This window comes from Ureibacillus manganicus DSM 26584, assembly GCF_000772945.1.
GTDB classification, from domain to species: domain Bacteria; phylum Bacillota; class Bacilli; order Bacillales_A; family Planococcaceae; genus Ureibacillus; species Ureibacillus manganicus.
In genome coordinates this window covers 173,015-225,717 of record NZ_JPVN01000004.1, presented here as the reverse complement: position 1 = coordinate 225,717, position 52,703 = coordinate 173,015, and the positions used below count along the sequence as shown (strand labels likewise).

At 34.2% G+C, this 52,703-nt stretch carries 46 protein-coding genes (1 of these 46 cut by a window edge); 36 read left to right on the top strand and 10 right to left on the bottom strand.

The window, feature by feature from the left end; genetic code table 11:
- Nucleotides 1-192: hypothetical protein (locus CD29_RS20585; RefSeq protein WP_211277448.1), on the top strand; the 192-nt coding region annotated here is incomplete at its 5' end.
- A 141-nt stretch (nt 193-333) separates the two neighbouring features.
- Here the strand turns inward: CD29_RS20585 and CD29_RS04850 are convergent.
- The 7 genes from CD29_RS04850 to dnaA form a co-directional block, all read right to left on the bottom strand.
- The gene (locus tag CD29_RS04850) at nt 334-1,422 is read right to left on the bottom strand and encodes an HD-GYP domain-containing protein (protein ID WP_036183515.1); all 1,089 of its coding nucleotides are present in this window, start codon (nt 1,420-1,422) and stop codon (nt 334-336) included.
- Nucleotides 1,423-1,609: 187 nt separating this feature from the next.
- Complete coding sequence (gyrA, locus tag CD29_RS04845; protein ID WP_036183512.1) at nt 1,610-4,162, bottom strand: DNA gyrase subunit A; 2,553 nt, start codon at nt 4,160-4,162, stop codon at nt 1,610-1,612.
- Between the two features lie 26 nt (nt 4,163-4,188).
- Nucleotides 4,189-6,117 carry a DNA topoisomerase (ATP-hydrolyzing) subunit B gene (gene gyrB / locus CD29_RS04840; RefSeq protein WP_081976144.1) on the bottom strand — a complete coding sequence of 643 codons (1,929 nt, stop codon included), beginning with the start codon at nt 6,115-6,117 and terminating at the stop codon, nt 4,189-4,191.
- Between the two features lie 88 nt (nt 6,118-6,205).
- The gene (gene recF, locus CD29_RS04835) at nt 6,206-7,315 is read right to left on the bottom strand and encodes a DNA replication/repair protein RecF (RefSeq protein ID WP_036183509.1); all 1,110 of its coding nucleotides are present in this window, start codon (nt 7,313-7,315) and stop codon (nt 6,206-6,208) included.
- The gene (gene yaaA, locus CD29_RS04830) at nt 7,315-7,542 is read right to left on the bottom strand and encodes a S4 domain-containing protein YaaA (RefSeq protein ID WP_036183508.1); all 228 of its coding nucleotides are present in this window, start codon (nt 7,540-7,542) and stop codon (nt 7,315-7,317) included. The genes recF and yaaA overlap by 1 nt, the downstream gene beginning before the upstream one ends.
- Before the next feature lie 152 nt (nt 7,543-7,694).
- Nucleotides 7,695-8,831, bottom strand: a complete 1,137-nt coding sequence (gene dnaN, locus CD29_RS04825; protein ID WP_036183505.1) for a DNA polymerase III subunit beta — start codon at nt 8,829-8,831, stop codon at nt 7,695-7,697.
- 170 nt (nt 8,832-9,001) lie between these two features.
- Entirely contained in the window at nt 9,002-10,345 is a 1,344-nt protein-coding gene (gene dnaA / locus CD29_RS04820; RefSeq protein ID WP_036183501.1) for a chromosomal replication initiator protein DnaA, read from the bottom strand.
- 665 nt (nt 10,346-11,010) lie between these two features.
- Between dnaA and rpmH the strand changes: the two genes are divergently transcribed.
- The 12 genes from rpmH (at nt 11,011) to CD29_RS04760 (ending at nt 24,486) form a co-directional block, all read left to right on the top strand.
- The gene (rpmH, locus tag CD29_RS04815; protein WP_036183498.1) at nt 11,011-11,145 is read left to right on the top strand and encodes a 50S ribosomal protein L34; all 135 of its coding nucleotides are present in this window, start codon (nt 11,011-11,013) and stop codon (nt 11,143-11,145) included.
- A gap of 103 nt (nt 11,146-11,248) precedes the next feature.
- Nucleotides 11,249-11,590 (top strand): ribonuclease P protein component, encoded by a 342-nt coding sequence (gene rnpA, locus CD29_RS04810; protein ID WP_036183495.1) that lies wholly within the window; start codon nt 11,249-11,251, stop codon nt 11,588-11,590.
- Between the two features lie 114 nt (nt 11,591-11,704).
- Complete coding sequence (gene yidC / locus CD29_RS04805) at nt 11,705-12,475, top strand: membrane protein insertase YidC (RefSeq protein WP_036183487.1); 771 nt, start codon at nt 11,705-11,707, stop codon at nt 12,473-12,475.
- Nucleotides 12,472-13,263: an RNA-binding cell elongation regulator Jag/EloR gene (gene jag, locus CD29_RS04800; RefSeq protein WP_036183484.1), complete on the top strand. Its 792-nt coding sequence runs from the start codon at nt 12,472-12,474 to the stop codon at nt 13,261-13,263. The genes yidC and jag overlap by 4 nt, the downstream gene beginning before the upstream one ends.
- A gap of 236 nt (nt 13,264-13,499) precedes the next feature.
- Nucleotides 13,500-15,923, top strand: coding sequence for a sensor domain-containing protein (locus tag CD29_RS04795; protein WP_052123999.1), 2,424 nt, complete (start codon nt 13,500-13,502; stop codon nt 15,921-15,923).
- A 483-nt stretch (nt 15,924-16,406) separates the two neighbouring features.
- Complete coding sequence (gene mnmE / locus CD29_RS04790; RefSeq protein ID WP_036183481.1) at nt 16,407-17,792, top strand: tRNA uridine-5-carboxymethylaminomethyl(34) synthesis GTPase MnmE; 1,386 nt, start codon at nt 16,407-16,409, stop codon at nt 17,790-17,792.
- 163 nt (nt 17,793-17,955) lie between these two features.
- On the top strand, nt 17,956-19,854 hold the full coding sequence (gene mnmG / locus CD29_RS04785; RefSeq protein ID WP_036183477.1) for a tRNA uridine-5-carboxymethylaminomethyl(34) synthesis enzyme MnmG: 1,899 nt from the start codon (nt 17,956-17,958) through the stop codon (nt 19,852-19,854).
- Between the two features lie 93 nt (nt 19,855-19,947).
- The gene (rsmG, locus tag CD29_RS04780) at nt 19,948-20,664 is read left to right on the top strand and encodes a 16S rRNA (guanine(527)-N(7))-methyltransferase RsmG (protein ID WP_036183472.1); all 717 of its coding nucleotides are present in this window, start codon (nt 19,948-19,950) and stop codon (nt 20,662-20,664) included.
- A 234-nt stretch (nt 20,665-20,898) separates the two neighbouring features.
- Nucleotides 20,899-21,777 (top strand): nucleoid occlusion protein, encoded by an 879-nt coding sequence (gene noc / locus CD29_RS04775; RefSeq protein WP_036183471.1) that lies wholly within the window; start codon nt 20,899-20,901, stop codon nt 21,775-21,777.
- Nucleotides 21,778-22,050: 273 nt separating this feature from the next.
- The gene (locus tag CD29_RS04770; protein WP_036183468.1) at nt 22,051-22,812 is read left to right on the top strand and encodes a ParA family protein; all 762 of its coding nucleotides are present in this window, start codon (nt 22,051-22,053) and stop codon (nt 22,810-22,812) included.
- Nucleotides 22,805-23,647: a ParB/RepB/Spo0J family partition protein gene (locus tag CD29_RS04765; RefSeq protein WP_036183466.1), complete on the top strand. Its 843-nt coding sequence runs from the start codon at nt 22,805-22,807 to the stop codon at nt 23,645-23,647. The genes CD29_RS04770 and CD29_RS04765 overlap by 8 nt, the downstream gene beginning before the upstream one ends.
- 128 nt (nt 23,648-23,775) lie before the next feature.
- Entirely contained in the window at nt 23,776-24,486 is a 711-nt protein-coding gene (locus tag CD29_RS04760; RefSeq protein WP_036183464.1) for a DUF554 domain-containing protein, read from the top strand.
- On the opposite strand, the gene yyaC is transcribed toward CD29_RS04760, so the two are convergent.
- Nucleotides 24,403-25,032, bottom strand: coding sequence for a spore protease YyaC (gene yyaC, locus CD29_RS04755; protein WP_036183463.1), 630 nt, complete (start codon nt 25,030-25,032; stop codon nt 24,403-24,405). The genes CD29_RS04760 and yyaC overlap by 84 nt on opposite strands.
- 107 nt (nt 25,033-25,139) lie before the next feature.
- Between yyaC and CD29_RS04750 the strand changes: the two genes are divergently transcribed.
- The 4 genes from CD29_RS04750 (at nt 25,140) to CD29_RS04735 (ending at nt 28,609) form a co-directional block, all read left to right on the top strand.
- Nucleotides 25,140-26,081, top strand: coding sequence for a mechanosensitive ion channel family protein (locus CD29_RS04750; protein WP_036183462.1), 942 nt, complete (start codon nt 25,140-25,142; stop codon nt 26,079-26,081).
- The gene (locus CD29_RS04745) at nt 26,081-26,284 is read left to right on the top strand and encodes a DUF951 domain-containing protein (protein ID WP_036183461.1); all 204 of its coding nucleotides are present in this window, start codon (nt 26,081-26,083) and stop codon (nt 26,282-26,284) included. The genes CD29_RS04750 and CD29_RS04745 overlap by 1 nt, the downstream gene beginning before the upstream one ends.
- A 114-nt stretch (nt 26,285-26,398) precedes the next feature.
- On the top strand, nt 26,399-27,499 hold the full coding sequence (gene ychF / locus CD29_RS04740) for a redox-regulated ATPase YchF (RefSeq protein ID WP_036183459.1): 1,101 nt from the start codon (nt 26,399-26,401) through the stop codon (nt 27,497-27,499).
- Between the two features lie 75 nt (nt 27,500-27,574).
- Nucleotides 27,575-28,609 carry an acyl-CoA dehydrogenase family protein gene (locus tag CD29_RS04735; RefSeq protein WP_052123998.1) on the top strand — a complete coding sequence of 345 codons (1,035 nt, stop codon included), beginning with the start codon at nt 27,575-27,577 and terminating at the stop codon, nt 28,607-28,609.
- A gap of 42 nt (nt 28,610-28,651) precedes the next feature.
- Here CD29_RS04735 and CD29_RS04730 read toward each other — a convergent pair whose 3' ends face one another.
- Nucleotides 28,652-29,206, bottom strand: coding sequence for a DUF3267 domain-containing protein (locus tag CD29_RS04730; protein WP_408056600.1), 555 nt, complete (start codon nt 29,204-29,206; stop codon nt 28,652-28,654).
- 168 nt (nt 29,207-29,374) lie between these two features.
- On the opposite strand from CD29_RS04730, the gene rpsF reads away from it, so the two are divergent.
- The 19 genes from rpsF (at nt 29,375) to rlmH (ending at nt 51,058) form a co-directional block, all read left to right on the top strand.
- Complete coding sequence (rpsF, locus tag CD29_RS04725) at nt 29,375-29,662, top strand: 30S ribosomal protein S6 (protein ID WP_036183457.1); 288 nt, start codon at nt 29,375-29,377, stop codon at nt 29,660-29,662.
- Nucleotides 29,663-29,708: 46 nt separating this feature from the next.
- The gene (gene ssb / locus CD29_RS04720) at nt 29,709-30,251 is read left to right on the top strand and encodes a single-stranded DNA-binding protein (RefSeq protein WP_036183455.1); all 543 of its coding nucleotides are present in this window, start codon (nt 29,709-29,711) and stop codon (nt 30,249-30,251) included.
- A gap of 56 nt (nt 30,252-30,307) precedes the next feature.
- Complete coding sequence (gene rpsR, locus CD29_RS04715; RefSeq protein ID WP_036183451.1) at nt 30,308-30,547, top strand: 30S ribosomal protein S18; 240 nt, start codon at nt 30,308-30,310, stop codon at nt 30,545-30,547.
- Between the two features lie 258 nt (nt 30,548-30,805).
- Entirely contained in the window at nt 30,806-32,497 is a 1,692-nt protein-coding gene (locus CD29_RS04710) for a methyl-accepting chemotaxis protein (protein WP_036183449.1), read from the top strand.
- A 217-nt stretch (nt 32,498-32,714) separates the two neighbouring features.
- On the top strand, nt 32,715-33,659 hold the full coding sequence (locus CD29_RS04705; protein WP_036183447.1) for a YybS family protein: 945 nt from the start codon (nt 32,715-32,717) through the stop codon (nt 33,657-33,659).
- Nucleotides 33,660-33,671: 12 nt separating this feature from the next.
- The gene (locus CD29_RS04700; RefSeq protein WP_036183444.1) at nt 33,672-35,645 is read left to right on the top strand and encodes a DHH family phosphoesterase; all 1,974 of its coding nucleotides are present in this window, start codon (nt 33,672-33,674) and stop codon (nt 35,643-35,645) included.
- Nucleotides 35,642-36,088, top strand: coding sequence for a 50S ribosomal protein L9 (gene rplI, locus CD29_RS04695; protein WP_036183441.1), 447 nt, complete (start codon nt 35,642-35,644; stop codon nt 36,086-36,088). Before CD29_RS04700 ends, rplI begins: the two co-directional genes overlap by 4 nt.
- A 12-nt stretch (nt 36,089-36,100) precedes the next feature.
- Nucleotides 36,101-37,465 carry a replicative DNA helicase gene (gene dnaB, locus CD29_RS04690; RefSeq protein WP_036183439.1) on the top strand — a complete coding sequence of 455 codons (1,365 nt, stop codon included), beginning with the start codon at nt 36,101-36,103 and terminating at the stop codon, nt 37,463-37,465.
- A gap of 195 nt (nt 37,466-37,660) precedes the next feature.
- Nucleotides 37,661-38,947: an adenylosuccinate synthase gene (locus tag CD29_RS04685; RefSeq protein ID WP_036183436.1), complete on the top strand. Its 1,287-nt coding sequence runs from the start codon at nt 37,661-37,663 to the stop codon at nt 38,945-38,947.
- Nucleotides 38,948-39,783: 836 nt separating this feature from the next.
- Nucleotides 39,784-40,617, top strand: a complete 834-nt coding sequence (locus CD29_RS04680) for a glycerophosphodiester phosphodiesterase (protein WP_036183434.1) — start codon at nt 39,784-39,786, stop codon at nt 40,615-40,617.
- 586 nt (nt 40,618-41,203) lie between these two features.
- On the top strand, nt 41,204-42,679 hold the full coding sequence (locus CD29_RS04675; protein ID WP_036183431.1) for a M23 family metallopeptidase: 1,476 nt from the start codon (nt 41,204-41,206) through the stop codon (nt 42,677-42,679).
- A 287-nt stretch (nt 42,680-42,966) separates the two neighbouring features.
- Entirely contained in the window at nt 42,967-43,677 is a 711-nt protein-coding gene (yycF, locus tag CD29_RS04670; RefSeq protein WP_036183429.1) for a response regulator YycF, read from the top strand.
- 5 nt (nt 43,678-43,682) lie between these two features.
- Nucleotides 43,683-45,521, top strand: coding sequence for a cell wall metabolism sensor histidine kinase WalK (gene walK, locus CD29_RS04665; protein ID WP_036183426.1), 1,839 nt, complete (start codon nt 43,683-43,685; stop codon nt 45,519-45,521).
- On the top strand, nt 45,512-46,837 hold the full coding sequence (locus tag CD29_RS04660; protein ID WP_052123997.1) for a YycH family regulatory protein: 1,326 nt from the start codon (nt 45,512-45,514) through the stop codon (nt 46,835-46,837). The genes walK and CD29_RS04660 overlap by 10 nt, the downstream gene beginning before the upstream one ends.
- The gene (locus tag CD29_RS04655) at nt 46,824-47,639 is read left to right on the top strand and encodes a two-component system regulatory protein YycI (protein ID WP_036183423.1); all 816 of its coding nucleotides are present in this window, start codon (nt 46,824-46,826) and stop codon (nt 47,637-47,639) included. The genes CD29_RS04660 and CD29_RS04655 overlap by 14 nt, the downstream gene beginning before the upstream one ends.
- Nucleotides 47,640-47,650: 11 nt before the next feature.
- Nucleotides 47,651-48,439 (top strand): MBL fold metallo-hydrolase, encoded by a 789-nt coding sequence (locus tag CD29_RS04650; RefSeq protein ID WP_036183420.1) that lies wholly within the window; start codon nt 47,651-47,653, stop codon nt 48,437-48,439.
- A 183-nt stretch (nt 48,440-48,622) separates the two neighbouring features.
- Nucleotides 48,623-49,981: a S1C family serine protease gene (locus CD29_RS04645; RefSeq protein WP_081976142.1), complete on the top strand. Its 1,359-nt coding sequence runs from the start codon at nt 48,623-48,625 to the stop codon at nt 49,979-49,981.
- A 201-nt stretch (nt 49,982-50,182) separates the two neighbouring features.
- Nucleotides 50,183-50,347: a CxxH/CxxC protein gene (locus CD29_RS19930; protein WP_036183417.1), complete on the top strand. Its 165-nt coding sequence runs from the start codon at nt 50,183-50,185 to the stop codon at nt 50,345-50,347.
- 231 nt (nt 50,348-50,578) lie between these two features.
- On the top strand, nt 50,579-51,058 hold the full coding sequence (rlmH, locus tag CD29_RS04635) for a 23S rRNA (pseudouridine(1915)-N(3))-methyltransferase RlmH (RefSeq protein ID WP_036183415.1): 480 nt from the start codon (nt 50,579-50,581) through the stop codon (nt 51,056-51,058).
- On the opposite strand, the gene CD29_RS04630 is transcribed toward rlmH, so the two are convergent.
- Nucleotides 50,993-52,703 carry the 3' portion of a recombinase family protein gene (locus CD29_RS04630; protein ID WP_036183412.1) on the bottom strand. Its footprint extends 11 nt past the window's final position, so 1,711 of the gene's 1,722 nt are visible here — the last part of the coding sequence; the start codon falls outside the window, past its right edge; it ends in the stop codon at nt 50,993-50,995. The genes rlmH and CD29_RS04630 overlap by 66 nt on opposite strands.

The following is a 52,703-nucleotide window of genomic DNA, read 5'->3' as shown; positions in this document are numbered from 1 at the left end:
CAGGATCAAACTCTCCATAAAAGAAAATTTGATAAAGCTCAAATTTTTGCTGGCATCAATTTTGATGTCCAAAATTTTGTTTCTATATTAGAAACGTTTAATTCATTAACGTTTTGTTGTTCAGTTTTCAAGGTTCACTTTTCGTTATCACCTCTTGGCGACTTAACTATCATATCAACTTCTAATATATAAGTCAACACTTTTTTAATTAAAAGTTATTTTTTTATTTTTCTAATATATAGATGTAATACTAGAACTAAATTAATTTGCCCAACAAAATCTGTTGGGCTTTAAATAATAAAATACTCTCTTATAAATGTCAATAGAAATATATTAATTTGTGATGATTCGAACAATATATATACTACGATTATTTGAAAGATCTATAATTTCCCCAGTTTTAAGTAGTCGAATTAGTGGTCGTGTTGGTGAAAATTTATTAATAAACATCACTTCTCCACGTTCTAAATTAGATAACTCTACCCTCATACCTATTGGTAGGTCTACAATAATATCCATTAATGCTTGAACTACTCTTATATCAAACTTACCAAATTCATTTTCTTTTATCATTTCAACGACTTTAAATGGTGACTCTTTCGATCTATAAACTCGTTCACTTGTCATAGCATGGAAGGTATCAGCAACAGCAATGATTTGCGAAAATGGTGAAATGTCTTCAGTTTTTAATCCTCTTGGATATCCACTTCCATCTAATCTTTCATGGTGTTCAATAATCGCTTTTTTCATGTTGTCTTTCAATGCAGGTAAATCTTTTACCATTTGATAACTATAAACAGTGTGTTTCCAAATCTCAGTATATTCCTTTTGGTTTAAAGCGCCTCTTTTTTCGAGAATATGAGATGGAACTTTGGACATACCGCAGTCTGCTAATGTCCCTGCAATGGCCACTTGTAATATAATACCCTTTTCATAACCAAGTTTTTGAGCAATTACTGCACATATTAAACCCGTTGCAATACTATGATGGTGAATATAGTCTTTTGGATTTGAATACTGATTCAAGTCAAAAAGTACTGTACGGTCATTCAAGATTTCCTCTACTAAAGGCAATATAATTCCACGAACTTTTACAATGTCTACTCTAGCTAGTGATTGCCACTTCGAAAATTCCCTTTTAAACTGAACTATTGCTTCCTGATAACTCTTTTTAAACGGATTTTCAATGATTTCAATTGTTTTCGAGGCATTATTATTTTCCACATTTTTTTTCTCTTTTTCAGAAATGTCATCCTTAAAAATAAGTACCTTCGAAATATTAAATACTTTAAAAACATGTAACAATTCAGAAGTGATTATTGAATTTCTAGTAACAATGGGATTATGGGTATTAGCAAATATATCCTGCGCTACTATTTTACCTAAATAACTTTCGTCGACATTAACATAAGTAGCCTCCAACAAATACTCCCCCCGTTCACTATGTATTTTTCATAAAATTATAAGATTAAAGAATAATTCATTTAATATATAAAAATTATACTATATTTTAATTTTCATAAAAGTATTTCTTAACTTCACAGTTATATAAAAAAAAGACTATAGACATTGAACTTTGATTTCAATGATCTATAGTCTCTTTACAATACTATTCTTCGTCTATATTAGAATCATTTGGGATTTGTTCATTCTCCTCAGATTCTACTGTTTCATTTTCTTCGTTAACCTCAGATTCACTATCTAAGTCTTCTTCTAATTCTTCATCGTTTTCGTCTTTCTTCACTCTAGCAACTGTTGCAACGAGCTCGTCTTCACCTAAACGAATAAGTCGAACACCTTGTGTAGAGCGCCCAATAACAGAGATATCGTTTACGTCCATGCGGATGATAATACCGTTAATCGTTATTATCATAATATCTTCTGTACCATCAACTGTTTTTACAGCACACATTGGTCCATTTTTTTCTGTTATTTGAATAGTTTTTATTCCGACACCACCACGGTTTTGTAGGCGGTATTCCGATTCTGGTGTACGTTTACCATACCCTTTTTCAGTTACAACTAAGATTTCTTGTCCTGGTTCTATTATTTCCATACCAACTACGAAGTCATCTTTACGTAATTTAATACCGCGCACCCCAGCAGCAGTACGTCCCATAGAACGAATGTCTTCTTCCTTGAAGCGAATAAGCATTCCATCATTTGTTCCGATAATGATGTCCTTAGTTCCATCAGTTAAACGAACAGATATTAACTCATCCTCATCATGTAAACCTACTGCAATTAAACCATTTTTACGGATGTTCGCAAATTGCGAAAGAGGTGTACGTTTTGTAATCCCCATTTTCGTAGTAAAGATAAAGTAAGCATCTTCTTGATACGATTCTGAACGAATCATTGCAGTCACTTTTTCTTCTTTATCTAAATTTAATAAGTTTACAATAGGTAAACCTTTAGCAGTACGGCTATACTCAGGAATTTCATATCCTTTTGTTAGATATACTTTTCCTTTTGATGTAAAGAATAATATGGCATCGTGAGTTGAAGTAAAGAGTAAATGTTCAACAAAGTCATCTTCGTTTGTACCCATTCCTTGTACTCCACGGCCACCACGTTTTTGGCTTCTATAAGTATTCGAAGCGAGTCTCTTTATGTAGCCATTATGGGTTAATGTAATTACAGAATCTTCCCTTGGGATTAAGTCCTCATCTTCAAGCATTTCGAAACCACCTGCAGTGATTTGTGAACGGCGAGTGTCATTATACTTTTCTTTTATTTCAGTTATTTCATCACGAATAATTTGAACTAATTTTCCTTCATCTGCTAAAACTTCTTTTAAATCGCGAATTAATACTTGAAGTTCATTGTATTCATTTTCAATTTTCTCTCGTTCTAAACCACTTAAACGCACAAGTCGCATATCTAGAATCGCTTGTGCTTGTCGTTCAGTTAAATTGAAGCGCTCCATTAACAATGGTTTCGCTTCTTCACCGCTTCTTGAAGAACGGATGATATTAATGATTTCGTCGATATGGTCAAGAGCAATACGTAAGCCTTCTAAAATATGTGCTCGATCTTCGGCTTTTCTTAAATCGAATTTTGTACGACGAGTGATAACATCTTTTTGATGTTCTAAGTAATGATATAAAACTTCTTTTAAGCTTAATACCTTTGGTTGACCATCCACTAACGCAAGCATATTCACACCGAAGTTAGATTGCATAGCCGTATGTTTATATAAATTGTTTAAAATAACATTTGCATTCGCATCTTTACGTACTTCGATAACGATACGCATACCACGTCGGTCAGATTCATCTCTTAATGCTGTAATTCCATCGATTCGTTTATCTCGAACTAATTCAGCAATTTTTTCGATTAACCTTGCTTTATTCACCTGGTATGGGAGCTCATTTACAATAATTGTTTCTTTCCCATTGGATTGTACTTCAATCTCTACTTTGGCACGAACGGTAATCGAACCACGGCCAGTTTCATAGGCACGGCGAATACCGCTTCGTCCCATAATTACTCCACCAGTTGGGAAGTCAGGTCCGGGAATAATTTCCATTAATTCCTCAGTTGTAATATCCGGGTTTTGGGACAATGCTATGACTGCATCGATTGTTTCACCCAATTGATGTGGAGGAATATTAGTTGCCATCCCAACAGCAATACCAGATGCTCCGTTTAATAATAAATTCGGAATTCGAGCAGGTAATACAAGAGGTTCCTTCTCATTACCATCATAGTTTGGTCCATAATCAATCGTGTCTTTATTGATGTCTCGTAGCATTTCCATCGTAATTTTTGACATACGAGATTCGGTATAACGCATCGCCGCTGCACCATCACCATCAACAGAACCAAAGTTCCCATGACCATCAACTAACATATAACGATAGCTAAACGGTTGGGCCATACGTACCATAGCATCGTAAATTGACGAGTCACCGTGTGGGTGATATTTCCCCATTACGTCTCCTACAATACGTGCACTCTTTTTATATGGTTTATCTGAATAGTTTCCAAGTTCATGCATTCCGTATAAAATACGGCGGTGTACCGGTTTTAAACCATCCCTAACATCTGGTAATGCACGAGATACGATTACACTCATTGCATAACTTAAAAACGACTTTTCTACTTCTTCACTAATTTTAATTCCTTTTACTCCGGAATGTTGATTTTCTTCAGCCATTACATGTACCTCCCTTCAAAAGAAGCCTAAATATCTAGATCTTGAACATAAACTGCGTTTTCCTCAATGAAATTACGGCGAGGTTCAACCTCATCTCCCATTAATTCTTGGAAAATCTTATCAGCTTTTATAGCATCGTCTAACTCTATTTGAAGAAGTGTACGATGTTCTGGATCCATAGTTGTATCCCATAATTGTTCTGCATTCATTTCTCCTAAACCTTTGTATCGTTGAACAACAGGTTTTGGATTTTGTGGTAATCGGTCTAATATTTCTTGTAGTTCTTCGTTTGAGTAACAGTATTCCACATGTTTACCTTGTTTCACTTGATATAAAGGTGGTTGAGCTGCATATACATATCCAGCCTCGATTAGTGGACGCATAAAACGGAAGAAGAACGTTAGTAATAAAATTCGAATATGCGCACCATCAACATCGGCATCTGTCATAATTATGATTTTATGGTAACGTGCTTTTTCTAAGTCAAATTCCTCACCAATACCAGTACCAAATGCAGTAATCATCGCACGAATTTCAGCATTCGATAAAATACGGTTTAAATTTGCCTTTTCTACGTTTAGTATTTTTCCGCGCAAAGGTAAAATTGCTTGGAACCAACGGTCACGACCAGACTTAGCAGAACCACCCGCAGAGTCACCTTCTACGATATAAATTTCAGATTCTTCAGGATTCGTTGAAGTACAGTCAGCCAATTTACCAGGTAAACTTGATACTTCTAATGCGGATTTTTTTCGTGTAAATTCACGTGCTTTTTTCGCTGCTAAACGAGCACGTGAAGCCATCATCCCTTTCTCTACAATTTTACGAGCAATTGCGGGATTTTCTAATAAGAAACGCTCAAAACCATCAGAGAATAGTGAATTTGTAATTTGACTCACTTCAGAGTTCCCTAATTTTGTTTTTGTTTGTCCTTCGAACTGAGGATCTGGATGCTTAATCGAAACAATGGCTGTTAACCCTTCGCGGACATCTTCCCCTGTTAAGTTTGTTTCATTTTCCTTTAACAAACCATTCTTACGCCCGTAATCGTTAATTACACGAGTTAGAGCTGTTTTAAAACCTGATTCGTGCGTTCCACCTTCATACGTATTGATATTGTTAGCAAAAGAATAAATGTTTGAAGCGTAACCTTCGTTATATTGCATAGCAATTTCTACAGTTATGCCATCTTTTTCGCCCATAATATCAATAGGATCATGAGTAGGTTCTTTTCCCTCATTCAGATGTTCAACATATTCTCTAATTCCACCCTCAAAGTGAAAAGTTTCAGAATGAATTTCATCTTCACGCTCATCTTTAATCGTAATACGAATACCACGATTTAAATACGCTAATTCACGAACACGAGTTGCTAAAATATCATATTCATATACTGTTGTTTCTTTAAATATTTCAGGGTCTGCTTTGAAACGTGTTGTTGTTCCTGTTTCATCAGCTTCTCCAATTACCTTTAATGGTTGAATTGTTTTCCCACGTTCGAAGATTATAGAGTGGATTTGGCCGTCACGTTTTACATAAACTTCTGTTGTTTCTGATAATGCGTTTACGACTGATGCACCAACACCATGTAGTCCGCCGGATACTTTGTATCCTCCACCGCCAAATTTTCCTCCTGCGTGTAATACAGTCATAATTACTTCTACAGCAGGCATTCCCATTTTTTCTTGAATACTAACTGGAATACCACGTCCATTATCTTCTACACGAATCCAGTTATCTTTTTCAATAGCAATAATTATTTCAGAACAAAAGCCCGCTAGAGCTTCATCAATACTATTATCAACGATTTCCCAAACTAAATGGTGTAATCCTTTAGAACTTGTTGATCCAATATACATCCCTGGACGCTTACGAACTGCTTCTAAGCCTTCTAAAACTTGTATCTGTTCAGCATCATAAGCATGTTGAACTTTTTCTTCTCCTAAAGCCACCATATTCACCTACTCTTTCAAACTTAGTATGTGTCAAATTTACAAAGCTTTTTCAATATAACTAAAACTTTCTAATTGTTAAGCACAAAAATTATTCAACAGTTCCTTGTTTCACATGAAACATTTTTGCATGTTGAATAGTTTCGTGATGAATCCCGTCAACACTTGTTGTTGTAACAAATGTTTGTACTTCACCTTGAATTGTATTTAATAAATGCGATTGTCTGTAATCGTCCAATTCAGATAAAACATCATCCAATAGTAAAATTGGCGTTTCTCTTGTTTCTTGTTTTATTAGCTCAATTTCAGCGAGCTTTAAAGAAAGTGCTGTTGTCCGTTGTTGTCCTTGAGATCCATATGTTTGAACATCATAGTCATTTACAAAAAATTGTAAATCATCTCGGTGTGGTCCTACTAACGTTACGCCTCTTTCTAACTCTCTTTGCTTTACTTCAGATAGTTTCTTTTTTAAGTATGTAGCCATTTCATCTGGACTCCAATTAGAATCCATGCCCGTCACTGGACGGTATTTTATCGTTAAGTTTTCAAGACCACGTGAGATTCCTGAGTGTATTTTCTCAGCCCATTCTTGCAAAAGTTCCACAAACTCAAATCTTTTACGAATAATTTGGACAGCTGAGTGAATATATTGCTCAGTATAGATCTCAAAAAGCATCTCATTAATCGTTGCTTTTCCCTGATTAACCTTCAACAAATGATTTCTTTGTTTTAGCAATTTTTGGAAGGTTAAAAGATCATGTAAATAGACTGGCGAGATTTGGCCAATCTCCATGTCTATAAATCGTCTTCTAACTTGAGGGCTCCCTTTAACAACATTCAAGTCTTCAGGAGCAAACATGACAACATTCATTTGACCAATATAGTTACTTAATTTAGGTTGTTCTAGGTGGTTAACCCTACCTTTTTTTCCCTTTTTCGAAACAGACAATTCCATTGGAAAACTACCGTAACGATTTTTAACGTCACCTTCTATTTTACCATAGTCTGTTTCCCAGCGTATCAATTCTTTATCATTACTTGTACGGTGTGACTTTGCCATAGCTAAAACATAAATCGATTCCATCACATTTGTTTTACCTTGGGCATTATCCCCTATAAAAACATTAATTTTGGGAGAGAATTCTAACTTAAGCGATTCATAATTTCGATAGTTCGTTAATTGTAAACGTTCAATAATCATTACTTTTCTCCGTTCTTGTTTACAATCACGTACCTACCAACACCAGGTATATTTACAACATCACCATGAAATAATTTACGACCACGACGTTTATCAATTTCACCATTTACATAGACGTCATTTTCATGTAAAAACCACTTTGCCATACCACCTGAACTAATTGAATCCGTAAGTTTTAAAGCCTGACCAAGCGTGATAAATTCAGTATCAATTACAATTTCATTCAAGGTATTTCATCCTCCGATTTACAATACATCTATCTCTATATGATACCTAATTTTAATGCATTACGCCAAGATTAAGAGAAACTATTCGTAAAGAAAGTTTTGTAAATTAAAAAAAGATAGCCGAAAAAGATCGACTATCAATTATCAAAAAATTAATAAGTTCTTACAGGTAAAATCAATTGTAAGATCGCATCATCATGGACAGAACGTAATATAAATGGTCGCATTGCACCAGTGAATTGAATCACAACATCTTGTCCATCGATTGCTTTTAATGCTTCCATCATGTATTTGGCACTAAATGATATTTTTAAACTTTCACCTTCAAGTGATTGTACTTGAATTTGTTCTTCAACTTTACCAATTTCCGGTGAATTAGAAGAAATTTCAACTACGTTTCCTTCTAAAGTTTCAAATTTTACAACATTATTTCGGTCTTCACGAGCAAGAAGTGATGCACGGTCGATAGCTTGTAGAAGTGATTTCCCGTTAATTGTAATATTTGTTTTGAAATCTTCTGGTATTAAACGAGAAGTGTCTGGATAGTTCCCCTCTAACAATCTAGAGAAGAATAAAACATTCTCATCTTTAAATAACACTTGTTGATTTGTAATAACTATTTGGACAGGCTCTGTAGATTCACCTAATATTTTGTTTAACTCATTTAAGCTTTTTCCTGGTATAACAACTGAACTTACATCACTTGGTAATTGTTCTAGTTTCGTTTTTCTACGTGCCAAACGGTGACTATCTGTAGCAACACAAATAAGTTCTTCTTCATGAATGTTCCAATTCACACCAGTTAAAACTGGACGACTTTCTGAAGTGGCAACAGCAAATACAGTTTCTCGTATAATTGCTTTTAACAAATCAGCAGGAATAGAAAATTGTCGGTCCATTGCGATTTCTGGCAGCAAAGGATATTCAGTTGGATCTAATCCAATTAAGTGAAAATCTGATTTACCAGAGCGAATATGCGTCTGGAAACCATTTGACACTTCTATTTCTACATCATTTGTTGGTAACTTACGAACAATTTCATTGAACATTCTTGCTTGTAAAACAATTGAACCTGGTTCACTAATGTTAATTAGTTGTTCCCCATTTTCTTCAACAGGAATAAAAGTTTGAATGGTAATATCAGCATCACTACCAGTTAATCTCATTCCTTCATCAGTCACGTCTATTTTTATACCCGTTAAAATAGGAATAGTCGTTTTAGAACTAACGGCTTTCATGACATCATTTAATCCATCCAACAAACGGTCTCGCATAATATCAAATTTCATTCATTATACCTCTCTTAATTTAATTATATTATTTAAAAGATTTTAATAGATATAGTAGTAGGCACTGTGGATTTGTGGATAAGTGTATTTTCACTTAAGGAAATCAATCTATCCACATGTTAATAACATGTTCGTAAATCTGGGAGAACTCTATCAGATTATCCACAAGCTTATTTACCTAACACACTACGAATTTGTTTAATATCCTGTTGTAATTGTTGATCGTCTTTTAGTAATTTGGCGATTTTTTCATGAGCGTGAATAACAGTTGTATGATCTCGCCCACCAAACTCCTCCCCAATTTTCGGTAATGAGAAGTCTGTCAATTCTCGTGATAAGTACATAGCGACTTGACGAGGAAATGCAATTTGCTTTGTGCGTCGTTTTGCCGAAAAGTCCTCTAATTTAATGTTATAGTGCTCCCCAACAACTTCTTTAATATCAAGAATTGTAATAATACGCGGCTTAGAATTTGGAATGATATCTTTAAGTGCCTGCTGCGCTAATTCAGCTGAAATATCTTGATTTACTAGGGAAGAAAAAGCAACAACTCTTATTAAAGCGCCTTCTAATTCACGAATGTTCGTATCGATTTGATTGGCAATGTAGTGCATTACTTCGTTAGGTATATCTAGTCCATCAGCTTTTGCTTTTTTACGCAAAATGGCGATCCGCGTTTCTAAATCTGGGGGTGTAATATCAGTTATTAAACCCCATTCAAAACGGGAACGTAGGCGATCTTCTAATGTTGGGATTTCTTTTGGCGGTCTATCACTTGAGATAACAATTTGTTTTGACTCAGTGTGTAATGTGTTAAAAGTATGGAAAAATTCTTCTTGAGTTGATTCTTTTCCAGCAAGGAACTGAATATCATCTATTAACAAGACATCAACATTTCTATATTTATTTCTAAAATCTACTGCCTTGTTATCCCGGATTGAGTTAATAAACTCATTTGTAAATTTCTCAGATGAGAGATATACAACTTTAGCATTAGGATTATGCTCTAATACATAATGTCCGATTGCATGCATTAAATGTGTTTTACCTAAACCAACGCCACCATATATAAAGAAAGGGTTGTAGGCATTAGCAGGTGCCTCAGCAACTGCTAGAGATGCAGCGTGAGCAAACCGGTTACCGGCACCAATTACAAATGTGTCAAACGTATATTTCGGATTGAGCATTCCAGCAGAACTATCGTAATGATCTGTATTTTTTGCTTGGATAATTGGAGCGGGTAATTCAAAGTCGTCATCGCCCTGGTCTTTTTGAACAACAAATTTGATCAACAAGTCTTCACCCGTTAATTCAGCTAATATTCCCGCGATTAAATGTACATAATGATTTTCTAACCAATCGCGAGCAAATGAATTTGGTGCAGCAATAATTACGTTCGTACCTTTATATGAAAGCAATTTTGTTGATTTTAACCATGTTTCAAAGCTTGGTTTTGATATTTTTTGTTCAACTTGAGCCAGGACATTGTTCCATAATTCTTCTAAATGTTCCAAGCTTTCGTCTCCTTTACTTTTATTAAAATCAATGCACTTGGCTTTAAATTGGATAACCTAGCCAATAATGAACTTCATTCAGCTTCAGCCAAGGTTCGATCCAAAATTTTTTTACCAATTGCTGAATAAAAAATTTCAAATTTCCAATGTATATTTTCATTTATTACACAAAATCACATACTGTGGATAACTATTATCCATACCTAGTGTAAAACTTTATCCACAAGTTATTAACAAATGTGGATAATTAAAATGTAAATAAAATACTCCACAAGAGAAAACACAATAATCGTAACAAAAAAGAACAGTCATTTCAATAGTTGAAGAAACTTATCCACACAATGTATATTTATGCACCTTAAAGTTTTCCACAAGGGTGAGTATGTGTAAAAGGTGTTATTAAGTGTTGTGGATATTTTTTTTTGGGTAAACTACTATACACAGAGCTTGTGAATAGATGGCGTACAATATTGTGGATAATTTAAAAAGAATATGTAATCTAATTCAATGATTGACATAGTCGATGAATTTTATATATAATATTTGAGTCTGTATGTTGGAATGAAATTAACTTTCTTTCAGCGTGGTAAGCTCAAGACAACAATGAGCTTCAAATATGGCAAGGTAAATTTGATCTAAAAACTTTCATTTGGAGGTGTATATATATGAAAAGAACGTATCAACCAAAAAAACGTAAACATAGTAAAGTACATGGTTTCCGTGCACGTATGAGTACAAAAAACGGTCGTAAAGTAATTGCTGCTCGTCGTAAAAAAGGAAGAAAAGTATTATCAGCATAAGTCCACTGAGCTTCATCAGTGGTCTTTTTTTCTTTATTGTGCTTTAAATAGTAGAGAATATTAAGTTCCTATTGTACTTTTGAAGCTAGGGATAGGTGAAAGAATGAAAAAAAGACAACGTGTTAAAAAAAATGAGGACTTCCAATTGGTCTTTAAAAAAGGAAAATCCTTTGCAAATCGTCAATTTGTAATTTACTGTTTGCCAAAAGAGGGACAAGCTGAGTTTCGAATTGGTTTATCAGTAGGTAAAAAAATCGGTAAAGCTGTTACACGTGTACAAGTTAAACGATATATTCGACAGGTTTTTTTAGAATTAAAAGATCAACTAAAACATGATATGGACTATGTTATTATCGCCAGAATTCCGGCGGCCACTTTAGATTTTCATGAAACGAAAAAAAGCTTAGAACATGTGTTAAAAATAGCAAAAGTATTAAAAAGATAGTAACTTTTCATTGGTATTGTAGAAACAATAGTAGAAGTGGTTATTCATCACATGGTAAAATAGCTAAAATAAAGAAATATTGACAAATTGAATAGCGCTTTAGGAGGAAGAAGGTTGAAGAAAAATTTTTGGATGATTCTGTTACTAGTATCTGTAGTCTTATTGCTATCAGGTTGTACAGAATTTGATCAGCCAATTTCGGCAGAAAGTAAAGGATTCTGGAATGAATTTATCGTTTGGCCATTAGTTTCATTCATAAAATTCTTTGCAGATTTATTAGGTTCTTATGGTTTAGGAATTATTGCTGTAACAATTATTATTCGTATAGTAGTTCTTCCATTAACAATTAAACAAGTTAAAAGCTCTAAAAAAATGCAAGAGATTCAACCAAAATTGAAGGAATTACAACAGAAATACGCTTCAAAAGATGCCATTACTCAACAAAAGTACCAACAAGAAATGATGGCGTTAATGCAAACTGCTGGTGTAAACCCTCTAGCTGGATGTTTACCAATTTTAATTCAAATGCCAATTTTAATTGGTTTCTATCATGCAATTAGCCGTATGAACGCAACACCAGATTTATTCCCATTAGGAACATTTTTAGTATTCCCACTTGGAGAACCAAGTATTGTACTAGCAATACTAGCAGGTCTAATTCAATATGTTGTATTAATGACTGGACCAGCAATGGACAACCCTCAAATGAAGGTTATGATGTACATCATGCCATTAATGATCGTAGGTTTCGGTATAGTTTTACCAGCCGCATTATCATTATATTGGGTTGTCGGAAATATCGTATCAGTATTACAAAACCTTGCAATTTATAAACCTTGGAATAAAAACAAAGAAGCTGCTACAACGGGAGGAGCGAAAAAGTGAAACAAATTACGCAAATAGGCGCAAACGTAGAGGAAGCGCTTCACTTAGCGTTACAGAAACTTGGGGTAACACGCGATCAAGTAGATGTTGAAGTTTTACAAGAAGGTAAAAAAGGATTTTTAGGTTTTGGTGCAAAACCAGCTGAATTACGAGTTACTGTAAAAGAAGAAGAAAAGATTGAATTATTAGCTGAAGAAGTAGTTCAACCTACAAAAGAAAAGTTAATTGAGATCACAGATTCAAAAGAAAAAGAAGAAGCACCTGCAGTTGAACAAGCTGTTCAAACAAGTGAACTAAGCGAAACCGAAGTAGAAAACAGTGTGGAAAATCAAGAGGATGACCCAGTTGAAAAAGCAAAACAATATATTCTGGATATTGCAAAAGAAATGGACATCCATGATTTAAAAATTCAAACTGAATATGAAGGAAAACGTTTATTATTCAAACTTGAGAGTGAAAAGGCTGCTTTATTAATTGGTAAGCATGGTGCTACTTTAAACGCTTTGCAACAATTAACGCAACTAGTGATAAATAATGTTGCAAAAACATTTATTTCTCTATCAATAGATGTGGAAAATTACCGTGAACGACGCCAATCTACACTAGAAAACTTAGCTGATCGAATGGCCGATAAAGCTGTTCGAACGGGTAGAAAGGTAGCGTTCGAGCCAATGCCATCTTATGAGAGAAAAATCATTCATAATGCATTAGCAAATCGTATTGATATTGAAACCTATTCTGAAGGATCAGAACCAAATCGCTATTTGGTGATAGAACCACTAAAATAATAATGTAAAAGGCAAAACTATTCGTGTAGTTTTGCCTTTTTTAATACCAATAGATGTTGCACCATCCATTAATAAAAACCCTTCATTTTTCCTTCTCACACCAATATAATTCGTAATATAAAAAATAAAGTATAGTAGATTAAGGTTATGCTAAAATAAAGAAAATTAAATTAATAAATAGTAGTATATGAATAGTAAAAATCTACTAAAAAATACAACTCAATGGTGATGATTATATGGATAAGCAAAGGGATTACAAGTATATTGAACAATTCTACCAGAAAGTAAAGAGAGAACCAGAAAGTATCATTGTCGTTAATAGTTTTGGAACGATTCTTTTTCTAAATGATACCGCTAAAAATACGTTTTTTTATACAGATGGTAATTTTGAAGTAAATTCTATTAATATATTGATTCCTAACTACCAAAAACTAAATCACAATGAAACTAAATCACCATACATAGCTATTAAAAAAGATTTTCAATTTTTTGCGGTAGATATTAAATCATACTTTATCACGGTCGACGAAGAAATATATGAGGTGCTTCATCTAAATGAAGTTCATGAAGAAATAGGGATTAATCCACAGTTAAATTTATATAACAAAAAACTAGAGGCCATCATACAATCAAAAGATAATTATAATAACATGGCAGAGAACCTCCAAATCGGTATTTTTAAATTACGCAAAAACGAAGATGGAAATCTATACTATACAATGTCTTTAGGTAAAATGATGGACAAAATTGGCGCAAATTCATCAATTATAGTAAATAAATCTCCTTTTGAAGTCTTCCCAATGGAAATTGCTAAATTAAAAAATGAAAGCTATCAAAAAGCATTTGCAGGAAGTAGAGTCAATTATGAAATTGAGTTAAATGGCAAACTTGTTAATGTCACTGCAAGTCCCATTAAGCAAGGCAATGAAGTTACTGAGATTATTGGTACTGTCGAAGATGTAACTGAGTTAAGAACTGCACAACGGGAATTTAAATTAAATCAAGTCCAATACCAATCATTGATAAATTATAGTAACGAATACATTACGACATTAGACAAAGAAGGCCGAATTATTGCAATGAATCCGAAAACAATGGAGATGTTGGATTTCACAAGTGACAATCTTGGCAAAACTACTGTGATAGAGGCTACGGTTGAAGAAGAAAGAAATGTAATTCAATACTATTTTGATAAGGCTCTAAAAGGTGAGATACAGTTTTTCGAATTTGAAGTGAAAAATAAACCATATGATAAAAGATATTTGAGTGTAACATTACTACCAATCATCATTGATAATCAAATTGAAGGTGTATATTCAATTGGTAAAGATATTACAGAAGAAAAGAAAAAACAAGAAACAAATGCTTATTTAGCACATCACGATGAATTAACAAGGCTGCCAAATAGAAGATGGATGGAACAAAAAATAAAAGAAACACTAATAAATGCACAAACGACCAGTGAACAATTTGCAGTTCTTTTTATAGATTTGGATCGTTTTAAATCGATTAATGATACACTAGGTCATTATATTGGAGACCAACTCTTAAATCGTGTAGCAGCACGTATCGAGAGAAAACTAGAAAAAGGAAAACATTATACGGCTCGTATGGGCGGCGATGAATTTATGGTTCTTTTTACTGAAATTCAGTCAGAAACAGAAGTAATTCACTATGCGCAAAAGTTATTAGATTTTATATCAAAACCATTATTCATCGAAGGGCATGAAATATTTACTACAGCGAGTATTGGGATCAGTATTTATCCATCAGGTGGAAATAATGAAGTAGAATTATTGAAAAAAGCCGATATTGCACTATATAAATCTAAAGAATTAGGACGAAACATGTATCAAATTTATGAAACGTCCATGAATAAACGCCAAGAACAATCCTTCTTTATGGAAAGAGATTTAAGAAAAGCTATCTTAAATGATGAATTTATTGCCTATTTCCAACCACGTGTAGATGCAATTACTGGTAAAACGATAAGTGCAGAAGCATTGATCCGTTGGCAACATCCTGAAATTGGTTTAGTTCCACCAGGGGAATTTATTCCGTTAGCTGAAGAATCAGGTCTAATTATTCCAATTGGAAAGTGGATGAAAAAAAGAGTATGTGAACAATTAGTTGCATGGAGAGAAGCAAATGTACCAATGATCCCAATTAGCGTAAACATTAGTTCACAACGTTTTTTACAACATAACTTTTCAAGTGAAATAAGGGAACTATTAAATGAATATCAATTAGAAGGAAAATGGTTGGAGATTGAGATTACTGAAAACTCGATAATGCGAAACGAAGAAATTGTTCTGCACACTTTAAGCGAATTAAAGGATATGGGTGTCAAAGTTTATATTGATGATTTTGGAACAGGATACTCATCCTTTAATTACTTAAAAACATTTCAATTGGATGGAGTTAAAATTGACCGTTCCTTTATACAAAATATTTCATCTTATTCAGAGAATGCGGGAATCACAACAGCTATGATTAAAGTGGCTCAGCATCTAAAACTTGATGTCATAGCAGAAGGTGTTGAAACTAAAGAAGAATTAGAATATTTAATGGAACAAAATTGTACATATATCCAAGGGTACTTTTTCGGTAAACCATGTCCTATAGTAGAATTTGAAGAAAAATTTTTGCTAAAAATATAATCAAATTAAAAAGAGTTACATAGACACCGACTATGTAGCTCTTTTTATATACTGTGGTATTTAAACTGGAAATCTATCATGTATAAATTAACACTTTAATCGCACATTGTGGATAAAGTTCACGTATTGAAAGTTCATGTAGAGCAGTAAAAAACTCAACAATTTCTACTTCAACGAAAATGACACACGACATAACTGGAATTATGTGAAATTTGCACTTAATTATTAATATGTCGTATATAGATTTCGCCAGCAGAAGAACTTAAAAAGTTAAATGGGGACAACTTTCCAGAAGGGATGGAGTCGTTTATCCACATGTGGAAAATTGCTTTACTTCCGTATTCACCAAAAATATGTTACTCTAAATTGTTAGTAAATCATCTTTGAAAATACTTATCCCCTTGTGGATAAATAACGATAAAAATTTTTAGTTACTATAAATTGTGTATAAGATTTTAAACTGATTATAGGAGGAGAGACTAAATGGATTTTGATACAATTGCTGCGATATCCACGCCAATGGGCGAAGGAGCTATTGCTATCGTTCGGTTAAGTGGAGATGAAGCAGTAAGAATTTCTGATAAAATATATAAGTCACCAAATGGTAAAAAGCTAGCTGATGAAAAATCACATACAATCCATTATGGGCATTTAATAGATCCTACAACCAATGAGGTAGTAGAAGAAGTAATGGTATCGTTAATGCGCGGTCCAAAAACTTTTACGAGAGAAGATGTTGTAGAAATAAATTGTCATGGTGGTATTGTTTCAGTCAATCGAGTGTTGCAGTTAGTATTACGAACTGGTGCGAGACTAGCAGAACCTGGCGAATTTACAAAAAGAGCATTTTTAAATGGACGTATTGATTTATCGCAGGCTGAGGCAGTAATGGATTTAATTCGTGCAAAAACTGATCGAGCGATGAATGTTGCTCTTGGGCAAATGGATGGCAAGCTTTCAAAACTGATTGACCAATTGCGACAAGCATTAATCGAGACTTTGGCACAAGTTGAAGTAAATATAGATTATCCTGAATATGATGATGTAGAAGAAATGACAATCCCGGTATTACTAGAAAAATGCTCTTGGGTGCGTGAAGAAATAAAAAAACTTTTACAAACTTCATCCCAAGGGAAGATTTTACGTGAAGGCTTATCTACTGTTATATTAGGAAGGCCAAACGTTGGGAAATCATCCTTATTAAATAGTTTAGTTCAAGAAAATAAAGCAATTGTCACAGATATTGCTGGAACAACTCGTGATATTATAGAGGAATATGTCAACGTAAGAGGTGTACCACTACGACTTGTGGACACAGCAGGTATTCGTGAGACTGAAGATATCGTTGAAAGAATAGGGGTAGAAAGATCCCGTCAAGTATTAAAAGAGGCTGATTTAATATTACTTGTTTTAAATGCAGCTGAAGAACTCTCTATTGAAGATGAGCGTTTATTCGAAACTATCCAATCGATGGATTTTATTGTAGTAGTAAATAAAACAGATCTTCCAAGAAAAATTGATCTGCAAAAGGTCATAGAGTTAGCGAACGGAAGAAAAGTAGTCACGACTTCATTATTAAAAGAAGAAGGCGTAATTGAGCTTGAAGAAGCCATTGCTGCTCTATTTTTTGAAGGACAAATCGAATCAGATGATTTAACCTATGTTTCAAATACACGTCATATTTCATTATTACATCAAGCGCTTGATACAATTAGTGACGCAATTGAAGGTGCTGAAAATGGAGTACCAGTTGATATTGTTCAAATTGATGTAACTAGAACTTGGGAACTATTAGGTGAAATTGTTGGTGACACAGTACAAGAAAGTTTAATAAATCAGTTATTCTCTCAATTCTGTTTAGGAAAATAATCAAATGCGCCTTGGTGCATTTGTGACTGTCGCAAGCTTTAATATTAAGTCTAAAGGTTTTCTAAAGTGAAAGACTATCCCTGGATGAAATAAAAAGTTGATGGAAACAGGATAAGTGGGGAAAATTAATAAATAAGTTAATGTATAGAGAGGAAGATAAAGCATGACAACGACAACTTATGAAGCTGGTACGTTTGATTGTGTAGTAATCGGCGCTGGTCATGCTGGTGCAGAAGCAGCATATGCAGCTAGTAAAATGGGTGCGAAAACACTTATGTTAACGATTAATATAGATATGATTGCCTTTATGCCATGTAATCCTTCAATTGGAGGACCAGCAAAAGGTATAGTTGTCCGCGAAATTGATGCATTAGGCGGACTTATGGGGAAAGTAATAGATAAAACCCACATACAAATGCGCATGCTAAACACAGGAAAAGGCCCTGCAGTTCGTGCTTTACGTGCACAGGCAGATAAAGTTCTTTATCAACGCGAAGTGAAACGTATTTTAGAGGCAGAAGAAAATTTAACAATTTACCAAGCAATGGTGGATGAGTTAATTGTAGAAGACGGTGAAGTGAAAGGTGTTATTACCCAAACTGGTGCAATTTACAGAGCAAAAACGGTCATCATTACTACAGGAACTTATTTGCGCGGGGAAATAATATTAGGTGACTTGAAATATTCTAGCGGTCCAAATAATACAAGACCATCACTGAAACTAGCTGACAATTTACTTGAACTAGGATTTGATATGGTTAGATTTAAAACCGGAACACCTCCGCGTATTAATGGTAAAACGATTGACTATAGCAAAACGGAAATCCAACCAGGTGATACTGAGCCACGTGCTTTTAGTTTTGAAACAACTGAATTTATATTAGACCAATTACCTTGTTGGTTAACTTATACAAGTTTAGAAACACATGAAATTATTAATAACAATTTAGATAAAGCGCCTATGTTTACAGGTTTAGTCACTGGACCTGGGCCACGTTATTGCCCATCAATCGAAACGAAAGTTGTTCGTTTTAACGATAAGCCAAGACACCAAATCTTCTTAGAGCCAGAAGGTCGCGAAACAGATGAGGTATATGTTCAAGGATTATCAACTAGTTTACCTGAAGACATTCAACAACTAATGTTAAAAACGGTTCCAGGTTTAGAAAATGCACAAATGATGCGTGCTGGTTATGCAATCGAATATGATGCAGTAGTACCAACTCAACTTTGGCCAACACTTGAAACAAAGCATATTAAAAACCTATATACTGCTGGTCAAATTAATGGAACAAGTGGTTATGAAGAAGCTGCGGGTCAAGGGATCATGGCTGGTATTAATGCGGCTAGAAGAATATTCGGAAAAGAAGAAGTAATTCTAAAACGTTCTGAAGGCTATATAGGGGTACTGATTGATGATTTAGTAACAAAAGGAACGAATGAACCATATCGTTTACTAACATCTCGAGCGGAATACCGTTTGCTACTTCGTCATGATAATGCAGATTTACGTTTAACAGAACTAGGTTATGAATTAGGAATGATTTCAGAAGATCGTTATTCTAAATATTTAACGAAAAAAGAACAAATCGAAACTGAAATCAATCGCCTTCGTGAAACGATTATTAAACCAAATGAAACAACACAAAGTTTGATCCGATCTGTTGGTGGAACAGAACTAAAGGATGGTATTCGTGCTGCAGATTTAGTGAAACGAACAGAAATGAACTATAATTTAGTTGCTTCACTAACACCTTCAGATGTTGAGTTAAGCGATGAAGTTAAAGAACAAATTGAAATTCAGCTTAAATATGAAGGATATATTCAAAAAGCTCTACAGCAAGTTGAGAAACTTCATAAAATGGAAGAAAAGAAAATACCTGAAAATATCGATTATGATGATATTTCAAGCTTAGCAACTGAAGCACGTGAAAAGTTAAAAGAAGTTCGTCCATTGTCAATTGCACAAGCGTCTCGAATTTCAGGTGTAAATCCTGCAGACATTTCGATTCTCCTCGTTTATATAGAGCAAGGGAAAATTGCTCGAGTAAGTAACGAATAAAAATGAGCGTTCGAGTGCAAGAGATTACTCGAACGCTTAATTTTTCTTATACTAATCAATAAATAGGATTTCTTATACTTAAAGGAGATAAAAATGAACGAACAACAATTTATTGAAGCATTAAAGGAAAAGGGAATAGAACTAACACAAGTACAAATCGATCAGTTTAAAAAATACTTTGAACTGCTAGTTGAATGGAATGAAAAAATGAATTTAACTGCAATTACTGATTTAGAAGGTGTATATTTAAAACATTTCTATGATTCGATTAGTGCTAGTTTTTATTTTGATTTTTCAAAGGTAACAACTGTTTGTGATGTTGGGGCTGGGGCTGGTTTCCCGAGTTTACCTATAAAAATCTGTTTCCCACATTTACATGTAACGATTGTAGATTCATTAAATAAAAGAATTAACTTTTTAAATCATTTAAGTGAACAGTTAAATTTAGATCATGTTGAGTTTGTCCATGCACGTGCAGAAGAATTCGGCCAAAATCAAAAATATCGAGAAAAATTTGATGTAACTACAGCTCGTGCGGTTGCTCGTCTATCCGTTTTATCTGAACTTTGTATTCCATTAGTTAAAAAAGGTGGATACTTTGTAGCTCTAAAAGCAGCAGCTGGTCCAGAGGAATTAAAAGACGCAAAAAAAGCAATTGCAACATTAGGGGCTTCTCTAAATCAAGAGTTTGCTTATCTATTACCAGTTGAAGAAAGTGAGCGAACAATCTATATTTTTGATAAAATAAAAGAAACTCCTAAAAAATTCCCACGAAAACCAGGAGTCCCTAATAAAAGTCCTATTCAATAATAGATTAGTAACCTTTCATTGTTTCACGTGAAACATAAATATTCCAAAAAACATAAAAAGTTCCACGTGAAACAATTATATAGTTAAAAATAAATTTGCTTTTATATTCATACATATTTTATAGTAAGTACAGTTTACTAGTTTTTATATTTAATAGAATACTGTACATTTTTTTATATTTGGTTGATAATATAGTATAGGAGCAAGAAAGTTTCAAAAAGGTGGTGCCATTGGATGAAAAGTCCTTTTTCACGTTTTTTCGGAGGCGGGGATAAACTAGCATCTGAGGTTAAGAGTGATGTGGAAGTAATAGAAAATAAGTCTACAGAAGAAGTAGTTAAAATTACGATCGATCAGATTATTCCAAATCGTTTTCAGCCTCGAACAGTTTTTGATGAAGAAAAAATAGAAGAATTAGCAAGAACAATTCATACGCACGGAGTAATTCAACCAATTGTAGTTAGACGTTTTGGTGAAGAACAGTATGAAATTATTGCCGGCGAACGTCGTTATCGAGCAATGAAAAAACTAAATTGGACTGAAGTTCCTGCTATCGTTCGTAATTTAAGTGATAAAGAGACAGCTTCAATTGCTCTGATAGAAAACCTTCAAAGAGAAGAATTAACTGCAATTGAAGAAGCAATGGCTTATCAACAACTAATTGAACTCCATTCATTGACACAAGAAGCACTTGCCCAACGTCTAGGAAAAGGCCAATCAACCGTTGCCAATAAATTACGTTTATTAAAGTTGCCACAAAATGTGCAAGAAGCTATTTTGAAAAGAGAAATTTCTGAAAGACATGCTAGAGCATTAATTTCAATCAAAGATGAAGAAACTCAAAGTGAATTAGTAGAGTTAGTGAAAGAATACGATTGGAATGTACGCCAACTAGAAGACTATATACAACAACTTCTAACTCCAAAAGACGAAGAAGTTAAAAAGGAAAGACCAAAAAGAAAAGCAATTAGTAAAGATATTCGAATTGCTGTGAATACAATAAGACAATCACTATCAATGGTTACAAAAAGTGGTATTAAAGTAAAAACAGAAGAAGAAGAAACAGAAGAATTTTATACAATTACTGTGAAAATTCCAAAGAAGAAAAATTAAAGAATGGGGTTATCTTAAGAGAATATCTTTTAAGACAACCCTATCTTTTTATGAAATATTGTCCAAAATAATATGCATCTACATAACATTAATTGCTTACTCAAAGGGGTCGTCTAAATTTTTTTATTTATGACGCCCTCTTTTCTATCGTTTTTTCAACCTAAATACTATTTTTTTGTTAGAATAATAGAAGTACTAAATACTAGATAGATACTAAAACAATAAAAAAATTCGATTAATATAAATTAGAAGATGAAAGTAGGTGCAATCGTCTTGGGAAGAACCATTGCTGTAACAAATCAAAAAGGTGGGGTTGGTAAAACAACAACATCCGTAAATTTAAGTGCATGTTTAGCTTACTTAGGAAAAAAAGTGTTACTAATTGATATTGACCCACAAGGTAATGCAACTAGTGGTGTAGGAATCAATAAAGGAGAAACTCAGCATTGTATTTATGATGTATTAATTGATGATGAAGATATTCGAAATGTCATTAAAGTGACAAAAGTTGAAAATTTATCAGTAGTACCAGCAACCATTTCACTTGCGGGGGCAGAAGTGGAATTAGTCTCTACTATTTCACGTGAAGTTCGTTTAAAGCATGCATTAGAAGATGTGAAGGATCATTATGATTATGTCATTATTGACTGTCCACCTTCGTTAGGTTTACTAACGATTAATGCTTTAACTGCAGCAGATGCAGTAATCATTCCAGTTCAATGTGAATTTTATGCATTAGAAGGTTTAAGTCAATTATTATCAACTATCCGACTTGTACAAAAACATTTAAATCAAGAGTTATATATTGATGGGGTAGTTTTAACGATGTTAGATGCTCGAACGAATTTAGGGATACAAGTAATTGAAGAAGTGAAAAAGTACTTCCAAGAAAAAGTTTATAAATCTATCATTCCAAGAAATGTTCGTTTAAGTGAAGCACCAAGTCATGGTGAACCAATTATTATTTATGATCCTAAATCACGTGGAGCTGAGATTTACTTAGAACTGGCGAGGGAAGTGGTTAAAAATGGCTAGGGGATTAGGTAAAGGTTTAGAAGCTTTATTACCAGCAATGGACAATGAAAATGAAATTAAAAAAATCCCATTGCAGAAGTTAGTTGCAAACCCATATCAACCTCGTAAAATTTTTCATGACGAAGCCATAGAAGAATTAGCACAATCTATACGAGAACATGGAATCATTCAACCAATTGTAGTTCGTAAAAAAGGTTCAAAATATGAAATTGTAGTTGGTGAAAGACGTTTTAGAGCAGCTAAATTAGCAGAGCTCAATCAAATACCTGCCATCGTTAAAGAAATGACTGAAGAACAAATGATGGAGGTTGCTATTTTAGAGAACCTTCAACGTGAAGACTTAACACCAATTGAAGAAGCAGAAGCTTATCAGAGCTTAATAGACAAATTGAACTTTACTCAAGAAGATCTTGCAAAACGTTTAGGGAAATCTCGCCCACATATTACTAATCATATTCGTTTACTTCAATTACCTGATGTAGTTAGGCAAATGGTAAATGATGGTTTGCTATCGATGGGTCATGGTAGAACATTGCTAGGGTTAAAAAATAAAAGAAAAATTCCTGAAGTTGCAAATAGAGTTGTAAAACAGCAACTGAATGTTCGCCAATTGGAGAGTTTAATTAAAGAAATGAATGAGAATGTTTCACGTGAAACTTCTAAAACTAACAAAGATATTTTTGTTCAATCAAAAGAAACTCAGTTAAGGGAGTATTTTGGAACAAATGTACAAATTAAGAAATCAAAAAATAAAGGTAAGATAGAAATAGAATTTTACTCAGAGGAAGATTTAGAGCGGATTTTAGAAATATTAGAATTAGAAGAAGAACTATAATCAATTGAGCGCCTAGTTTAGTTAATCTGGCGCTCTTTTAACTTCATTTAGTAGATATTTTTCTGTACAGAATAAACATCACAGGTACAACCACGCCAAGGCGAATTTGATTTTATTGGAGAATAAATATGATTTTATTGGGCTCAATTATTAATGCAGTATTAATTATTCTAGGTTCTATAATAGGTAGGTTGTTCCAAAACATTCCTGAACAAATGAAAAATACCGTTTTACAAATAATTGGTTTGGCAGTAGCAGTTCTAGGAATTCAAATGGGCTTTGAAACGAGCAATTTTGTAATTGTAATTGTTAGTTTGGTTGTTGGAGCAGTTCTAGGTGAATGGATCGATTTAGATAAACAAATAGAAAAATTAGGAAAATGGGTTGAATCTCTTTTCAAAAATAGAAAAGCAAACAATACAAGCATCTCAGATGCATTTGTAACTGCAACACTATTATTTGTTATTGGGTCAATGGGAATTATTGGAGCGCTAGACAGTGGATTGCGAAACAATCATGATGTTCTAATTACGAAGGGGATTATTGATGGATTTATATCAATTATTTTATCCTCAACGTTAGGTCTAGGTGTATTATTATCAGCAATTCCAATCCTTTTGTATGAAGGAATGATTGCACTTTTAGCAGGTATTATAAGTGAATACATACCAGAAGCAGCACTAAATCTATATATTCAAGAAATGACTGCAACAGGAGGTATTATGATCTTAGCAATTGGATTAAATATGGCCGGCTTAACTAAAATTCGAGTAGCCAATTTGCTCCCCGGGATTGTCGTAGTTGGGATAGTTATTGCGATTATTTTTCCCTTTCAGTGAATGACGTTGCCAAGCTAAAAGTAATGCTCTAGCAATTTTATCACTCATTGAATAAGTAGTTTTAAGGCGTGTATTTTGTAAAACTAGCATTTCCATAAATCCACCTACGTTAACAATTCCTTTAATTGAAATATCACCAATAGCAGGTAACTCTTTTTTTACGGCTTTTCCTGGTAATAATGGACCTTCATGAACAAGAATCTGTCCAATCGAACTTTCTGAACCTAAGCATGCATCAATAGCAACGACAAAAGGAGGATTTTTCATTTGTTGTATTTCTTCAACAGTTGGTGGTAAATTGACTGCATGTAAAGGATCTTCTAAAGTGCCAATCACTTTAAAGGGAAAAGAGTGATAGCTTTTAAGAAAGCTGCCAGTAAGTGGTCCAAGTGAATCGCCTGTTGAACGATCAGTTCCTATACAACAAAAAATGATTTGCTCATGGTCAAAAGGGATATAATTTAAAAATAGATCACTTAAACGCCATACAGCACCTGATTGTTCATGATGTACAAAGGATTTTACAGTTTCGTTTATATTCTGCATAAATCTCTCTCTTTCTTTGAAATTATTAAAAAATGATTCTCCAAAACTCGAGCTTATTGTTATGCAGTATATTCAAAAAATTAGGTAGTTATACAAGGAGTGGAAAAATGGCTGAAGAAAATATAATAGAAGAAAATATCATAACGGATCCAGGTGCTTTTGCTAGAATGACAGAAAAAATGTGGAATTATTTTACGAGTGAAGAATTGTGGGATTTTATCATAAATGCTTCCTTTAAAATTATTTCAATTTTACTGATTTCTTATTTAGTTATTTTTATCGGTAAACGAATTATAAAAAGAATCTTTTCATTACGTGTAAAAACACCAATTAATTATAGTGAGCGAAGGCAGAAAACAATCATTAAATTATTACAAAGTGTCCTATCCTATGTCGTTTACTTCACTGCAATTATTGCAATACTCTCTGCACTAAATATTGAAGTAATGGGGTTACTGGCAGGAGCAGGGATTGCAGGTTTAGCGATTGGGTTTGGTGCACAAAGTTTGGTGAAAGATGTTATTACAGGCTTCTTTATCATTTTGGAAGACCAATTTGGTGTTGGTGATTATATTCGTTTAAATACGTCAAGTTCTGCTGAAGGAACAGTTGTAGAAATTGGACTTAGAACGACCAAAATTTTAGGCACAACTGGCGAGCAATTTATAATTCCAAATGGTCAAATTACGGATGTCATTAACTTCTCTATTAATAACTCAAAAGCAATCATTGATATGCAAGTTGGGCTAGAAGCTGATATTGAAAAAGTTGAAAAACTGGTTAAAGAGTATTTACAAACACTACCGAAACAATTTGAAGAATTAGTAAGTGTCCCATCATTTTTAGGTGTTCAAAGCGTAGTTGGAACAGAAGTAACAGTTCGTATAATTGCTGAAACAAAACCATTACAGCACTATGCGATTGCACGTGTAATTCGTCGAGATGTCAAAGATATTTTAGATAAAAATGGAATCCCTATGGCATATCCTAAAATGATGCTATATGATCGAGGAAGAGGGAATTCAGAGTTAGGAGGAGAGAATGCATAATGGAAGCAAAATCATTCGATTTACATGATGTTGTAGAAATGAAAAAACAACATCCTTGTGGTACAAATGCTTGGAAAATCATCCGTATGGGTGCCGATATTCGTATCAAGTGTGAAGGATGTGGTCATAGTGTCCTCATTCCTCGCCGAGAATTTGAGAAAAAAATGAAAAAAATCAAAGTCAAAGCTAATTCAGAACAATAAGCAAAAGATCACAAGTTTAAACGAATTAGACATTTTCAATACTTATCAATATAATAGACACTGGTTAAAAACGTATGAAATAAGTTGTAATATTAGAAAGGTCGTGTCAATTAAATGTCACTTACAGCAGGAATTGTAGGTCTACCCAATGTTGGAAAGTCTACATTATTTAATGCAATAACAAAAGCTGGAGCTTTAGCTGCAAACTACCCATTCGCTACAATCGATCCTAACGTAGGAGTTGTAGAAGTACCAGATGCACGTTTAGATAAACTAACTGAACTGGTTGTACCAAAGAAAACAGTACCAACAGGTTTTGAATTTACTGATATTGCTGGGATAGTAAAAGGTGCTTCAAAAGGTGAAGGGTTAGGAAACAAATTCCTTTCGCATATCCGTGAAGTTGATGCGATCTGTCAGGTTGTACGTTGTTTTGAAGATGAGAATATTACGCATGTTTCAGGTACAGTTAATCCTATAGATGATATTGAAGTAATTAATTTAGAATTAATTCTAGCTGACATGGAATCAGTTGAAAAACGCCTTCAACGTGTAAGCAAAATGGCGAAACAAAAAGATAAAGAAGCTTTAGTGGAAGAACCGATTCTTGTTAAAATTAAAGAAGCGTTAGAAAATGAAAAACCAGCTCGTTCTGTTGAATTAACCGACGATGAATTAAAAGTAGTTAAAGGTTTACATTTACTAACAATTAAGCCGATGCTTTACGTAGCAAACGTTTCTGAAGAAGAAGTTGCAGATACTGAAAATAATAAATATGTACAACAAGTAAAAGAATACGCAGACGCAGAAGGTGCACGTGTTATTACAATTTGTGCAAAAATTGAAGAAGAAATTTCTGAATTAGATAATGACGAAAAAGCAATGTTCTTAACAGAGCTTGGCATTGAAGAATCAGGGTTAGATCAACTAATCCGTGCTTCTTACGACTTATTAGGTTTAGCAACATATTTTACAGCAGGTGTACAAGAAGTACGTGCATGGACTTTCCGAAAAGGCATGAAAGCACCACAATGTGCAGGGATAATTCATTCTGACTTCGAGCGTGGATTTATCCGTGCAGAAACGGTATCATATGATGATTTAGTGGAAGCTGGTTCAATGACTGCAGCTAAAGAAGCTGGAAAAGTAAGATTAGAAGGAAAAGAATATATTGTTCAAGACGGAGATATTATGTTATTCCGTTTTAACGTTTAAAATGTTTAGAACAAACTGCTATCATATTGGTAGCAGTTTTTTTTAGGAATGAAATGATAAAAGGGGATGGGGAAATTGTTTACGGTTGATGAAATTAGAAAAATTAAAAGCCTATCAAGACCAATGGAGGAGTCAAAAACGATTCTACCTGAAATATTAGACATTATATACGAACATAAGTTATTTAAAATTTTCACCCCTAAAGCTTTAGGGGGACTAGAACTTTCACTCATCGATGGTTTAAAAACATTTCAACAAGTTGGTGCTATTGATGGCAATATTGGTTGGGCTGTAACGATAGGTTCAGGTGGTAATATGTTTGTCCCACTATTTGGACGAGAAGTTTGTAAAGAACGATTTATACATAAAGATGCAGTTATTGCTGGTAGTGGAAAGTTTGGCGTTGCAAAAAAAGTTGATGGTGGATATGAAATTTCTGGTCAATGGAAATATTGTAGTGGGGCAGACTATGCAACCTTATTTACAATGAACTGTAAACTAGAGGGAAGCGGTGAGATTGTAACTTGTAGTGTTCCACGTGAAACAGTGGAAATTATCCCAGATTGGAACGCAATTGGATTAAAGGCAACAGCAAGTCATTCGATGAAGGTAGAGAATACATTTGTGAAAGAGGAGGATACTTTCGAGTTTGACTTGTTCAAAAATGAGTATGAATTACCAGTCCATAGATTTCCGTTTACTTCATTTTCGGAATCTTCATTCTTTTCTCTATGTTTAGGGTTAATGGAACAACTTATAACTGAAGCAAATACAGCCCTAAATCAGAAAAGAGAAGGACTAGTAAGTGAACGATATGAATTAGTGAAAGAAATTTTAAATCATATTCAATCACAACTACAACGTGTAGAAGAAAACTTTTATAGTTTAGTAGCTAAGCTATGGGAAAAACATACTAATGGAGAAGTATTACATACAATAGATTTAGAAGAATTAACTACATTTTGTAAGGAACACTCAAGTGAATTAGTATCCATGGCTCTTACACTTATTCGTTACTTCGGAATGGATGCAGTTATTGAAACAACCTCATTAAATCGAGCATGGCGTAATTTATGTACTGCTAGCCAACATGCATTTTTAGCACCGTAAGAATATAAAAACTACTCACTTTTACAAATTAAGTGGGTAGTTTTAGTTTGCATCATATACATAAAGCTTAGGTAATTGAGGATCATCTTTCACCAAACTATTATCTGGGAAGTTTTTCAATTCCTTATACATGTAAAAGTCACCAACTGCGCCAGCTATTAAGAATGCACCAAGAATTACAACTAAATATGAATCTATTGCAAATCCGATAATAGTAGGCAAAACACCTGTCGTCCAAAATGGAAGCATTATAGCTTTTCTCATAATATGATTCTTTAAAGGTTTCGACGTTGTTGCATAAGCAATGCCAAGTTTTAAATTCACCCCGTAGTCTAGTTCCTTAAATTTCACTTTACCAAATAACACAAAGCCGATTAAATGAAAAATTTCATGTAAAGCAATTAATGCAAAATAACTAATAATAAAAACTAAAAAAGTCCAAAAACTAATCGACATTGAAAATCTTTGATGAATTAGGCTATTAATAATAATAAATAAAATCGTTAACCATAAAGTAGCCCAAAGATTTGCTTTAGCTATTTTTTTCATATCTAATTCAATAATTCGAGGGTTTAATGTATCTTTCAAATTTTCCACCTCCATTACTATTATTATAACTGAATTACTTATTGAATGGGATTTGATATTATTTATTGCAAGGTCACTTGTTCTATGATACAATTCGAAGATGTGAGTAACAAGATTATTCACTCCTTGCTCCCTATTGTTGGTGAGCCAAAGTCCATAAGGAGGTGCAAAATAAAGATGAGAAAGTATGAATTAATGTACATCATTCGCCCAAACATTGAAGACGAAGCTAAAAAAGCTGTTGTAGAACGCTTAACTGAAGCATTAACTTCAAATGGTGCAGAAATCATCGAAGCAAAAGAGTGGGGTAAACGCCGCTTAGCTTATGAAATCAACGACTTACGCGAAGGTTACTACCAAATCGTGAAAGTAAACGCTGGTACTGAAGCAATTGATGAGTACACTCGTATCGCTAACATTAGCGAAGACGTTATTCGTCACATCGCTGTTCGCCAAGATGCTTAATAAATTTTAAAATAAACAAAATGCTGAAAAAAGGAGGTTGTATAAGATGATTAACCGTGTCGTATTAGTTGGAAGACTAACGAAAGATCCTGAGCTACGCTATACACCAAGTGGCGTTCCGATGACTCGTTTTACAGTTGCTGTGAACCGAACATTTTCGAGCCAATCAGGTGAACGCGAAGCGGATTTCATTGGCTGCATTGCATGGAGAAAACAAGCTGAAAACTTAGCAAACTTTATGAAAAAAGGAAGTTTGATCGGAGTTGAAGGCCGAATTCAGACAGGAAGCTTTGAAGGTCAAGACGGAAAGCGTGTTTATACAACAGATGTAGTTGCAGATTCAGTACAGTTCTTAGAACCACGTAGTGGAGGTGCCACTCAGCAGCAGTATGGAGCACAGTCATCATATGGCAATCAGCCTGGTTATGGTACAAGCCAACCACAGTATGGTGGCAACCAGCAACAACAGGATCCGTTTGCTTCCTATCAACCGCCTCAAAATCAGCAAAATTATACAAGAATGGATGAGGATCCATTTGCTTCTAGCAAAGGACCGATTGAAGTCTCTGAAGATGACTTACCATTCTAACCACTAGCGTTGGACGAAAATACGCTAGTTAAAAACTTATAAAGGAGGAAAAGTAAATGGCAGCACAACGTCGCGGAGGCCGCAAACGCCGTAAAGTTTGCTACTTCACTTCTAACAACATTACGAACATCGACTATAAAGATGTAGATTTACTTAAAAAGTTCATCTCTGAACGTGGGAAAATTCTTCCACGTCGCGTAACTGGTACAAGTGCAAAATACCAACGTAAATTAACTACAGCTATTAAACGTTCTCGTATTATGGCACTTCTTCCATTCGTAGCTGAAGACAAATAAGATTTATATAAAGCACAACAAGGGTTTTTAAAACCTTTGTTGTGTTTTTTTATTTGTACAAAGAACAAAGATTTAACATTAACTATTTAATGGAATTTTTATGGTTATAAAGAGATGGTTTGAAGGTCATTTCCTGATTATTATGTTAGGATTTTATCAATTAAGTACCATTGATTTAGAAAAAATGATATGTAACAATTGTTAATGATTAGTAACATTTGTTTGTGTATAAATATTATAAGAAATGGAGCAGGAGTAGTGAAGAAAGGTATTTCATTTAAAAGTTTGCGGATGAAAATGCTATTTGGGTTTTCATTAGTCATATTATTAATTTTAGTATATGGTATTTATAATTATTCATCGGTAGTAAAAAGTAACGAGGAAGCAAGAAATATTATAGAAAAAGAGCTTCCAATTTTAATCGCAAATCAAGAAATGGCAACTACAATTGCGAATCGAATATCAACAGCTCGTGGCTATGTTTTATTCGGTGGTGACTTTAAAGACCGTTTTAATGATTATACTGAAGAGGGTAAACAATTAGAAGCAAATATTAGAGAAATAGGAGCTTCTGAGGAATTTGATGCACTCATTAAAAAGACTATTGAGTGGCGAACATATGTAGCAAGTGATGTTTTTGAGGAGTATGAAAAAGGTAATATTGAATTAGCTAGAGAAAATTTAGCTAAAAAAGATTCGGTGGTTCGAGAACTTTTGGCAGGTTATGATGAATTGGCAGATCAAAGTAGAGATTCGATTAGTGCCGCTGGGACAACAATCATTGAAAATGGTAAAAGTACATTATTTCTAGCAATTGTAGTGCCAATATTAGTGATTCTAATAAGTTTAGCTGCTGCATTCATTACTTCCAATATTATTTCTAAACCGATAATTAAAGTGAAAGAAAGAATGAAGTTGATTGCATCAGGTGATTTAAGCAATGAACCATTAGAAGTAAAATCACAAGACGAAGTAGGTCAATTGGTTGTTGCAACTAATGAAATGAATAATAGTATTCGTGAATTACTAACGGAAATTAACGGTGTCTCAGGATCAATAACAGGGCAAAGTGAAGAACTTACTCAATCTGCAAATGAAGTAAGTACAGGTACAGAGCAAATCGCAGCTACTATGCAAGAGTTAGCCGCTGGTACAGAATCAGAGGCGAAAACGGCTAGTGAACTTGCTTCCCTCATGGGGTCATTTTCAACTTCTGTTATAGAAGCAAATACAATGGGTGAAAACGTTCAGAAGTCTTCAGACGAAGTTATACGTATGACTATCGAAGGCAGTCAATTGATGGAATCATCGAATGATCAAATGGCTAAGATTGACCGAATTGTACAAGACTCTGTTCAAAAGGTACAGGGCTTAGACATAAAATCACAAGAAATATCAAAATTAGTTTCAGTTATTCATGAAATTGCTGATCAGACAAACCTACTAGCTCTAAATGCAGCTATTGAGGCAGCACGAGCAGGTGAGCATGGCAAAAGTTTTGCTGTAGTTGCGGATGAAGTAAGAAAACTTGCTGAACAAGTCTCTAGATCTGTAACTGATATTACTGAAATCGTTACTGGTATACAAAATGAAACAAGTGTAGTAACAGCAGCATTACAAGATGGATATAAGGAAGTCGTACTGGGAACAACCCAAATAGAAAACACTCAAGAAACATTTGCTGGTATTAACGCTAGCATAATGGAGATGGCAAATAGTATATCTACAGTTTCTAAGAATCTTTCAAACATTGCAACAGACAGTGAAAAAATGAATGGTTATATCTCGGAAATCGCTGCTATTTCAGAAGAATCAGCCGCAGGTGTAGAACAAACTTCTGCATCAACTCAACAAATAAGTAGCTCGATGGATGAGGTTTCTAACAGTGCCAATGACCTTTCTCAGTTAGCTGAAAAACTAAATGGTTTAGTCAATAAATTTAAGCTTTAAAAGCATTTCATAACACATGGGGCTCCAATAGGTAGAATATATAACTATTGGCAAGCCCCTTTTGTGTTTAGAAGAATCCATTTAAATTCCTTCTATAATCCAATTCCAATTATACTTTAGTCATAATCCTCACTCTCGCATTTTTGTCCAATAGTTGAAAAAGTGATACAATATACGAATGAGTATATATCTGAACTAGCTAAAAGGAAGGTTTTAAATGCCGAATAATAAAACTAAGGGACTTGCTCAAGGTGCAATGATGATTGCCATATTTGTAGTATTAATTGCTATTGCAATATATGTTCCACTTGTGAGCATTGTTGCAACTTTATTTGCGCCATTGCCACTCGCATGGTATAGCGCCAATTATGAACGAAATCAATCAATCTTAGTCGCAATACTTGGATGTGTCCTAACTTTCTTTATTGGTGGATTGTTAATATTACCGTTTTCTATGATTTTTGCTGCAATTGGCTTTGTTATAGGGATTAATTTAAAGCTTAAGAAAAGCAAAATATTTATCCTTATGTCAACGGGACTTACGGTTTTAATTACTTTTGCAATTGATTATTTGATCACTTTGAAATTGTTTGAAATTGACTTTATTAAAGAATCTATGCAAATGCTACGTACAAGTTACGAACAGTCTTTTAAACTTGCGCAAAATGTTACAGGTCAATCTCCGATAACACAAGAAAATTTAGAGTTACTCTTTTTGACATTAGAAATTACAATACCAGCTGCTGTTACTTTAGCAGCGTTTGCATTGGCATTAGTCATTATTTCGATTAATTTACCAATCTTAAAACGTTTAGGTGTAACGGTTCCAAAATTTAATGCTTTAAAAGATCTAAAATTACCTAAATCAATTCTTTGGTATTACTTAATCGTACTATCGGTTAATATGTTTGTGCGACCTGAAATTGGTTCGACCTTATATGTTATTTGTTTAAATTTATCTATGATTTTATGGGTGTTATTAACGATTCAAGGACTATCATTTATTCTCTATTTCATAGACAAGAAAGTTAAATTAACTAACCTTGTAAAAGTTCTTGTAATCATATTGACAATTCCTTTTTACAACCTTGTTATCTTAATAGGAATAGTGGATTTAGGTTTCAACATTCGCTCACTAGTAAAAGATAAGACACAGAAGTAAGGAGCTGATCTCATGGATACTTATAGGAAAAGACCAATACGACATCCACTTCTGTATTTATCAATTATTGGACTAATTGCAGTGATTTTACTACTCATTTGGAATATTTGGGTTGGTATATCTGTGGCAATAGTAATGGCTGTTGGAATTGCTCATGCATGGAAAGTCGAGAAGCAATCCTATATAAAAATCGAAAAGTATATTGAATCGCTTTCTTATCGATTAAAAAAGGTTGGAGAAGAAGCATTATTAGAAATGCCAATAGGGATTTTACTTATCAATGATAAATATATGATTGAGTGGGCGAATCCTTTTATGCTCAATATACTAAAAGTAGATAGCCTTTTAGGAGAGGAATTATTCGCTCTTTCAGAGGATTTACGACAATTAACAAAGTCTGATGAAAAACATGAATTTGTCGTCACTATTGGAGAACGAAAATATCAGGTGATCTATAAACAGACAGAAAGACTATTATATTTCTTTGACGTAACTGAACAGTTAAAAATTGAAACGAAATATTATGCAGATCGAACTGTAATCGCTATTTTATTTATTGATAATTATGACGAAATTACCCAAGGAATGGACGATCAAAATAGAAGTTTAACAAATACATTGGTTACATCAATTATTAATGAATGGGCAGCTAAATTTGGAATCTATGCTCGAAGAATTTCATCAGATCGGTTTTTAGCTATATTAAACGAATCAATTTTGAAAGAAATTGAAAAAGGTAAATTTGCGATATTAGATGATATTCGTGAAAAAACTTCACAAAAAAACCTCTCACTAACATTAAGTATCGGTGTAGGTGCAGGTTCATCCTCACTTATTAAACTTGGTGAGCTTGCACAGTCAAGCTTGGATCTTGTATTAGGTCGGGGTGGAGACCAAATCGCCATTAAACAACCAGATGGAAAATTGAAATTTTATGGTGGTAAAACGAATCCTGTTGAAAAGCGAACTCGCGTGAGAGCACGTGTAATCTCCCATGCTTTACAAGATTTAATCCAAGAAAGTGACCAAGTGTTTATTATGGGCCATAAGAACCCTGATATGGACTCCATTGGTGCCAGTATGGGTGTTCGAAAAATGGTTGAAAAAAACAAAGTTAAAGGCTATGTGGTTGTAAACTTTGATGAGTTAAATGGAAGTGTAAGTCGCCTATTCCAAGAGATAGAAAAGAGCCCAGAGATTTACGGGAATTTCATCACTCCTGAAGAAGCACAAGCAAAAATGACTGAAAAATCACTGTTAGTTGTGGTTGATACTCATAAGCCAAGCTTAGTTATTAACGAGCAACTACTTGATCTGTGTGATAAAGTTGTCATTATCGATCATCACCGTAGAGGGGAAGATTTCATAGCAAATCCAACCCTTGTTTACATGGAACCTTATGCTTCCTCAACATGCGAACTTGTAACAGAGCTTTTAGAATATCAACCTGAAGTCAATAGAATATCCAAATTAGAAGCAACTGCTTTATTATCTGGAATTATCGTTGATACAAAAAGTTTTACTCTTCGTACTGGTGCAAGAACGTTTGAGGCGGCATCTTACTTACGAACTTATGGCGCCGATACAATTCTAGTCCAAAGATTATTAAAGGAAGATGTAAACACTTATATTGAGCGATCTAAAATTATTCAAACTGTGGAGTTTGTCTATCCAGGAATGGCAATCGCTCATGGTGAAGATAATCGATTCTATGATACTGTGCTCATCGCACAAACAGCAGACATACTATTAGCTATGAAGGACGTATCAGCATCATTTGTTATTGCACATCGTTCGGATGGTTTAATAGGAATTAGCGCTAGATCTCTTGGTGAAATCAATGTTCAATTGATTATGGAGAAACTTGGTGGAGGCGGCCATTTAACTAATGCAGCTTGCCAGATGGAAGTAGAAACAATTTCTGAAGCACGACAATTATTGAAAAAAGCAATAATGGAGATATATGAAGGGAGTAATGAAGAATGAAAGTTGTATTCTTAAAAGACGTTAAAGGAAAAGGGAAAAAAGGCGAAGTTAAAAACGTAGCTGATGGCTATGCACAAAACTTTTTAATTAAAAATGGTTATGCTGTAGAAGCTTCTAAACAAGCATTAAGTCAAATTGAAGGTCAAAAAAAATTAGAAGAAAAAAATGCAGCAGCTGAATTACAAGCAGCAAAAGAGTTAAAAGAAACAATAGAACAACTAACAGTGGAAATTAAAGCGAAGTCTGGTGAAGGTGGACGTTTATTTGGTTCTGTATCAACGAAACAAGTTGCGGACGAGCTTCAAAAAGCACACGGCATTAAAATCGATAAACGTAAGATGGAAAGTGAAGGAATCAGATCTTTAGGTTATACAAATATTCCAGTTAAATTACATCAAGAAGTGAAAGCAACGTTAAAAGTTCACGTAACTGAAGAAGCGTAAGGAGAGAATGGTATGACTAATACCATGATGGATCGGGTCCCACCTCATAATCATGAAGCAGAGCAATCTGTTTTAGGTGCAGTTTTTCTAGATCCAACTGCATTAATTACTGCTTCTGAAATATTATTAGCAGAAGATTTTTATCGTCTTAGCCATCAGAAGATTTTTCAAACGATGCTTGACTTAAGTGATCATGGTAAACCAATTGATGTCGTTACGGTAACAGAAGAATTATCGAGTAAAAAAGAGCTTGAGGATGTGGGGGGGCTTTCCTATCTCACTGAATTAGCTAATGCGGTACCAACTGCGGCAAACGTAGGACATTATGCGAAAATCATAGAAGAAAAATCATTATTACGTCGCTTAATACGAGTAGCAACTAACATCGTTGAAGACGGGTATACAAGAGAAGATGAAGTAGCTGCTCTTTTATCAGAAGCTGAAAAAAAAGTTATGGAAGTTTCCAACCGAAAAAATTCAGGAGACTTCAAACATATTAAAGACGTCCTTGTAAATACGTATGATAATATTGAACAGCTTCAAAATCGAAAAGGGGACGTTACAGGAATTCCAACAGGATTCAAAGATTTAGATAAAATGACTGCTGGATTCCAACGTAACGATTTAATCATTGTTGCTGCACGGCCTTCAGTAGGGAAAACAGCATTCGCCCTGAATATTGCGCAAAACGTAGCTATCAGAGCAAATGAAAATGTAGCAATATTTTCTCTCGAAATGGGAGCTGAACAGTTAGTAATGCGTTTGCTATGTGCGGAAGGGAACATCGATGCACAAGCTTTACGTACAGGTGCTTTAAGCACAGAAGACTGGGGTAAGTTAACGATGGCCATGGGTAGCTTATCAAATTCAGGTATCTTTATCGATGATACACCTGGGGTACGTGTTAGTGAATTAAGAGCGAAATGTCGACGTCTTGCACAGGAGCATGGCCTTGGGATGATTTTAATTGACTACCTACAACTAATCCAAGGAAGTGGGAAACCGGGAGAAAACCGTCAACAAGAGGTTTCTGAAATCTCCCGTTCCTTAAAAGCATTGGCTCGTGAACTTAAAGTACCTGTTATAGCCTTATCACAGTTATCTCGTGGAGTTGAACAAAGACAAGATAAACGCCCGATGATGAGTGACATTCGTGAATCTGGAAGTATTGAGCAAGATGCGGATATCGTTGCCTTCCTATATCGTGATGATTATTATGATAAGGAATCTGAAAACAAAAATATGATTGAAATTATTATCGCAAAGCAACGTAACGGTCCTACAGGGACTGTAACACTAGCATTTAAAAAAGAATTTAATAAGTTTATCAATATCGATTGGTCACAGCATCCAGGCGGGCAACCAAATAGAGAGTAAAAACAAAAGTAATAGAACACGAACATTATTAATCTGTCAGATTAGTAACGTTCGTTTTTTATTGACTACACTAATGATCATTGTTACAATATTTCTGTTTAGTGCAAGATTTAAACGAGTCGAGCAATGATTTGTTTTAAATTGCTCGTTAAAATTGTATAAAGTACGCAATTTGCGACTTTCGGAGGTGCTCATATGACATCAGTAGTAGTTGTTGGAACACAATGGGGAGACGAAGGTAAAGGGAAAATTACAGACTTCCTATCAAAAAAGGCAGATGTAATTGCACGTTTTTCTGGTGGGGATAATGCTGGACATACAATTAAAATTGGTGAAGAAACTTATAAGCTACATTTAATTCCATCAGGTATTTTTTATAAAGAAAAAACTTCAATTATGGGTAACGGAATGGTTATTAATCCAAAGTCACTCGTAAAGGAATTAAAAGGTTTAGAGGAACGTGGAATTGATACTTCAAACTTACAAATTTCAAACCGCGCTCAAGTTATCCTTCCATACCACATTTACCAGGATAAAGTGGATGAGGAATCTCGTGGAGATAAAAAAATTGGTACAACAATTAAAGGCATTGGCCCATGTTATCAAGATAAAATTGCACGTATGGGAATTCGTATTGCAGATTTATTGGATCGTGAAGTATTTGAACAAAAACTTCGTGAGAATTTAGAGTTGAAAAACCGTCTATTTGTAAAGTTTTATGAAGTTGAAGCTTTAAATTTTGACGATATTTTTGAAGAATATTATGGTTACGGTCAAGAAATTGCAAAATACGTGACAGATACCTCGAAAGTATTAAATGACGTACTAGATGAAGGTGGACGTGTATTATTTGAAGGTGCACAAGGAGTAATGTTAGACGTTGACCATGGTACGTATCCATTTGTTACATCATCTAACCCAGTTGCTGGTGGTGTAACTACAGGTACTGGAATAGGTCCTTCCCATGTTTCCCGTGTTGTTGGAGTATCTAAAGCTTATACTTCTCGTGTAGGTGATGGACCATTCCCAACAGAATTATTCGATGAAGTGGGTCACCAAATTCGAGAAGTAGGTCGTGAATATGGTACAACTACTGGTCGTCCCCGTCGTGTAGGTTGGTTTGACTCTGTAGTAGTTCGTCACTCTCGTCGTGTAAGTGGAATTACAGATTTAGCGTTAAACTCAATCGACGTACTTTCTGGCTTAGAAACAGTTAAAATTTGCACAGCTTATGAGTACAATGGTGAGATTATTACTGAATACCCAGCGAGTTTACATGTCTTAGAAGCTTGTAAACCAGTTTACGAAGAATTACCTGGTTGGTCAGAAGACATTACAGGTGTTCGTACACTAGACGAATTACCTGAAAATGCACGTAAATATGTTGAACGTGTTGTAGAACTTACAGGCATTAACTTAATGACTTTCTCTGTAGGACCAGCTCGTGAACAAACTAACGTGGTACAGGAAATTTGGGAATAGGTTATTTTAACTCCTTAGGATATGCATCTTAGGGAGTTTATATTTTAACCACGTTAGTTCTGTGCGAAAGAGCAGCGACAGCAACAAACAAATGTAGTTAACCCTATTTGGGAGTAGTAAATTAATTGCTAATGACTTAAGTATTAGTAATCTTATCTTTCTATGTTCTGCACCGAAAGCTTGCGACAGGTGCAAACTAATGTGGTACAGGAAATTTGGGAATAGGTTATTTTAACTCCTTAGGATATGCATCTTAGGGAGTTTATATTTTAACCACGTTAGTTCTGTGCGAAAGAGCAGCAACAGCAACAAACAAATGTAGTTAACCCTATTTGGGAGTAGTAAATCAATTGCTAATGACTTAAGTATTAGTAATCTTATCTTTCTATGTTCTGCGCCGAACAGGTGCAAACTAACGTGGTACAGGAAATTTGGAAATAGGTTATTTTAGCTCCTTAGGATATATATCCTAAGGAGCTTTTTTACACGTTATTTCTGTGCGAAGTGCAGATATAGTAACAAACAAATGTAGTTAACCCAATCTGGAGTAGCTAATTTAGCTGATTCAAATGACCAAATAGTTACTGAATAAGGGACATTTACCATCATAATTTAATGATGAAATGAATCTATTAGTAGTATAGTGAGAAATCCCTATAATTTAAGTTTGGTAAGAAAGTCATAACTTTTTTTGTCGAATTTTCAAATTAAAGAGGAAATATTACAATTTAAAACGAATTATATTGAGTATTACAAATTTTCAGAATATATAAATCCCCCAAAAGATTAATGAATTTATATCAAAGAAAAATACTCATTAAAAGGAGCAACCCCTTATGAAAAAAACAGTAACAGTCATTTTCTTATCAGTCATCATTATCATAGGAACTGTAACTGCAACAGTGTTATCCTTTGCTGAGGAAACTATAATAGTGGATGCCCAAGAGAATATGATAAATATTGCCCATCGTGGTGCATCAGCATATGCGCCAGAAAACACAATGGCTGCGTTTACAATGAGTGTTGAGATGGGGGCAGATTATATAGAATTCGATGTCCAAATGACGAAAGATGGAATACCGGTAGTTATACATGATCTCACGGTAGATCGAACGACAAATGGATACGGTAGTCTTAATACCTATACTTTGGATAAATTAAAATCTTTAGATGCTGGAAGTTGGTTTAGCAAAGAATTTGCTGGTGAAACAATTCCTACATTGGATGAAGTATTAACGGAATTTGGAGGCAAAATAAGTATTTTAATAGAATTAAAGTTCCCAGAAGTTTACCCAGGCATTGAGGTAAAAGTTGCTAATGCCTTAAAAGAACATAATCTTGTATCTGCAAACAGCAATCAAATTATTATTCAATCTTTTAATCATGAATCTATTAAATTATCAAAAGAATTATTGCCTGATATACCTCATGGCGTACTAGTAAGGAATGATTGGAAAGGTGTATCTGACAGGCAATTAGAAGAATTCGCTACCTACGCAGATTATTTTAATCCCAACTTTAATATGGTGACAGCAGAACTTGTGGAACGTGTTCATTTTAATAATATGACGATGTTTCCTTATACAATAAAAAAACAATCTTTAGCATCTAAACTATATAATCTTGGTGTTGATGGAATTATTACGGATGATCCTGATATCTTAAAGTAATTTATTTTTGAAAAATTAATTAGGGTGACATAATAGGTCATTAGTTAAATTTCGAATATGATAATTTAAAAGAATATGAGCTGTGCAATTCAAAGGTGCAGACTAATGTAGAATTTTTACAGAGTCTAGCACTTTTTCATTTTCAATAAGGTCTGTGATTTTATTTCCTCTTGCTTAACTTAAATCGCCTCGAACAACCTTTACAGTACATAAAACACTCCTTTTATTTATTTCCCTTAAATAAAGCTTAGTTAAAGTTATTCAACTTCGTGTTCCTGCTGATAATCTATCTAAATATAAAGTCCTACTATAATCATTTATACTATCCTTTAGAAAAAGAGAGAGAATTATGTATAAAAACCCAAAAATATGAAAAATAATAAGTAAAAATAAAATTTAATAGTATGTTGCATATTACTCCAACCATTATATTTGTAACAAAAAATATGCAAATAATACATTTACATTACAAAAGGCTCAAACTATACCACTCATTTTAGGATTATGGTACAGTTTAGTAGTGAGAAAATATACATGGTAGAATTAACCTTTTTATATATTTATGGACTTTGGAAGGGGCTTATTTATGAGTTCGAAGTGGAACAAAAAAAGAGACTTTGCAAAGCAAAATACGACTAGTCTTTTACAAAACCATAGGGGCATGATCAAAACCGCAACTGTCACGGCTATATTGTTATCTAGTGTGACATTTAATTTAGCTTTTGCTAAAGGTTCTGAAGACAAGGGTTCCTTAGATAAGATTTATCATATTTATTTAGCGAAAAATTACATCGGTGCTGTTTCAAATGCAGATGCTGTTGAAAATATTATCGAAGAAAAAGAAAAAGAAGCGAAATCAAAATTTAAAGAATACTCTGTGGATGCACAGTCAAGCATTTCTATCATCCCAGAGCAGGTATTTTCATATAAAACGAATGATCAAGAAGTGTTAAATACGTTAAAAGAACAGTTAGTAGCAAAAGCTGATGCATTTGCTTTAAGTGTGAACGGTCAACCTGTCGTTTATCTTAAGGATAGTAGCGACTATGAAAAAACAATTAAATTATTAAAACTTCAATTTGTTACAGAAGAACAACTAACACAATTAGAGTCATACAAACAAAATGGTCAGCCTTTACCTGCTTTAAAAGTTGGTCAAGAGAGAATACTAGATGTGAAAATTGAATCTGTAACTGGAACTGAAACAGAAATTGCGCCAAACAAAATATTAACACCTGAAAAGGCTGTACAATATTTACAAACTGGTACATTAGAAAAAGAATTATATACGGTTCAAGCGGGTGATGTCCTTGGAGCTATTGCTATGAAACATAACTTAAGGACTGCAGAATTGTTAGAACTAAATCCCGATTTAAATGAAAATTCACTCTTACAAATTGGTCAAGAAATAAATGTAACTGTGTTAAAGCCATTAGTCAATGTTCAAGTTGTTCAAGAAAAATTACTAAATGAAAACATAAACTACGAGAAAATCGTAGAAGAAGACTCTACAATGTATAAAGGCGAAACAGTCATTAAACAACAGGGTGCCGATGGGGAAAAGCAAACTTCTTATTTAATTACAGCAGTAAATGGTAAAGTTACTGAAAAATCTGTGACAAAAGAAGTTGTTCTTAAAGAACCTATTAAACAAGTTGTTAGAGTTGGAACGAAAGTAATTTCATCACGCGGAACAGGTGATTTTTCTTGGCCAGCTGTTGGCGGTTATATTTCAAGTAGTATGGGCTCTCGTTGGGGTTCATACCATAGAGGTATAGACATCGCTGGACCATCTAACTACAATATAAAAGCATCAGATAATGGTGTAGTAACAGCTGCAGGTTGGGATGGTTCTTATGGATATCGTATTATTATCAATCATAATAATGGTTATAAAACAATCTATGCACATCTTTCAAAAATCAATGTGAAAGTAGGACAAATTGTACCAAAAGGTTCTGTTATCGGAATTATGGGTTCAACAGGCAACTCTACAGGTACACATTTACATTTTGAAATTCACAAAAATGGGTCAGTGGTAAATCCACTATCATACTTTTAATAACTTTTAGGTTGAGAGACAGTTCGTTAGCTTAGGACTGTCTTTTATTTATTTTATTGCTAACTTTTTTGATCTCATGAAATATACAAAGAGATATATTTCCCAAATGTAATTTAGTGGTGTTAAGATAGATATAAGGAATTGATTCGCTAGTTAGAGGATTATTTCCCAGAAAATAATTCTATATTGTTTGATATAATATTGTAAGTACTTTTAAAAATAGCCATGAGAGATTAAATATTAAGAACTTGAATATATAGATAAAAAGAAGATAAAGGAGAATAAACATGACAAAAACTATTTTAGTTGTAGATGACGAAAAGCCGATTGCTGATATTCTGCAGTTCAACCTAATTAAAGAAGGTTATCAAGTAATCTGTGCCTATGATGGTGATGAAGCTTTACAAAAAGTAGAAGAATCACAACCAGATTTGATGTTATTAGATATTATGCTACCTAAAAGAGATGGTATGGAAGTGTGCCGCGAAATTCGTAAAAAGTACGACTTCCCAATCATTATGTTAACAGCAAAGGGTTCAGAAATTGATAAAGTTCTTGGCCTTGAAATGGGAGCAGATGATTACGTCACAAAACCATTTAGTACTCGTGAACTAATTGCCCGTGTAAAAGCAAACATGCGACGCCTTCAAGTGAATGCGACAGCACAGGATGTAAAAGAAGAGTCAAATGAAATTGAAGTGGGCTCTTTAGTTATTCAGCCAGATGCATATTTAGTATTAAAACGTGGCGATGCAATTGAACTTACACATAGGGAATTTGAATTGATCCATTATTTAGCTAAGCATATAGGCCAAGTGATGACTCGTGAACACTTACTACAAACGGTCTGGGGCTATGACTATTTTGGTGACGTACGAACAGTAGACGTAACTGTCCGTAGGTTACGTGAAAAAATTGAGGATAATCCTAGTCATCCAAACTGGATTGTAACTCGCCGAGGTGTAGGGTATTACTTACGAAATCCTGAGCAGGAGTAAATTAGATGCAGAAAGTAGGCTTTTTCAAATCCATACATGTAAAGCTCGTATTAATTTACGTACTTTTAATTATTATTGCTTTACAAATTATTGGACTCTATTTTTCAAAGGAACTAGAAGAAAATTTAAAAGCGAATTTCCAAGACTCTATTTTTCAACGAATTGACCTAGTTCAATATAGTATTCGTGAAGAAATGCTTAAAGAAAGAGATTTAGAAGTTTCGCCAACCATTGGGCAAAGCTTAAATGTTATTATTCGTGAATTTGCCACAGGAGATATTAATGAAATTCGTGTCATAGATAAACGAAATCGAGTTCTAGCAACTTCTGATATTAGTAACCAATCAATTGTTGGTCAACGTGGAAATCACGAAATTGTAAACCAATCAATCGCAGCACAAACAGCGATCGATAAAATTGTTCTTGATGCTGATACCCAAAAACGAGTGTGGATATTAGCCGCACCAATTTTTGATACTGTTGGTCCCAATGGTGAGATTCTTGGGACAATCTATATCGAATCTAATATTGAAAATGTCTTTGACCAAGTGAACGAAATTAACCGGATTTTTGCTGTGGGTACAGCCATTTCACTTGTAATTACAATAATTCTTGGAATTTTAATTGCTAGAACGATAACTGGACCAATCTCAGATATGAGAAAACAAGCACAAGCGATGTCTAGAGGAAACTTCTCAAGAAAAGTTCGTGTTTATGGGGATGATGAAATCGGGCAATTAGCCATTGCATTTAATCATTTAACAAATCGACTTCAAGAGGCACAGTCAACAACAGAAGCTGAAAGAAGAAAACTTGCTTCTGTACTTACGAATATGACTGACGGGGTAATTGCCACAGATCGAAAAGGGAAAGTCATACTAATTAATGACCCTGCAATAAGCTTTCTGAAAATTTCAAGGGAAACAACGTTGAATCGCCCAATCGCATCTGTGCTTGGATTAGAAAAAGAGTATAGCTTTGAAGATTTAATTAATACACAGGATTCAGTTAACTTAGATTTTAGTACGCATGAAAACCGCCTAATTTTACGCGCAAACTTCTCGGTAATTCAAAAGGAAACAGGATTTGTGAATGGTTTAATTACGGTACTACACGATATTACCGAACAAGAAAAGATTGAAATGGAAAGACGTGAATTCGTATCAAACGTCTCTCATGAATTACGCACTCCTCTGACAACGATGAGAAGTTATCTAGAAGCATTAGCTGATGGTGCGTGGCGTGATGAACAAATTGCACCAACATTTTTAAATGTTACTCAAACAGAAACAGAGCGCATGATCAGACTAGTAAATGATTTATTGCAATTATCTAAAATGGATGCCCGAGAGTATAATTTAAATAAGGAATTTGTTGAGTTTAATAAATTCTTTAATCGAATTATTGATCGATTTGAAATGTCAAAATCTCAAAATGTAGAATTTAAGAGATACTTACCAGAAAATTCTTACTTTGTAGAAATTGACGCTGACAAATTGACTCAAGTGATTGACAATATTATTTCAAATGCATTGAAATACTCACCTGATGGCGGGAACATCCGATTTGGTGTAACCGTTCAAGAAAACTTAATAAAAATCATGATTTCAGATGATGGTATGGGTATTCCAAAAGAAAATGTTGGAAGAATTTTTGATCGGTTCTACCGAGTGGATCGTGCAAGATCACGAGCAATGGGAGGAACAGGGCTGGGCCTTGCCATTGCAAAAGAAATGATTGAAGCTCACGGGGGACATATTTGGGCAGAAAGTGAGGAAGGTGTTGGTACAACGGTATTCTTCACATTGCCATTCGAATTAGACGAGGCGGGTGAATGGGATTGAAAATTGTTGAACTATTTAAATCAATTGTTTTAACAGTCTTAGTCCTATTAAGCATGTTACTAACCTTCTCAATATGGAACTACACGCCAAATTTGCAAACTATCAATGATACTAGAGTGAATCAGATTAACCTTGGAACAGAAAAGACCCTCCATGATGTGGTAAAGCCGTTTCGTATTCTTTATAAAGATGAAGGGGTGTTCCAAGGTACGGTTGATTCTTCTAAAATAGATGAAGTATTAATAAATTTAGCAGCATGGAAATCTTCCGAAATTAAGTTTATACAAGGAAATTTATCTGAACAGAAAGTGAATAGTTTAACCAATGAGGATAAACGAATTACACTTTTCTACGATGCAGAAGTACCTATTAAAATAATGAATTCAATTTTATTACTGACACAATCGGATTTACCTGATGCTTCTTTTAATCGGTTAATTATTGATTGGAGTAATTTGTCCGTTGAAAATAGGATTACAATCTATTTTGTGAATAGTGAAAAGAGAACTTCTTATAGTACAAATATTGCAGTCGATTATTATCAATTCATTTCTAAAATTATTAAGCCTTCAAGTAATTTAGGAAACTACCTTGAAATTGCGCGTGGAAATGCACTCTCATTATATGTACCGGAAAGTCCTATAGAACTATTAAATTTAACTTACACAATTGGCGAAATTTCACCAAATACGTTTAAAGATATATTATTTATCGAACCAAGTATCGTTCAAAGAAGCATTGATAGTACATCGTCGGATAAGTATATTGATGGAATGGCTTTAATGACAGTGGATTCAAATAGTAAAGTGTTAAATTATGTGTACCCTGCATCTGAAAGTATTGGTGAAATACCAAGTGCAACACTTTTACTAGATAGCTTCGAGTTTATTAATGACCATGGTGGCTTCACTGGAAGCTATCGATTTAAAAATATGAATACTACAAGACACATCGTTGAGTATCAACTTTACTTACAGGGGTTACCAGTCTTTAGTAGCATTACTACGAAAATTTCCACTACATGGGGAGACAATCAAATATTCCGCTACCGAAGACCTTATTACTTTTTAGATTCTAATATTTCATCAGATAAAAATATTGTAAAGCTTCCTTCAGGTATTGAAATGATTGAGAAAATAAAGCGTTCTAAAAACGTTAAGCTAGAAAGCATTGATGAACTATATATAGGCTATTATTTCTCTCAAATTAGTGAGAGTGGATATGCTCTTGAGCCAAGATGGTTTGCAATTATAAATGATAACTGGATTGGTCTAACATCTGAAATTTTAGGAGGGGATGAATATGGATTGGAGTAAATCAAAGTCAATCTTCATCATCGTCTTCCTTATTTTAGACATTTTCCTATATTCGCTTTACTTGAATAGACATACAGAGGCGCAAAAGGTTGAAGTATTAGGTGAGAAAACAATAGAAGCTAGATTGAAAGATGATAATATTACGTATTCAACATTACCTAATATTGAAACGGCACCGTACTTGTCCGGAAGTGTTAAACATTTTACAGAAGAAGATTTGCACTTTATTAATGGCCAAGAAGTAACCATTGAAAGTGAATCAAAAATTATTGTTACATTTGACGAACCCATCGCAGTAAATGATGTTAATGATCCTTTGAGTTATGTTGATTTTCTACAAACCTATATTATTGATAACCCATATTATACGTTATGGGAAGTAGATGAGACGAACCAAACCACAACATTTTTCCAACGTACTAATAATCGGACAATCTATTACAATAACCATGGAATGGTTAAGGTCTATTGGAATAATGACAATGAAATATACAAGTATGAACAAACATTGTTGGTCGATTTAGAAGAGTTTGAAGAACAAGAAGATCTATGGTCACCAATTCAAATAATCCAAGTGTTTTATTCTAAACAATTGTTAAAACCAGATTCACATATTACACAAGTGAAACTTGGCTATTCAACACTAGTAAAATCCACTCAAACACAAGTCTTTGTACCAACATGGGAAATACGTGTTAAAACAAAAGACGGCCAGGAAGAAGAGTATTTTGCTAATGCAGTTGAAGGAAAAGTGATTGATGTACAACTAGACCAAACAAAAGTAGAAGAAGACGAAGAATAGGGAGTTATATTATGCGTTTTAGTGTTTTAGCAAGTGGCAGTTCTGGAAATGCAATCTATGTAGAGAATGATGAACACGCATTTCTAGTAGATGTAGGATTGAGCGGGAAAAAGATGGAGCAACTATTTGCTAAAATTGATCGCGATATGAAAAAGCTGTCTGGCATCCTTGTAAGCCATGAACATAGTGATCATATTAAAGGACTAGGCGTAGTAGCCCGAAAATATAAAGTACCAATTTATGCAAATGAAAAAACATGGAATGCAATGGATGGTTTAATTGGCAATATTCCTGATGATCAAAAGTTCCTCTTTAATATGGAGACTGTTCAATCCTTTGGTTCGTTAAGTATCGAATCATTTGCTGTTTCCCATGATGCTGCAGATCCAATGTTTTATGCTTTTCATGAAAATGATCGCAAACTAGTTGTTATTACAGATACGGGATACGTAAGTGATCGAATGAAAGGGATTATTCGTGGAGCAGATTCCTTTGTCTTTGAAAGTAATCACGATATCGGTATGCTTCAAATGGGACGCTATCCGTGGTCTATTAAGCGTCGTATATTAAGTGATGTTGGACATGTTTCTAACGAAGATGCAGCAATTGCAATGAGTGAGGTTGTTTTTGAAAAGCCAACACAAATTTATCTTTCACATTTAAGTAAAGATAATAATATGAAAGACTTAGCGCGGATGAGTGTCAGTCAAACGTTACAATCATGTGGAATTATTACAGGAGAATACGTACACTTACACGACACAGATGCTGAAGAGCCTACTTTGTTAGTAACAGTGTAATTAAATTGAGTAAGTATTCCTACATGTATCAAATATCCTTTATAATTTAAAAAATATTTTTATTAAACTTAGAAGAACTTTGTGCCAAACAAAGTTCTTTTTATTTTGGTTTTAATTCATTTTCATGTAATTTTAATGTTTGATTTGTATCATAATGACAGAAGAAAGGAAAGGGTGAATTTCATGAGTAATTATAATGACAACGAAAATCAAAACAACATTCATAATGATTCACAAAATGATTCGTATAATACGAATCATCAAAACAATACAGCAAACCAATTCAACGAAAACTTACAGTATTCTTCAAATCCACAATTCTCTCCACTTCAAGAGCGACTGAAGCGAGAAGAAGAAGAAGAAAATAAAAGACGAGCAAACCAAAAAAAGGGACATAAAGGTGGCTATTTTGTCAGTGGTTTAGCAGGCGTTATTGTTGGTGCGCTAATTATGTGGCTTCTCCTTCCTTCCATGGTAGGACAGCTACCAAATGGTTCTGCAAATTCAAATGGAGAGAAGATTACCCCAATTGAACAAACAGCCACACAGGTTACGACTGATATCACAACTGCTGTTGAAAAGGTTTCAAATGCGGTTGTAGGGATCACAAATATCCAAGAAGTAACGGATTTTTGGAACCAACGATCAATGGAACGTGAAGCAGGTAATGGCTCAGGTGTGATTTACAAAATAGAAGACGATAAGGCGTACATTATTACAAACTACCATGTAGTAGAAAAAGCAAAACAGTTAGAAGTAACATTAGTTGATGGAACAAAAGAAGAAGCTACCCTCGTTGGTAGTGACATTTGGACGGATTTAGCTGTAATATCTATAGATAGTAAAAATGTAGACACTGTTGCTGAATTTGGCGATTCTGAAGTACTTAAACAAGGTGAAACAGTTATTGCGATAGGAAATCCGCTTGGCTTAGACTTTTATGGCTCTGTTACAACTGGAGTTGTTTCAGGGAAGGATCGCGCGGTACCAGTGGACTTAAATGCAGATGGTGTTCAGGATTGGGAAACAGAAGTCTTACAAACAGATGCTGCGATTAACCCAGGGAATAGTGGAGGAGCACTAATTAACATAGCAGGGGATTTAATAGGTATTAACTCGATGAAAATTGCAGAATCAACTGTTGAAGGACTTGGCTTTGCAATTCCGATCAACTCAGTGATCCCCATTATTCAAGAGTTAGAGAAAAACGGAGAAGTAAGACGTCCTACTATGGGAATTGGTCTTTTAGATTTAACGGAAGTGCCTGCATTTTATCAACAACAAACATTAAGACTACCTGAAGAAGTGACAACAGGCGTCGTTGTTTCTGAAGTTGTGAAAGGTTCACCTGCAGACCGAGCTGGAGTTAAACAATATGATGTTATTGTTGAAATGGATGGCGAGAAAGTAGAGAATTCTATAGATTTACGTCAACATTTATACAACGAAACAGAAATTGGGGATACATTAATGATAAAAGTGTATCGTCAGGGAGAGATGGTAGAGTTAGAATTAAAATTAACTGAAGGCACAAGTGTATAAGCGCTGTGAAGAAGATTTAAACAGTATATGTTGGATTTGTGGATAAACTATAAAATGTGAATAGACTTTTACACAATGGGTAGTGAAAGAGAAGCCTTCTCTTTCCTACTCGTTTTTAGTTTGTTACAATGGTTTGTGGATAATTTAGTGCAAAGTGTGAATAACTTTGTGGAAATTTTGTGCTCAAAGGAGGTTTTAAATTTGGAGAAGTTTAGCTGTGAAACCCATATCAATCAAGCTCTAGATATGTTCGTTGCAGAGACAGGAGAGTTTCCGATATTAGACAAGTATAATAGCGAGGATAACTTATCCACAAAATGTTCTTATTGTGAGGAAGATGCAACATATATTGTATCAAGAAAATAACTTTACACAATATATGGATACTAATTGTGAATAGTGTGGACAACTTTGTGGATAAAATGTTTGTAAACAAAATGTAAATGTTAATAAGCTGTGAATAGTTAATAGTGAAATGTGGGAAATAGTTAAGAAAAGTAGATCTTATCGGGGTACTAGTGATTTGGGAAATAGTACCCCTTACCATATAAGTATGTGAATAAACATGTGTTTATGTATTGTAAAGGTGGATAAGTTGTGAATATCACAATCATTTCAGTAGGGAAGTTAAAAGAAAAGTATTTAAAAATGGGAATCGACGAATACGTCAAGCGACTAGGAGGTTATGCCAAAGTCGATTTGGTTGAGGTTCCAGACGAAAAGGCACCAGAGCAGTTAAGTGAAGCTGAAATGGAGATTGTAAAGAAAAAAGAAGGCGAACGAATCCTATCAAAAATCAGTGATGGCATGCATGTTGTTGCGCTAGCCATTGAAGGTAAAATGAAATCTTCTGAGCAAATGGCTGCTGATATTGAATCTCTTATGACATATGGGACAAGTAAAATTGCTTTTGTTATTGGCGGATCCCTCGGATTACATGAGGATGTCATGAAGCGCGCGGATGAAAAACTGAGTTTTGGAAAAATGACCCTTCCACACCAGCTGATGAAATTAGTCTTGGTTGAGCAAATCTATCGGAGTTTTAGGATAATCAAGGGAGAACCGTATCATAAATAGAGGCAAAAAATGATGTAAATAAGGTGGTATTTTGTTGTAGGAAGCGGGTATTGGCTGTGGAAAACCATTTGCATTATCCGTTTCTCGATACAACATGTGGATAAGTGTGAAGGACTTAGAAATATTGACCTCTGAAAAGTCAAAGTCGAGTTCAACTTGATCGACCATTCGTGATTGCCCAATTGGGTGCTTTACTGTAATTTTGTTAAGCAAGAGTTGAAGTAAATGTTTTTGTCTTTCTCTTGATGATTGTTTATAGACTAAAAGGAATTTGTCTAAAAGCTTTTGGATAAGCTCTGGTTGGATTACTTTTGCATCATTCGAGCTTAATTGCCCAGTGATTTCATTGTGCCTTTGTTCTAACTCTGCTTTTTCTTTAGAGACATGCTGTAATCGTTCTTGCAAGATTGCTATTGGTAAGGTCTTTCGCTCAAATGCTTCCAAGTAACGATTCTGTAGCTCTTGTATTTCAGAAAGGCGATTTTCTACTTGTTTCAATTCAGTATTGAGTTGGTTTAAAGATTCAATCGAAGTAGAATTTATAGATTGAAGTGTAGAGAATAACTGTTTTTGGTTGGAAAGGATCTTCTCAATCTTATTAATTACTTCGTATTCTGCTACATAAGCTTTTATTGAATTTGCTCTACATGCTGATGAACCTTTGTTATGAAAGTTAGAGCACACATAATAACGGTATTTCTTCTTTGTTCCATCCTTTCGTTTATGTGTTGTAATTGCAGGAACCATACCTTGACTACAATCAGGGCAACGCAAAAGACTGCTAAGTAAAAAAGGTTCATTGGATTGCCTTTGTTTAAATGACTTGCTTTTCCGCCTTGCTTGAACCATACTCCATAATTCATCGGAAATAATGGCTTCATGCTGTCCTTCGACAATAATAGGATTAGGGTTTTTACCTCTCCTGTGTTTTGTATCCCAATTTTCTACCTTTAGCCAACTGATTTTACCGTTGTAAGTAATATTATCTAAGATTTGAGCAATACCATTGATGGAGAAAAGGCGATTTCGTTTAGTACGATATCCTGCTTTGTTTAGGTGGTTTGCTATTGCCTTTAAACCTTTACCATTAGCATATAACTGATAGATTAATTGCACTATCTTTGCCTCTTTTTGATTAATTACAAGTTCTTTTTCAATATTGTCATAACCGAATACAACGCCTCCATTCCATGAACCTTCTAATGCTCGCTGTTTCATTCCCAATTTAACATTCTCTGCTAATGTGTTACGCTCCATTTCCGCAATGGAAGCCATTAGCTGAACAACTAAACGACCAATTGGACTGCCTGTATCAAAGTTTTCAGAGTAAGAGATGAATTTTACTCCATAATCTTCGAATTTGTCTAATAAAGTGAGAGTATCTAACATATTTCTTGATAGGCGTGAGATCTTCCAAACAAGAACAGCTTGAAATTTATCCTTTTCAACATCTGAAATAAGTTTTTGCATAGCAGGGCGACCGCTTATGTTCTTTCCGCTTATTCCCTCATCTACATATTCCTCTGCAATCTCCCAACCATATAATTGAGTATATTGACGTAATGTTTGTAATTGGGCAGTTATGCTGTATCCTTCCGTTGCCTGCTCTTCGGTAGAAACCCTACAGTAAATTGCGACACGTTTT

Coding starts and splice junctions, on each gene's coding strand:
- gyrA (WP_036183512.1), bottom strand. CDS start 4,162: ATGGCTGAAGAAAATCAACATTCCGGAGTAAAAGGAATTAAAATTAGT.
- gyrB (WP_081976144.1), bottom strand. CDS start 6,117: ATGGTGGCTTTAGGAGAAGAAAAAGTTCAACATGCTTATGATGCTGAA.
- recF (WP_036183509.1), bottom strand. CDS start 7,315: ATGATTATTGAACGTTTACAATTAACGAACTATCGAAATTATGAATCG.
- dnaN (WP_036183505.1), bottom strand. CDS start 8,831: ATGAAATTTGATATTATGCGAGACCGTTTGTTGGATGGATTAAATGAT.
- rpmH (WP_036183498.1), top strand. CDS start 11,011: ATGAAAAGAACGTATCAACCAAAAAAACGTAAACATAGTAAAGTACAT.
- rnpA (WP_036183495.1), top strand. CDS start 11,249: ATGAAAAAAAGACAACGTGTTAAAAAAAATGAGGACTTCCAATTGGTC.
- CD29_RS04795 (WP_052123999.1), top strand. CDS start 13,500: ATGGATAAGCAAAGGGATTACAAGTATATTGAACAATTCTACCAGAAA.
- mnmE (WP_036183481.1), top strand. CDS start 16,407: ATGGATTTTGATACAATTGCTGCGATATCCACGCCAATGGGCGAAGGA.
- mnmG (WP_036183477.1), top strand. CDS start 17,956: ATGACAACGACAACTTATGAAGCTGGTACGTTTGATTGTGTAGTAATC.
- rsmG (WP_036183472.1), top strand. CDS start 19,948: ATGAACGAACAACAATTTATTGAAGCATTAAAGGAAAAGGGAATAGAA.
- noc (WP_036183471.1), top strand. CDS start 20,899: ATGAAAAGTCCTTTTTCACGTTTTTTCGGAGGCGGGGATAAACTAGCA.
- CD29_RS04765 (WP_036183466.1), top strand. CDS start 22,805: ATGGCTAGGGGATTAGGTAAAGGTTTAGAAGCTTTATTACCAGCAATG.
- CD29_RS04760 (WP_036183464.1), top strand. CDS start 23,776: ATGATTTTATTGGGCTCAATTATTAATGCAGTATTAATTATTCTAGGT.
- yyaC (WP_036183463.1), bottom strand. CDS start 25,032: ATGCAGAATATAAACGAAACTGTAAAATCCTTTGTACATCATGAACAA.
- CD29_RS04750 (WP_036183462.1), top strand. CDS start 25,140: ATGGCTGAAGAAAATATAATAGAAGAAAATATCATAACGGATCCAGGT.
- CD29_RS04745 (WP_036183461.1), top strand. CDS start 26,081: ATGGAAGCAAAATCATTCGATTTACATGATGTTGTAGAAATGAAAAAA.
- ychF (WP_036183459.1), top strand. CDS start 26,399: ATGTCACTTACAGCAGGAATTGTAGGTCTACCCAATGTTGGAAAGTCT.
- rpsF (WP_036183457.1), top strand. CDS start 29,375: ATGAGAAAGTATGAATTAATGTACATCATTCGCCCAAACATTGAAGAC.
- ssb (WP_036183455.1), top strand. CDS start 29,709: ATGATTAACCGTGTCGTATTAGTTGGAAGACTAACGAAAGATCCTGAG.
- rpsR (WP_036183451.1), top strand. CDS start 30,308: ATGGCAGCACAACGTCGCGGAGGCCGCAAACGCCGTAAAGTTTGCTAC.
- CD29_RS04705 (WP_036183447.1), top strand. CDS start 32,715: ATGCCGAATAATAAAACTAAGGGACTTGCTCAAGGTGCAATGATGATT.
- CD29_RS04700 (WP_036183444.1), top strand. CDS start 33,672: ATGGATACTTATAGGAAAAGACCAATACGACATCCACTTCTGTATTTA.
- rplI (WP_036183441.1), top strand. CDS start 35,642: ATGAAAGTTGTATTCTTAAAAGACGTTAAAGGAAAAGGGAAAAAAGGC.
- dnaB (WP_036183439.1), top strand. CDS start 36,101: ATGACTAATACCATGATGGATCGGGTCCCACCTCATAATCATGAAGCA.
- CD29_RS04685 (WP_036183436.1), top strand. CDS start 37,661: ATGACATCAGTAGTAGTTGTTGGAACACAATGGGGAGACGAAGGTAAA.
- CD29_RS04680 (WP_036183434.1), top strand. CDS start 39,784: ATGAAAAAAACAGTAACAGTCATTTTCTTATCAGTCATCATTATCATA.
- CD29_RS04675 (WP_036183431.1), top strand. CDS start 41,204: ATGAGTTCGAAGTGGAACAAAAAAAGAGACTTTGCAAAGCAAAATACG.
- yycF (WP_036183429.1), top strand. CDS start 42,967: ATGACAAAAACTATTTTAGTTGTAGATGACGAAAAGCCGATTGCTGAT.
- walK (WP_036183426.1), top strand. CDS start 43,683: ATGCAGAAAGTAGGCTTTTTCAAATCCATACATGTAAAGCTCGTATTA.
- CD29_RS04660 (WP_052123997.1), top strand. CDS start 45,512: ATGGGATTGAAAATTGTTGAACTATTTAAATCAATTGTTTTAACAGTC.
- CD29_RS04655 (WP_036183423.1), top strand. CDS start 46,824: ATGGATTGGAGTAAATCAAAGTCAATCTTCATCATCGTCTTCCTTATT.
- CD29_RS04650 (WP_036183420.1), top strand. CDS start 47,651: ATGCGTTTTAGTGTTTTAGCAAGTGGCAGTTCTGGAAATGCAATCTAT.
- CD29_RS04645 (WP_081976142.1), top strand. CDS start 48,623: ATGAGTAATTATAATGACAACGAAAATCAAAACAACATTCATAATGAT.